Consider the following 56,493-nt stretch of genomic DNA (forward strand, 5'->3'; position numbering starts at 1 on the left):
ACTCTCCCGCTGAATTTGCAGTGAAACTGGAGAGAAACGAAGTAAACGCGTTTAGAATCGCCGTATAGTTGAGCCGAACTAAGGTTTGATCCTAAAGTGTCCAATATTCGGGGGCCTGGCCGATTTCAACATCAGCACGGATCGGCAAGAAGCCGATAGGAACGCAACCGCTCCTCGTAATCGGGGATCGGCGAGACGATCAAAAACTCGTCGTTAAGACACTCGCGTTGCATGTTCTGCAGCTTTTCGCGGACCTGATGCCCTGTCCCGACAAGCCCTTGGAAAGGCGAACCTCCGCGGGCGAGGAATCCTTCGGCCGCCTTCGCCGCTAGGGTCTCCGCCTGCTCTTTCGTCTCTGCACAAATGACACTAACGGCAAGTATCGTCGTTGGCTGGGCTTGGTGCAAGGAAGGGCGGAAGGTTTCACGATAGGTCCGCAGGATCTCTCCCCCATCGCTTTCACTCATAAATTGACCGAAGACGTAACCCGTTCCGAGTTCGGCCGCATAACATGCGCTTTTGACATTAGTGCCAAGCATCCATAGATCTAGCGGAAGATGGGGAATTGGCCGAGCAGTAACGGGATGATCGTCGTAGCGATAACGATCCGCAAGCAAGTCAGAGAGATCCTTCGCTAGCTGCGGATAACGAGCTACCCGTTCCAGAAAATTACCGCTTAACGCCATCGCCGCATGCGCCTCCCCGCCGGGAGCTCTCCCGATCCCAAGATCGATACGCCCCGGATAGAGGGCCGCAAGGAGCCGGAAGTTTTCCGCTACCTTCAGCGGGCTATAATGCGGCAGCAATACGGCGCCTGATCCAAGACGGATCCGGCGGGTAGCCGCTCCGATCGCTGACAGTAGCACCTCTGGCGCCGCACTGGCCAGACCCTCCATATCGTGATGTTCCGCCGTCCAGTACCGCAGATATCCCAGTTCTTCCGCTTGCCGGGCCAACCGGATGGCTTGTTCAAGTGCCGCTTCCGCCTTAGTCCCCGGGAGCTTCGGAACCAAATCCAGCACGCTAAGCTTTAGCCTTAGCTTCAGCTTCATCTCAGAATCATTCATCGTACGCCTCCTTCTCCACCTCAGGTTCCCCTTCCTCTCGAAAGTACAAACGTTTCACGCCGCCCGGCCCAACCCGGGTGTCCCAGAAACTCAAATTCGGTTGAAGCAGTGAACAGATCAATGAGATAACCCCGCCATGGGTGACGATGAGCAAACGGGTGGGTTCAAGCGGCTGTGATGCGGTTAGCGGCAAAGACGGATATAATCGAACCGCTGACGGCGGGAATGTCTCCCGCAATCGGACGTTTGCCAAACTGCCAAAGCTGGAGTTGGAGTTGGAGATAGAGTCGGATCCCGCTAACGCTTCCGTCCTCGTTAAGAATTCCCCGCACACCCCCGACACACGTGCCTCAAAAGCCTGCCATGATTCGCCGTCAGGTGGCGTTGCGGCTTGCGGATCGTCGATCCAAGTACGGTAACGCTCGTTGTCCTTGAGCATCTCATACGTCTGGCCCTCCCACCGGCCGAAATTCATTTCCCGCAGGCGGGGGTCCTGCTGCGCGCCGTCCAGTAAGTCTGGACGGGCCCAGGCTAACGTTTCGCGGCAGCGCCTTAAATCACTGACATACACCGCCGCGAAATCGACCCCCGCCAGTTCCCGGCGCAGCTCGGCCAAGCCCGATGCTTCACCCGGCAGCAGGGGGAGATCACTATGCCCTTGATACCGGCGTTCGGCGTTCCAGGCCGTGAGGCCATGACGAACCAGCCACCATTCCACGTTCATTCACGTTCACCTCCCAGGCCATTCCCCTCCAAAGTTAAGTTCAAGCTCAAGGCCCGCCGCTAATTCACGAATCGAGTCTCCCATTCCGATTAAATCCATGTCCAATTGCCGGTGATCGCAATCCATATCCCCGTTCCTACGATTACCATCGCATTCGCCGCCCAGAACATCAGTTTCGCCGTCTTCGCTACGTCCTCGGGAACCAGCTCTCGGGTCTTGTCGCCCATATAGGCGCGGAACGAGACGACGCTGTGGTAGGAGTTCTCCCCGCCAAGGCGTACGCCTAGAGCCCCGGCCACCGCCGCTTCCGGGTAGCCGCTGTTCGGGCTCGGATGCTTGGCGGCATCGCGGCGTACCATTCGCCAGACGCCGCGGGCATCCAACCGCAAGGCCCATGCTGCGACGTAGAGCAGCAGCGCCGTCAACCGGGCGGGGATGTAATTGGCGATATCGTCCAACCGGGCGGAAGCCCAGCCGAGATCGATGTATTTGTCGTTCTTATAGCCGACCATCGAATCGAGGGTGTTCACCGCCCGGTATGCCATCGCCAGCGGGGCACCGCCCAGCAGGCCATAAACAAGCGGCGACACGACGGCGTCGACGATGTTCTCGGCGACGGTTTCGACGGCGCCGCGCGTGATCTCCGGCGCATCCAGGTGCGCCGTGTCGCGTCCGACGATCATGCCGAGCGCGCGGCGGGCGGCGGGCAGGTCACCGCGCAGCAGGTGCCCGGCCACGTCCATCCCAGCCATGCGCAAGCCTTTGGCGGCGATCGTCGTCCAGATGAGGGCGGCCTCCACCGCGGCCGCCAGCCACGGGCTGACCTGGGCCAGCAGGCGCAGCAGCGCCCAGGTCAAGACAAAGCTGCCGCCGGCGACGACCAGCGGCAGCAGCACCCCCGCCGCCCGATAGCGGCGGGGCGGAACGAGGCGGCGGATGGCCGCCTCGAGCGCGGCGATCGCCTTGCCCATCCCCACCACCGGGTGGGGAAGCCAGCGCGGATCGCCGAGCAGCCGGTCGAGCGCATACGCGACCGGCAACACCCACCACGCCGCCATCATCGGCGTGCTCCCGCGCCTGCGGCCGCTGCGCGCAGCGACGCGCCTACGGCGGCGTACACCAGGCGGCCCACCGTGCCGCCCAGGTCCGTCGCGGTGCCCGCGTAAGCGTGCAGCAGCGGCCAGTCGGCCCGCTGACTCACGCCAAGCGCGACCGCGTCGGTCGTGGTGCCGGTGGCTGCGAGCCCGTTCTCGGCGTCCAGCACGCCGAGATCGCCCAGCGCGGCCGTCTTCGCCTCCGTCGCCGTCATCACGGCGTTGACCATCGCCGCCGGCGTCAGCCGTCCGTCCACAGCCAGCAGCACATTAATCGTTCCCGGTGTCCACGAGGCCGGGAACGTCGTCCGCCGAACGCCGGCCCGCGCGGCGTTCGAAGCTCCCGCCGTCGCGCAGCAGAAGACGGCGAAATCGCCTCCCCGCTCCTCCGCCACCGCCACGTAGCGCATCGGCACCGCCGTCAGCAGCCCGGCCGTTCCTTCAGCCGGATAACCCCACTGCCCCAGCAGATCCGCGATATCCCGCGCTGGATCATCGCAGCGGTAATGCCGGTCTACGTAGATGTTGACCATTCGGTTAAGCTTGCCGAAGCCGCCGCCATACACCGCGCTGCTCAGCCCGTCCATCTCCTGCGGGGCTTCCAGCAACAAATGGCGCTCCCCGTATTCCAGCTTCAAGCCAGGCCAGGCTTCAGATGCATAAACCTTGCCCGGGTTCGCCTCCATAAAAGGTATCTCGATCGTCATTCTTCCCTTCCTCCCAAATCCACGTCTTGCGCAATCGCAAACGATACTCGTTCAACTCATCCCTACCGTCAGGAATTCACAGGAATCCCAATCATCCCGCTCCTCTTGAATTCTCCTCACCGCTTCTCCCCCTACAATGCTTCCCCCATCACCGCTTCCAGCTCCCGCAGCAGTTTGCCGCAGGCCGGTTCGTCCTTCACCGCCAGCCGAATGTCCCGCTCCGTCAGCCCCGGGTACATCGCGCAGCTGCGCACCAGCACGCCGCGCCGTCCGAGCGCGGTCTGTATCGATTCGGCCGTCCACGGCTCCGGTACCCGGACAAGCAGGAAGTTCGCTTCCCCCGGCCAGGTTCTGCAACCCAGTCGCATCAACTCACCCATCAGCCGATCGCGTTGCTGCTTCACCAATCCCATAGTCTCTCGTTCGTACGAAACGTCCGCCCCCAAGCAAAACTCGCCCGCAAGCAGTGCCAACGAATTGACGCTCCAGGTCACCTGCTTGTCCCGCATGCGCCGGGCTGTCTCCGGATGCGCGATCGCAAATCCGAGCCGGAGGCCCGGGATCGCGTAAAACTTCGTCATCGACCGGATCAGGATGAGATGCGGATATTCCCCCAGTTCCGGCAGCAACGTTCGGCGCTCCGGTTCCGGGATAAAGTCGATAAACGCTTCATCTATCACCACGTACGTGCCGTATCGCTCTCCTGCCGCGGCGAACCGCCGCAGCTCGTCCATCCCGTATTGCACCCCGTTCGGGTTGTTGGGTTGCCCGATGAACGTCAAATTCGTTTCACGAATCAGCCCTTCAATCTCCTCCGGCGCCGCCTTAAACGCCCGCTCCTCTGTCCCGAACACCGACATCACCTCGGCGCCAAACTGTTCCGAAAGGGTGCGGTATTCGGAGAAGCAAGGCTCTACTATCCCGACCTTCTCCGGGGCGAGTCCAAGCAGCGCCAACGCCATATTTTCCGCCGCCCCGTTGCCGACGACTAATGCATCCCCCTCCACTTGAAGGCGGGCTGCCAACTGCATCACCAGCTTGCGATGTCCGGGATCCGGATAACGCACAATACCCGGCAGCGCCTCCCGAAGGGCATCCAGCAACCCCGGCGGCGGCCCCAGCGGATTAATGTTCGCGCTAAAATCCGTCCATTCTCCCGCCGCCACGCCGTACCGGGCCGAAGCCGTCACCAGGTCGCCGCCGTGGCCGTAAACTTCCAACTCCATGACTGATCCCTCTTTCCTTATGCTCCTTGCATCCATGCACGTTATTCTTTTCTCTCCAAAAAAGTTCAGGTGTCCCCATTATCTGTTCCCGGTCACCTTCCGTCAATAAGGAAGCTATTCGGTTCTTTTTCACCAAATATCCCTGCTCCCTCTTTGGTTTCGACATCAATTGGTTTACAATAAATTCATATGCGTGTAAGACTACATACCGGGGCCTGAGATTCAGGCGTCCGGCCGCAAATAGGAGGATGGAGAACCATGCTGTTTATTGATAACGAAGGCATTACCGATGCATCCGTCAATTTGGCCATCGAAGAATATGCCCTGAGACATTTGCCGCTGGAGGACGACAGCTATTTGCTGTTCTATATCAACGCCCCTTCCATCATTATCGGCAAGCACCAGAACACCATCGAGGAGATCAATCAGGAATACGTCAAGGAGAACGGCGTGCAAGTCGTGCGACGGCTTTCCGGAGGTGGCGCGGTATACCACGACCTCGGGAATTTGAACTTCAGCTTCATTACCAAGGACGACGGTGAGTCTTTCCACAACTTCCGCAAGTTTACCGAGCCGGTGGTGCAGGCATTGAAATCGCTGGGTGTGAATGCGGAGATGACCGGACGCAACGACCTTCAGGTCGGGGAGCAAAAGATTTCCGGCAATGCCCAATTCGCCACGCGAGGCCGCATGTTCAGCCACGGCACGTTGATGTTTAACCTAAACCTGGACAACGTACAGGCTTCGCTGCATGCCAATCCGGAGAAGTTCAAATCGAAAAGTACCAAATCCGTACGCAGCCGGGTCGCCAACATCATCGACTTTCTGGACCGCAAAATGACAATTGAGGAATTCCGCGCCGAGTTGCTGCGGCATATTTTTGGCATGGAACCGAACGCCGTGCCTCAATATAAATTAACGGAAGCAGACTGGGCGAAGATCCATGAGATTTCCGCTCAGCGCTATAAAAACTGGGATTGGAATTACGGTTTGTCGCCGGAGAGCAACGTGAAGCATGCCAAGAAATTTCCGGTCGGCATCATCGATCTGCGCATGAACATCAAAGACGGACACATTCAAGACATCAAGATTTACGGGGACTTCTTTGGCGTCGGCGACGTGGCGGATATCGAGGACAAGCTGAGAGGCGTGAAATACGAGGATTCGGCTGTGCGAGAAGCTTTAGCTGGCATTGAGGTGAAGCACTACTTCGGCAATCTGGAGCTGGACGACTTTATCGGACTGGTATTCCTTGAAGAATAACGAACCTGCCCTATCTTTGAAAAAGCCCGCCATAAACCGGACCCGACTGGCCGATATGGGCCTGTTGTTCGTCGCGTTCATGTGGGGCTGCACCTTCTTGATCGTTCAGCATGCAGTGCGGGTGCTCCCGCCCCTGGCCTTTAACGCCATCCGCTTTAACGGGGCGGCGCTGCTGCTCGCTTTGATCATCGCCGTGTTTTATCGGCAGGAATGGAAGCAATTATCCTGGAGTATGGCGGGACATGCGGCGCTGCTTGGTTTGTTTCTGTTCCTCGGCTATTCGTTTCAAACGGTCGGCTTGCTGTATACCTCCACCTCGAACGCAGGGTTCATTACAGGATTGTCCGTCGTCATCGTGCCTTTTTTGTCATTTTGGCTGCTGAAGCATCGCATCTCCCGGTTCACCTGGATAAGCGCGTTGCTGGCCGCCGCCGGACTCTATCTGCTAGCGTTCGCCGGCACCCAGGGTCTGGCTTTGAATCGCGGCGATGCCCTCGTGTTCTTATGCGCCATTGCCTTTGGGCTGCATGTCGCCTACACCGGCGTGTTTGCTCCCCGTTATCCGGCGCTTCCTTTAGCATCGCTGCAAATGTTGGTCGTCGGCGTTCTCAGCGCGGCTGGATCGCTGCTGTTTGAACGTTCGGCTTCTTGGACCGAAACGGCCGGTCAACTGATGCAGCCGGAGGTATGGCTTGCGCTACTCGTCTCGATCGGGCCGACCAGTGCGTTCGCGTTTTGGATTCAGACGGTAGCTCAGAAGTTTACCAGCCCTTCCCGGGTCGCCGTCATTTTCGCCATGGAGCCGGTGTTCGCCGCGGCGACCGGCGTGCTTTTCGGAGGCGAACGGCTTGGTTTGGCGGCAGGGATCGGCTGTATGTGCATTTTAGGCGGTATGTTGCTCGCGGAATTGAAATCCGCCGGTTAGAGAGAGATCATTCCAAAAGGAGAGAAACCATGTATAAACTGATTGCCATCGATATCGATGATACCTTAATTAATGACGACAAAGAGGTTACTCCTGCAACGCAGCAGGCGTTGGAGCAAGCGGTGTCCAAGGGGGTAGTCGTCACCCTGGCAACCGGCCGCGCCTACGCTTCGGCCCAAGCGATCGCCCGTCAGACCGGGCTGAACGTGCCGATTATTACGTACCAGGGAGCGCTGGTCAAAAATCTGATGGACGAAAAAGTGCTCTACGAGCGTTACGTCCCGATGGAAGCGGCGCGCCAACTGTTTGAATACTGCATCGAGCGCAACCTGCACCTGCAAACGTACATCGACGACAAGTTGTACGCCCGCGAGGAGAACCAGAAGCTTATCGACTATACCACGCTAAACCGGACGCGGTATTACGTGGAGCCGGATTTCGCCAAGCTGGTGGCCCAGCCAACGCCGAAAATGCTGATCATCGACGAGCCTGATTACCTGGACCAAATCGCGCCGGAGCTGCGCAAATTGCTGGGGGACGGCGTTCATATCACCAAGTCCAAGCCGAATTTCCTGGAAATCATGCATGCGGAAGGCACGAAAGGCCATGCCTTGCGTTTCCTGGCGGCCCATTTCGGCTGCGACTTGTCGCAAACGATTGCCATCGGCGATTCGTGGAACGACCATGAGATGCTGGAGGCTGCTGGCCTGGGCGTAGCGATGGGCAATGCCATCCCCGCATTGAAGGACATCGCCGACTTCGTCACCCTGAGCAACAACGAGGACGGCGTGAAGCACGTGATCGATCAGTTTGTGTTAAATGCAAAAAACTAACTGGATTCCTCCAGTTAGTTTTTTTTAGCTGAAATTTCGTTTATCATTTGCTGCAAAACGCCCAAAACTCGAAATCTATTCGGTTTTTCATATAGATTCAGGGCTTTTGCGCCCGATTGGGGCGAATAAGCATGAAATTTCATATACATTGGGTCCAAGTGACCTGACGTGGGTGAAATGTATTCGAATTTTCGCATACATTCGGCAGAAAGTATCGGTAGCGGGTAAATTGTATTCGATTTTTCGCATACATTAACCTCATGCCTACTGGGAACGGAGCTCGGAAGACATCCCCTCGGCCCCCGCTTCGGAACGGCTCGGATATCCGCTTGAACAACCATTCGGAAATCTCCCTAAACATGTGCTCGAACATCCGTTTGAACATCTGCTCGGACATTCACCCGGACGCCCAATCCGCCATCACTCCCCCGTCTGCAGCAGTACCCTCATCCCCGTCGCAGCAAACGCCACGCCCTCCGGCAATCCATAATCGCGCCGAAGGTCGAGGTCGTGCGACAGGTGCGTAAACACCGTTCGTGTCGGTCGAACTTCGTTCAAGAGCTCGAGCGCTTCCTTTACATCATACACCGACCGGGTCGCGAACTCCGCCAACTCATGATAAAAGCTCGTGCCCAGTACCAACAGATCTAGACCATGCAACGGCTCCTTTTGCTCCTCTGGTAAAGCGATCGAATCGGAGCAATAGGCCCAGGCGAAGCAGCCTTTCTCCAATCGGTACGCATACGAAAATCCGTTCTTGCCGTGGAACACCTTCCACGCGCGGATCTGCCACCCGGCCAGCCGGGTCCCTTCGCTGCCAACGGCATGCAGATCTAAATGACCGCCTAGCCACGGATATTGCCGAAGGATCGTGTCCAGCACCTCCTGCGGCGCGTGCAGCTGTCCCCGTCTCCCCAGCCAACGGCAAGCATCCGCCCATTCGGGCAGTCCACCAATATGGTCGAAATGGGCGTGCGTAACCAGAATTTGCTCGGTAAAACGTTGTCCTCTACGTTCCATGCCGGTCCGCCAATCCGGGCCGCAGTCAATCAGGAAGCTGCCTTCATCACCTTCTACCGCGACTAAAGCGCGATATCTCCGATTCACGCCGCTGGAGCTTCGCGATTCCGCGCAAACCTCGCATTCACAATACACCCTTGGAACCCCCATGGCGTCCCCGGTGCCGATAAACTCGAGCTGGTCCATATTGAAACGTCTCCCTCCTGACGAGCCACTTGTCTATTTTTTACGAAATCTCACGCCATCGAGACCACTCTGTCTTGAGGGTTGACTACGTCTTATGTGCACAATACTTATCGTCCCAGCAAATCCAGCGAGATGGAATTCGAGTCCTTATACATGTCCGGCGAACCAGATATCGGCTCGATCGTCAGCTCCAAATCGTCATTGACATTCAGCGTCTTGTCCTTGACGTAGAGATGTGCCCGATTCGCATGATATTGCAGCAATCCCAGGCTGTCGCGCGCGCCTTCCTTCACGATCCAGACGCGAATGGTATGACCTTTGTCCGGGACCAACCCGCCAACCAGCATGAGCATTTCCCGGGTGGCGGCGTTGTACCACACCCTCCCGTTTTCCGGCTCCAAACGGCCCATGGCGATCGGATAAGAGATCGTATCCGGCTTGGACAGGACCGATAGGGCTTCCGGCTCGTACGTTTGCACATAACGGTCCCAACCTGCTTCGGGTTGGTTCAGATGATCCAAAGCGTATCCCAAGCCCATCAGCACCATCAGGGCTGCGGCCAGTGACACGGTCCACTTCCACTTCCAGCGTACCGATAGCAAGCGTAACGCCCGACGTCGCCACCCGACTCCTCTCACCCGGCGACGCAGGCTGCGCCGAATTCGTTCAGAAGGAAGGGCATCTGCCCACGGGTCAATACGCTGAGTGGAAGAAGTGACAGCCTGCTCCTGGAGGTGCGGTTGCACTCGCACTGGCTGCACCGGCATGACTAGCGCCGGCTTCGGGTCTCCGCTAACGGGTATCTCTGGCATGTCCGTCTGTGATGCGTAAACGCCTGCAATCCCCAGGACGTCCTCCCAATACGTTTTCTGCCCCAGACAGATCGCACAGGTGTCCAAATGCTTCGCCATTTCAGAGCGCTTCGTCTCCGCCATTGTCCCCAGCAGCCAATCGATCCACTCCTGCTCGGTATACATCCGAACACATACGCCGTCGGGCTCCGCCCCGTTGATTTTGCGAGCATTATCGCCGGTTTGCCCGTTCATGCTCGTTCCCTCCTTCCAGCGATTCTCCCCAACCCTGCTTCTCCAACTGCTTGCGCAAATGATTCAGGCCATATCGCACCCAGGACTTCACGGTACCGATTGGCACGCTCCAGGCCTCCGCCATCTCGCGCTGGGTCTGCAGGGCGAAATAGGAACCCACGATCGCCCTCTTCTGCGGTTCCGGCAGGGTGTAAATCGCCGTGCGGAGCGCCTCCCGCTCCAGTCGCGACAAGGCTTCGCTCTCGCCGGAGCCGTCTTCGTCCACCGCATCCCGGAGCAGGGCCTCGTCGCCTGGATACTCCAGCCGCGCTTTACGCCGCAAGCGGTCTAGGCTGCGGCTCCGGGTCATGACCGCCAGCCAGGCCTTGATCGAACCGCGTGACGGATCATAGTCCTGTCCGCGTCGCAGCACCTCCAGAAACACCTCATGGCAAATATCTTCGGCCTCCATCCGCTCCCCAACCAGACGGCCGGCCACCTGCATGACAAAAGGAGAATAACAGGCGTAAAACGCATCAAATGCCGACACCGAACCTTCGCACATTTCGCGTAGACGCCAGGTCATCTCTTCATTTTGCAGGTCCATGTTTGTCCCTCCCGCAAAATTTCTCCTCTTCTTACCTCCCGTTTTACCAAAAATGGTTTCGCTTGAAAACCCCAATTTTTTTTTGCTCGGAATAAATCCAAGGCGTCGTTTCGTGCGTACCCTTGATGAACATCAATATTTCATAGGGGGTATAAAAGATGCATCAAACCTTTCGAAAAGCAGCGTTCCTGCTGCTCATTGTGATCACGGCCGTAGGCGGTGCTCTATCCGGGGTTGGCAGAGCCTCGGCGGCCGGTTCGTTGGAACTTTACTCACCTTACTTAGAGTGGTCCGCAGCGCCGGGCGAATCCGTATCGTATACGATCGATCTCGTCAATCATGGCGGAAGCACGGCATCAGCCAACCTCTCTTTAGATTCGCAAAGCAAGGACTGGAAATACGAATTGACCGCGGGCGGCCGCGAGGTCTCGCGCCTGGCGGTAAAGGCCGGAGAGACCCAAACCTTCAACCTCGACCTCGACGTACCGCTGCAAGTCAACAAAGGCCGGTACGTATTCAATCTCAAAGCGGACGATGTCACATTGCCGCTCGTCGTCAACGTCTCGGAGCAGGGCACCTTCAAAACCGAGTTAACCTTGGACCAGGCTAATATGGAAGGCCATTCCGACTCCACTTTCACGTACAGCGCGGTGCTGCGCAACCGGACGACGCAAAAACAGACCTATGCCTTCAGCGCACAAGCCGAGCAAGGATGGGACGTCCGCTTTAAAGCCGACGGCAACAGCGTAACTTCGGTCGAAGTCGAACCCAATGCCGAGAAGACGATTACGATTGAGGTGAAGCCGCCTGAACAAATCAAAGCCGGCAAGTACGAAATCCCGATTGCAGCTACAAGCGGCGATTCAACCGCCAACGCCAAGATTGAAGCCGTCGTGACGGGAACGTACGATATGAAATTTTCCACGACGGATGATCGGCTTAGCACTGACGTGGGGGCGGGTTCCGAACGCAAGCTGACCTTTGTCGTTCAAAATACCGGTTCCGCCGAGCTGCAAGACCTCTCCTTCTCTTCGTCCGCGCCAACGGATTGGGAAGTGTCGTTCGAACCTTCGTCGATCACATCGATCGCGCCGGGCGAGAGCAAGCAGGTCCAAGCCACGATCAAGTCGAGCAAGAAATCGCTCCCCGGGGATTACGTGGTCAGTCTGACCGCCTCCTCCGCAAACAAAAGCGCGAACGCCGATCTGCGGGTGACCGTGAAATCGTCCGTATTATGGGGATGGGTGGGGGTTCTCATCATACTGGCGGTTTGTGGCGGCATCTATTACCTGTTCCGGAAATACGGGAGAAGATAATCCATGGTTACTGAGACCGGTATGCGTATGACACCCACCCCATCGGCCAACGGCGAACGTCCGGTCGTCGAGCTGGTGCAGTTGACCAAGAAATACGGCGAGGCCACAGCTGTCGATCATCTGAATTTGAGCATCGCCCGCGGGGAGATTTTCGGATTGCTTGGTCCCAATGGCGCAGGGAAAACCACAACGATCCTGATGCTGCTCGGGCTGACCGAACCGACCTCGGGGCATGCACGAATCTGCGGATTCGATCCGACGCGCGAGGCGCTTAAGGTTAAGCGGAAGGTTGGTTATCTGCCTGATGACGTCGGGTTCTATGAGGACCGGACGGCACTGGATAACCTCATGTACACGGCACGGCTCAACGGCGTATCGGAGCAAGAGGCCCTCCAGCGCGCCAAAGCCCTTCTGGAGAAAACCGGACTTGCGGACAACGCCGGTAAAAAGGTCGGGGCGTTCTCCCGCGGGATGCGGCAGCGTCTGGGTCTGGCCGACGTGCTCATCAAAAACCCGGAGGTCATCATTCTCGACGAGCCTACGCTCGGGATCGACCCCGAAGGGGTACGGGAGCTGCTCGCCCTCATCTCCTCGCTGAGCCGCGACGAGAAATTGACGGTACTGCTATCCTCGCACCACCTGCATCAGGTCCAGCAAATTTGCGACCGCGTCGGTTTGTTCGTCGAAGGCCGTCTGATCGCCGCCGGCGACATCCGCTCCTTATCCAAGCAGTTGGACGCGGACGGCAACGTCTACGTCGAGGTTGGCGCCAAAGGCTGGACGGAGGAGTTGGCCCTGCACATCGCCGGTTTGGAAGGCGTCCGCGGCATCCGCTACCCGGTTCAAGGCGACGACGAGCTTGAGCGGGGCGTGACCGCAACCGTGGTATGCGAGCGCGACCTGACCGCCCAAATTGCCGATGCCGTCATTCACGGGGACGCGGAGCTTGTGTACATCCGCCGGAAGGAGTACGGGCTTGACGATATCTATCATCGTTATTTCGAAAGAAGGGGTGAGCAATGATGCAGCCAAACAAAGCGGCCGACGGCCGTTCGCCGAAGGAACTGCTGCGCCTGAACGAATGGCGGGAGCGCGCAAGAAGACAGTGGGCGGAACTGCGTCCCGCCGGCGAAGCTGATCCGCCCCGGGAACGCTCGTTTTCCTCCTTTTGGGTCATGGTGCAGAAGGAAATCGGCGATCATCTGAGCAGTTGGCGGTTCGGGATCCTGATGGGCATTATCGTGCTGGCTTGTATTGGCTCGATTTATTCGGCCGTCACGGCCATTCGATCGGGCGGCAGCGCGGCTGACGGAGGGGCGGGAGATACGTTCCTGTTCCTGAAAATGTATACTCTAACCAGCTCGGCGCTGGCGGTACCCTCCTTCTCTACATTCCTGTCCTGGCTAGGACCGCTGATCGGCATCACGCTCGGCTTCGACGCCGTCAACTCCGAACGGAACAAAGGGACGTTAGGCCGCCTTCTGTCGCAGCCGATTTACCGCGACGATTTTCTGAAAGCCAAGTTCGTCTCGGCTTTGGCGATGATCGCCGTCGTCGTGTTTTCACTGGGCCTGCTCGTGATGGGACTTGGCTTGTTTACGATCGGCTACCCGCCAACGCCGGAGGAGTTTGCCCGCATCTTCATCTTTTTGCTGATAGCGGTGGTATACATCGGCTTCTGGTTATGCCTGTCGATCCTGTTCTCGATCCGCTTCCGGCAGGCAGCGACGTCGGCGCTGTCGTCCATCGCCATTTGGCTGTTCTTTACGATCTTCTACAGCATGATCATCAACATGATCGACAGCGCGACGGCCGTCTCCCAGATGGCGACGCCGGATGCGCAGCTGCGGCAAATGAACCTCGTGCTGACGCTGAACCGCCTGTCTCCGACGGAGCTGTTCTCGGAGACGATCTCGACGATGCTTTCCCCCGGAGTCCGCGCATTGGGGCCGCTGACAATGGACCAGCTCGTGGGTGCAATCGCCAGCCCTTTATCGCTGGGCCAAAGCCTGCTGCTGATCTGGCCGCAGCTGACCGGACTGCTCGCCGCCACGATGATCTGCTTTGGCCTGTCCTACGTCCTGTTCATGCGCCAGGAAGTGCGGTCGAGAGCCTAACCGAAATCGTACGCAAAGAAGCCGCTGAATATTTCAGCGGCTTCTTTATTTATTCTCACCCAAATAGTGGTGCTTTGGGGTCTTATTTTAAACCGCTATTTCCTTCCCATCGACAACTCAGATCAAATAATCACGCTAAGCGGATTACCCTTCAGCGGATTCTCGAGGATCCAGCTCCGCTTTTGGTCGAAGAGATAAGCGCGGTGGACGAGCACGCGAACCTCCTGACCCGCCTTCAACGTTTCTTTCTCCAGGGAGCGGAACGTCGTTAGGGTATGCCCCCCGACCTCCACCTCCACCAGCCATTCGCTGCCGCGGAAATGCAGGTGCTTCACGACGCCTGGGGCAGTCGCGGATAACAATGTAAATTCGTGATCGGTACCTACTTCGATGTATTCCGGACGGATCAAGGCTTTCGTCTCCGGCCCTCCGCTTTCCTCCTCGAAGCCTTTCAGGTCGGCGGCACGTTCCACCAGCGTCGATTGCCCGATAAACGAAGCCACGAACGGGGTTCCCGGCTCCTTGTAGATATCCCAAGGCGTCCCTTTTTGCTCCAGCCGTCCCTGATTAATAATCATGATTTCGTCAGCCACCTCAATCGCTTCATCCTGGTCATGAGTGACGAAAATCGAGGTGATCCCTACCCGCTCGATCAACTCGCGCAGCCACGAACGCAGCTCCTGGCGGATCTTGGCATCGATCGCGGCAAAGGGCTCATCCAGCAGCAACAACTGCGGCTGCGGAGCCAAAGCGCGGGCAAAGGCAACCCGTTGGCGCTGCCCCCCCGACAGTTGATGCGGATAGCGGTTCTCGAATCCCCGCAGCCCGGTCAGCTCGACCAGCTCCATGACCCGCGCTCGCGTGTCCGCCTTTGACACCTTCTTCACTTGCAGGCCGAAGGCAATATTATCGAATACCGTCATATGCTTAAAGAGAGCGTAACTTTGGAAAACAAAGCCGATTCCGCGATCCTGCGGTGCCAGCTCGTTGACCCGCTGCCCATGGAATAGAATCTCGCCGCCATCCGGCTGCTCCAGGCCCGCTAGCATGCGAAGTATCGACGTTTTGCCGCCCCCGCTAGGCCCCAGCAAACCGATCAATTGACCCTTTTCGATGCCAAAACTGACATTTTGGACGGCATGGAAGCTGCCAAAATGCTTATCCAAATTCCGCACTTCTACATGCATGCAAAACCACACATCCCTTCCGGTTTCCAAAGAACTGAATTATTAAATATTCAGATGAATTTACTTGGAATTGTTTATTAAGAATAGATTACCAAACCGCAAGCATTCCGTCAATCTGAAAAAAAGCAGTAGCCAAGCGGTTTGAGCGGTTTTTTTTTGCTATACACTGAACAAAAACCGGCCTTCCCCGAATCTGTTTTCTACAGGGGATGGACCGGTTTTGTCAATTAGTGTTATAAAGTGTTGATGCTATGATGGTGTAATTGGATAAAGCGAGAAGTGAAAACAAAAACGCCCTATGACGTTATGCGGTAAATGCTGTGGCTTAACATTTTGACGTGCGCGACAGCGGCCGGCTTAATCTCTTCAAAGGTCAGCCGATCCTGGATGTAGTAAGAGATAAATCCATGCATACCCAAAAACATGCTGAGCGGAAGAGACGGATTGTTCTCCAGCGGATGCCTCTCCTCCTGCAAAAAACTGCGGATGATGGACTCGAACATATTGAAGCATTTGGCCTGTTCGCTGCGACAGTACGCCAATATTTCCTCATCCCTGAGCATAAACATGATTTCGTATTGGTGCGGATGCTCCAAGCCGAATTTGATGAATTCCAGCATGAGTTGCTCTGCTTTGGTCAGCCCGTCGGTAGGCGGCCGTTTGGTCACCTGCTCGCACAGATGGGTCAGCGACTCGAAATCTTTCACCACGATGGCATAAAACAACTCGGCTTTTTCCTTGAAGTGATAATAAAGCGAGCCGTGACTGTATCCCAAATGCTGACCGATGCTCCTCATGGAAATCCCGCGGTACCCTTTGGTAATGAACAAGTGCCGGGCCGCTTCCATAATTCTTTCTCTCGACAACTCCTGATCAACTGCTCTTCTTGCCATAGGCATTATTCCCCTTCAATAAAATAAACCTTTTCACCTTCCGTCATCACGGCCTGCCCTCCCGTCAAATCGGTCATCCAATCCATAAAGGCTTGCGCCTCCGGATGATGCGGCAGACAGCATAGTGTCACCTTATCCGCAAACCCCGTATCTCCCGTACGGATGCCGCGGTTACGCAATTCATTCTCCACTTTACCTAGCCAAGTGTAATCCAGCTCCACGAATACTTGCTGATGAAGCACACGGGAAATGGCTTCCCCTGCTTCAATCGCTGCGACGGCTCCGTCAGTATATGCCCGGATGAGACCGCCCGCCCCCAGCATGATCCCTCCGAAATACCGGGTTACGACGATGGCGACGTTCTTGAGGCCCTGATTTTTGATCACCTCCAAAATCGGCTTACCGGCTGTTCCGCTCGGCTCCCCGTCGTCCGATTGCTTTTGGATTTCATCCCGTTCCCCGATCATGTACGCGGAACAGTTGTGCGTGGCGTTCCAGTGCTTCTTCTTGATCTCCTCAATAAACTGAAGCGCATCGGCTTCGGTTTCCACCGGTTTCACGTGCCCGATAAACCGTGATTTCTTGATGACGATTTCTTGTTCTCCGGCTTGCCTAACCGTCTTGTACTTTTCCAGCATATGAGACCATCCTTATGAATGTGCCAAGAAGCAGCTCCTCCGGCATCTTCCGGCGAACTGCTTCCTGACATTCTAACTTCAACGCATTTACTACTACCTGGCCTTACTTATTCGGAAAGACGGGCTTCCAGTTCGGCCTTTTCCTTCTCGTAACCCGGCTTGCCAAGCAGTGCGAACATGTTCTTCTTGTACGCTTCGACACCCGGTTGGTCAAATGGATTGACGCCCAGCAGGTAACCACTGATACCGCAGGCTTTTTCAAAGAAATAAACCAGGTAACCAAACGAATATGGCGTCATGTCCGGCACATTCACGACCAGGTTAGGTACATGGCCATCGGTATGTGCCAGCAGCGTGCCTTGGAACGCTTTCTTGTTGACGAAATCAAGCGTTTTGCCGGACAGGAAGTTCAAGCCATCCAGATCGGCCGGATCGGATTCAATCGTGATGTGGCTAGGCACCTCAGTCACTTGAATCACCGTTTCGAAGATATTCCGGTTGCCCTCTTGGATGAATTGCCCCATGGAGTGCAGATCGGTGGAGAAATCAACCGATGCCGGATAAATCCCTTTGTAATCCTTGCCTTCGCTTTCGCCGTACAGCTGTTTCCACCATTCCGATACGTAGTGCAGGGAAGGCTCGTAGTTGACGAGGATTTCCGTCACTTTGCCTTTGCGGTACAACGCGTTACGTACGGCTGCATATTGGTAGCTGGCGTTCTCGGCGAGGTTCGGGTTGCTGAATTCCTTCGACGCATCGGCTGCGCCTTGCATCATTTCTTCAATATTAATACCGGCAGTCGCAATCGGCAACAGGCCAACTGCGGTCAGAACGGAATAACGTCCGCCAACGTCGTCCGGAATGACGAACGTTTCGTAACCTTCTTCGGTGGACAGCTTCTTGAGCGCCCCTTTGGCTTTGTCAGTCGTTGCGTAAATGCGCTTACGCGCTTCTTCCTTGCCGTATTTCTTCTCCAGCGCAGCGCGGAAAATGCGGAAAGCGATCGCCGGTTCCGTTGTCGTCCCCGATTTGGAGATGACGTTCACCGAAAAATCCTTGCCTTCAATCAGTTCAAGCAGGTGATTCACGTAAGTCGAGCTGATGTTGTTACCGGCAAAATAAATTTCCGGCGTCTTGCGCTTGTCCTTCGGCAACAGATTATAGAACGAATGGGATAGCGATTCGATCGCCGCGCGCGCGCCCAGGTAGGATCCGCCGATGCCGATGACAATCAGAACATCGGAATCGCTTTGGATTTTGGCTGCCGCTTTCTGGATGCGGGCAAACTCTTCTTTATCATAGTCGGTCGGCAAGTTGATCCAACCCAAGAAGTCGGAACCTGCCCCGGTACCTTTATGTAGCTGCTCATGAGCCGTGCGAATCGGCTCCGCAAAATAATCGACCTCATGCTGCCCAACGAATTGCAGGGCTTTGCTGTAGTCAAACGTCACTTTTTTGGACATTGCTGAAACTCTCCTCCGTCTAATATTTATCACACTGACCTATCCAAGAGGAAACGTTCAAAAGCTGCTGTCTGGTAAAAAAAGCCGGTCTGAACGCCGCCTCAAACAACTTAAAACTAGGATACTGTAAATTCCCGGCAATGACAAGGGCACAATATACAGGTTTCCACGCGCCGTGCTAAAATAATTAAATGATGTTCAATTCTTTTGGAAGATGGTGACGAACTTGAAAAAAATCGGATTTATCGGCCTCGGGACGATGGGTGCACCTATGGCATCCAACCTGCTGAAAGCAGGTTATCCTGTGACCGTGTTTAACCGGACCGCATCCAAAGCAGCGCCCCTTGCCGAGCAGGGAGCTTCCGTGGCACCTTCGCCGAAGGAAACCGCCGTGTGGGCGGACGTCGTAATCACGATGGTCAGCAACGATGAGTCCATCGCCGAAGTATACGAAGGCGAGAATGGCGTATTGGCCGGAATCCGGCCCGGGACCACCGTCATCGACTGTTCGACGATCTCGCCGGCACTCGTCAAACGCCTAGCCGCACAGATTGCTGAGCTTGGAGGCACGTTCCTCGACGCCCCAGTGACCGGCAGCTCGCCGGCCGCAATCGACGGCACCCTCGTATTTATGGTCGGCGGTTCTGCAGAGACTTTAGCGCAAGTGATGGATTTGTTCGACACGATGGGCAAAAAAGTGCTGCACATGGGCGACAACGGCAGCGGTGCCGTCGCTAAGCTGGCCCATAACACGATTGTCGGCATCAACAACCTGGCGCTGGCCGAAGGGTTTGCCATCGCCGCCAAATCGGGTCTGCCAGCAGACCGCTTCCTAGAACTCGTGCAGCTGGGTTCCGCCGGCAGCAAAGCCGCGGAGCTGAAGGGACGCAAAATCATCGAGCACGATTTCACGAATCAGTTCTCGCTTGCCTTAATGCTGAAGGATCTGAAGCTCGCGTCTGCGCTGACCGACGGCTCGGGCATTCCGGCGCCGATGCTGAGTCTGGCTAAGAGCCTGTTCCAATCTGGCCAAACCCAAGGCTTCGGCGAGGAGGACCTCTCCTCCGTCGTCAAGCTGTATGAAGCTTGGATTGGCAAACAAATCGGCGAATAAGCCTTCAGATTATGAAATAAAGGCAGGTACAGCGACATGGAATCGCTGATACCTGCCTTTTTGATTAGCTATGAGGCTTAAGCTCCTGCCCCATAAGAGCAGCAGTAGTCGGTGACGCTGCGCACCTCCAGCTTGAAGGAAGACTTGGCAGGAACGGTGAACGTTCCGCGCCCGCTGATTTCCCGCCACAGCGTTTCGCCGGGAAGCAGCACTTTTAGGTCTCCGGACAAAATGTCCATCACTTCCAGCGAGTCCGTGCCGAACTCATATTCCCCCGGGAGCATGATTCCCAGTGTCAGTTTGCTTCCGTCCGGAAGCCAAACGGTCCGGCTCGTAACTTTGCCGTCAAAATAGATGTTGGCTTGCTTCTCTACGGTTACATTTTGCAGTTTCTCTGTCACGTTCCCCTCTCCCTTCTTCCCCTCTAAGCGGTTGTTCAAAAAGTCGTCTTTTAATCACCTTCCGGTGCTGAAAATCCGACTTTTTGAACTCCTATTCTTATTTATTTCAATTGGGCTTTCACGTGGTTAACCACGTTTTCTACCGTGAAGCCATACTCTTCGATGACCTTGTCGCCAGGTGCGGAAGCCCCGAATTTATCGATGCCGATGACCGAGCCTTTCTCGCCGACAAAACGATCCCATCCGAACGGATGCGCCATTTCTACAGCAACGCGGGCTTTAACGTCCGGCAGGATAACGGAGTCCTTGTAAGCCTGATCCTGTTTATCAAACAGATCCACGCTCGGCAAGCTGATGACGCGAACCTGGATGCCTTCTTCGGCCAAAGCGGCTTGCGCTTTTACCGCGAGTTGGACTTCCGAACCCGTAGCGATGATTTGCGCAACCGGTTTGCCGTCCTTCGCGTCGGATACGACGTAACCGCCGCGTTTGATCCCTTCGCGAGCCGCTTCCGCCGTTTTCTCCAGGATCGGCAGGTTTTGACGAGTCAGCACCAGGACGACCGGATTCGATTTGTTCTCTACCGCATAAGCCCATGCCGCCGACGTTTCATTGCCGTCCGCCGGACGGATGACCGTCAAGCCTGGGATGATCCGCAGGGAAGCGAGCTGTTCGATAGGTTCGTGAGTAGGGCCGTCTTCGCCGACCGCGATGCTGTCATGCGTCAGCACGTAAGTCACCGGCAACTTCATCAGTGCGGACAAACGCACTGCCGGACGCAAGTAGTCAGTGAACACGAAGAACGTGCCGCCGAACACTTTCAGACCGCCATGCAACATGATGCCGTTCATGGCAGCAGCCATACCGAACTCGCGAACGCCGAAGTACAGGTTGCGGCCATCGCGGGTTTCCGGTGTATACATCGCCAGATCGTTCAAATGTGTCATTGTCGAGCTTTCCAGGTCGGCGGAGCCGCCCAGCAGTTGCGGTACGTTTGGAGCAAGTCCGTTGAGCGCGTTACCAGAAGCTACGCGCGTGGAGACCGCTTTGTCTGTTGCGCTGTACTTAGGCAGCTTCGCATCCCAACCGGATGGCAGATCGCCGGCAATCGCTTGCTCGAATTGAGCGGCCAACTCCGGATATTGTGATTGATATTGCTTAAACGTTTCTTGCCAAGCTTGATAAGTGGCAATTCCACGTTCTTTAACTTTGGCAAAATGCTCGCGTACTTCTTGCGGAACATAGAAATCTTCTTCATATACCCATTTGTAATTCTCTTTGGTCAGCTTCGCTTCTTCAGCGCCCAACGGGGAGCCGTGGGTACCGCCATGGCCGCCTTTGCCTTGCTTGTTCGGGCTTCCGTAACCGATCACTGTCTTCACTTCGATCAGCGTTGGACGTTCAGTGTCGCCTTTCGCTTCTTCGAGCGCCGCTTCGATGGCCGCCAGATCGTTCCCGTCTTCTACGCGCAGCGTTTGCCAGCCGTAAGCTTCGAATCGTTGACGCACGTTCTCCGAGAAGCTAAGATTCAGCTTGCCGTCCAGCGAGATATCGTTAGAGTCATAGAGGAAAATCAATTTGCCAAGCTTCAGGTGACCGGCGAGCGATGCCGCTTCACTGGCCACGCCCTCCATCAGGTCGCCGTCGCCGCAGATGCCGTACGTATAGTGATCGATCACTTTCAGATTGCCTTTATTGTAAGTCGCAGCCAGTTGGGTTTCTGCAAGCGCCATCCCTACTGCCATCGCCAAACCTTGACCAAGCGGGCCGGTTGTCGCATCCACACCAGCGGTATGACCAAACTCCGGATGACCCGGCGTTTTACTGCCCCATTGGCGGAATTGTTTAATTTCTTCCATCGGGAGGTCGTACCCGGACAAGTGCAGTAAGCTGTACAGCAGCATGGAGCCATGGCCGGCGGACAAGACGAAACGGTCGCGGTTGATCCAGGTTGGTTCGTCCGGATTATGGTTCATCGTTTTGGCAAATAGTTGATATCCCATTGGGGCGGAACCCATCGGCATGCCAGGATGGCCGGATTTCGCTTTCTCGATCGCGTCGATCGCCAGCGTACGAATGGTAGTGATCGAGAGTTTGTCGATCGTGTTGTTTTCTGAAAGTGACATTCGTGTTTCCTCCTTCATTATGAAAAGATCGTTGAAAACCATGAAACATTTAACGCTCCGATTACAAAACAATCATTTTGAAAAAATCATTTTGACTTTATCTATTGTAGCACTTCCTACTCCCCTTTTCCATACCATTATTCCCAACCATTCCCCTGTAAATGAGCTTTTTTCGTGTTGCTCCTGCCCCGTTAATAAATCCCTTGCTTTTTAGGAACATATGTTCTATACTATGTGAAAACATTCACCTCTAGATCCGGCATAAATCCTTATCTATTAGGAGGCTAAAGATCATGATTACCCGTATTCCAACTCCGTTTAGCTATTCTTCCGCCGTTACGGCCGGCGACTATGTCTTTCTCGGCCTGCACCGAGGTTTTGGCGACGACTTCACCGCGCAAATCCACGATGTCTTCACCCAACTGAAATCCACCTTATCCGCTTGCGGATGCCCACTGGAACGGTTGGTGAAAGTGAATGTGTATCTCAAGCATATTCAGGATCTGCCTGAGATGGAGAAGGTATTTTTCGAGTACTTTGAGCAAAACCATTGTCCGGCGCGCATGACCTCCACCACTGAATTCATCGATACCGATTGTCTTCTGATGATTGACGGGATCGCCTACCGGGGAGAGGAATAACGTAAAAACCGGCATCATGACGAGCTGACACGCTGCCCATGATGCCGGTTTTGTTATCCAAATCTCATGAATGAGGCCGTTAGTTGAAAACGACCGTCTTGTTCTGGTGGACCAAAATCCGGTCCTCGATATGCCATTTTACAGCCCGGGCTAGCACAACCCGCTCGATGGTCCGACCGATTCGTTTCAGTTCGTTCACGTCGTCACGGTGGCTTACACGCTGCACGTCCTGCTCGATGATCGGTCCACCGTCCAGTTCTTCAGTCACGTAATGCGCGGTGGCGCCGATGATCTTGACCCCGCGGTCATAAGCTTGAGCATACGGCTTACCTCCCACAAACGCCGGCAGGAACGAGTGGTGAATGTTGATTAGGCGATTGCGGTACGGCTCGATCAGCGCCGGGGAGACAATTTGCATGTATCTCGCCAATACGATTAAATCGACGTTGCCTCCGACGATCTCCAACTGCTTTTGCTCGGCTTCGCGTTTCGTCTCTGGCGTCACCGGAATGTGGTGGTACGGAATCCCAAACGATTCGACGTATTCCTTCATATCCGGATGATTGCTAACGACCATGGAGATTTCCGCATCCAGGTCTCCGGCTTGCCATTGCCAAAGCAGCTCGACCAGGCAATGATCCTCCTTGGATACGAAAATCGCCAGCTTCTTCTTGCGGCTCAGCTGATAGATGTTCCACTGCATCCGGAACTGCGAGGCGATCGCTTCAAAATCGCTCCTCAGCGCCGCAATCCGCCCGTCCAATCCATCCAAATCGAATTCGACCCGCATAAAAAACATGCCGCCCTCCGGGTCCATCGTATACTGGTCCGACTGCACGATATTCGCCCCATGCTCGTGCAGGAAGCGGGATACCGCGGCAACGATCCCCGGCCCGTCCGGGCAGGAGATCAACATGCGCGCACGGTTGCTCTCATAAGGTTTGACGGGTTGTCCGCCCGTTTTGATATGCGTATCCATTGTTCTTCCATTCCCCTTGCCACAAATGATGTCTTCGTTATTTACCCGCGCCGGCAAACCAGGCCACCAGGCGTTGGTTCACCTGCTCTTCCGTCAGCTCTGGGAACAGGCTGGCCTCCGTCGCGAGGTCGTACAGCCGCTCCATCGGTTCGCGCGGATCGGCCTTCTTCGCTTTGGCATCGTTCTTGAGCAGATTCCACGTATCCAGCACGAAGGAACGGGCCCCGATGTCCTGCTTGGCAAAAAAGTCGGCCAAACGCTCCACATCGCTCAGGAACGATTCACCAAACCGTTCGCCGACGTTCCCGCGCAGCAGCGCGATCTCGACTTCGTACATCGGGCGTTGAGTTTTCGCATCCTTCCCGACCCAAGGCGTCTCCAGAATGAACGGCCGGCCTTGCAGCGCCTCATGATGGACGACGCGGTGGATCGCATCGAAGCCAATCCAGCCGGAGCCGATCGGCGTATGGCGGTCTTTTGCCGCGCCAACCGGGTTTTTGCTGTCATTGATATGAACGACTTCAATCCGCTTTAATCCGATCGTATCGTCGAATTTCTTCAGGACGCCGTCCAGATCATTTACGATATCATAGCCGGCGTCATGGATGTGACAGGTATCAAGGCAGATGGTTAAGCGCTCATTGTGTTGGACTTTATCGATGATCTGCGCGATTTCCTCGAAGCTGCGACCGATCTCCGTCCCTTTGCCGGCCATGGTTTCCAGCGCGATGCAAACGTCGGTTTCGCTCGTTCCGTTCAACACTTCGTTAAGGCCTTCCGCAATGCGATTCACCCCGTACTCCGCATCCTTGTCCGTAAAAGCGCCGGGATGAAGCACGATGTTACGTACGCCAAGCGCATGGGTACGACGGATTTCCTCCTGCAGGAAATCCACGGCAAGCTGGTACGTGTTCGATTTGTAAGAACCTAGATTGATAATGTAAGGCGCATGGACGACGATTTCGTCGATACTGGCTTGTTTCATCGCCGCTTGGCCTTCTTCAATATTCATCGATTCGATCGGTTTACGCCGCGTATTTTGCGGTGCCCCGGTGTATATCATGAAGGAGCTGGAGCCGTAGGTTACCGCCTCGGCCGTTGCGCTAAGCAGGCCCTTGTCCGAGAACGATACATGGGAACCAATTTTCAGCAAGGTATTTTCCCCCTTTTGGACATTAAATCGCTAAACAAACCTATTTTAGCTTGAATGCTGAAATAAATAAAGAAATAAGGTATAATTTTAGCAGATTATCTCAGTTTTGAAAGATTCAATTTCTACTATCATAATATCCGAATTTTTAGCGAAAAGCGAAATCCGTTCCGAGGTGATGAATCGTGCTGCAATCTACCGTTTACATACTAACCGCCCAAGGCCCGAATCGCTGGTTTATGAACAGCATCGCGTTTTGGGGTTTCGTGCTGCTTGGCATGATGGCGATTGGCGGCTTCTTTATGTTCCGCAAATTTTTGAAGGTACTCCCGAAGGCTGACGGCATGTCGAAGCTGGACTGGCAGAACCATTGGGTCGAGCAGAGCCGCCACCTATGGACGGACGAAGCCAAAGCGTTCCTCGACCGGTTGGTCGAGCCTGTACCGGGACCGTTCCGGGACATCGCCAAGCATTCGATCGCCGCGGAGATCGGCAAAATTGCGCTGCAGGAGGAAGCCTCCGAGGTCACGCAGGAGCACTGCATCCGCGGTTACATCGTAGCCACGCCAAAACGCGACAACAAGTTCCTTGTTAAGTTTCTGGAAAATAATCAGATCGATTATCAACCCTATCGGCATTTAATGAACAAATAAGCGCATATGCACAAATTCACATCCGGCTCCTTGTCTTGCACTAGGCAGCCGGATTTTTACGTAGAGGAGGATTCAGGAAAACATGAAAACGGTGATCTTCGGGGGCTCGGGGTTTATCGGCCGGGCGCTGGCCAAGTTTTGGCTGAGCCAAGGACACGAGGTAATGATTGTCACGCGCGGAGGTACCGGGGGAAAGCGCTGGCTGCAGGAGGCTGCTGCTTCCGACGCTTTGCTGACCTCCACAACGTGGTTGGAGTTGGAGAGAAATCCTGTGCTACTGGAAGGTGTTTCAACCATCGTGAATCTGGCCGGAGCTACACTGAATCAGCGTTGGTCGAAACCGACCAAGCAGCGGATTCTAGAGTCCCGCCTGGAGTCCACCCGAGCGGTTGCCCGCGCCGTTGAGCGAATGAAACTAAAACCCGAGGTTGTTGTACAAGGTTCCGCAGTTGGCATTTATGGCACTTCGCTCTCAGAATCGTTTGACGAGAGCTCGTCCATACCATTACCTCCCCCCGATTTTCTCGCCGAAGTGACAACGACTTGGGAGGAGACGGCAGACCGGGAATTCCGCGGAATTCGCGTAGTCAAGCTGCGCACCGGGGTCGTACTGGGGCAAGGCGGTGGCGCGTATCCGTTGATGCGCCTCCCCTATCAGCTTGGCATCGGAGGAAGTATCGGCAGCGGCAAGCAATGGGTCCCTTGGATTCATATTCAGGATATGGTGAGGCTGATTGATTACTGTGTCACTCATCCGGAAGTTCGCGGCCCGGTGAACGCAGTGAGCCCGCATCCGGTGACGAACCTTGATTTCGGGCGCACCGTATGCCGCGTGCATCGCCGTCCCTTCTGGCTTCCGCTGCCGGCGGCGGTGCTCCGAGCCGCGTTAGGCGAGATGTCGCTCCTGCTGCTCGAGGGGCAGCAGGTCATTCCCCGCGCGTTGCTAGAGGCTGGATTCACCTTCACTTATCCTGATTTAGAATCGGCGGTCGCCGATCTGAAGTCCTAAAATGATCAACGGCCCTGAGACTGGAATTCCAGTCTCAGGGCCGTTGTCATTATCAACATTCAGGCGTTTACATCCGCGACTTCGTGAGCAAATACAAGAAATAAGGCGCACCGATAATAGCTACTACAATCCCGGTTGGGATCTCAGCCGGCTGAAGCACCCAGCGGCCTAGTGTATCGCCTAGGATAACAAGCAAACCACCAGCCAGCGCGGAGGCAGGGAGTAAATACTCATGCTTGGGTCCAACCAGTCGGCGGGCCAAGTGCGGCGCGATCAGCCCCACGAAGGAGATGCCTCCGCCCACGGCGACGCAGGCGCCGGTCAAACCAACCGCGGCAGCCAAGAGCCCCAGACGGGATCGCTCCAATGGAGTGCCGAGACCCGTCGCGGTTTGATCTCCCAGATTGAGCACATTCAGCGCGCGCGACTTCAAGAACACGTAAGGAAGCAGTACGATCAGCCAAGGCAAAAGCGCCAGCACGTACTTCCACGACGTTCCCCAAATACTGCCGACCAGCCAAATTTGCAGCATCTGAAAATTTTCCGGACGCAAGCGCAACTGCAGAACGATCATCGCGGCATTGATGCCGGCAGCAACCGCAATCCCAACCAACACCATTCGGATGGGGAGCAAACCGTAATTTTTTTTGAAGGAGAGTACGTAAATCAAGGTCGCTGCCCCGGCCGCTCCAAGAAGAGCCAGGACCGGCATCATATAGACGGGGGCGCTTGTCGTCGTCGGATAAAACGAAATAAACAGCGTTACCGCAAGGCCAGCTCCGGCATTGATTCCAAGCACCCCGGGATCGGCCAGCGGGTTACGGGAGATGCCTTGGAAGATACAGCCGGCAACCGCCATCCCCATTCCGATCAGCACGGAAATCACGATGCGCGGCAACCGGAATTCGAATAAAATCAGCTCTTGTTTATCTGTCCCAATGCCAACTAGGGTCCTAAACACATCGAGCGGCGACAGACGGATGTATCCGGTATTCATGCTAAAGATGAATACGGCAAGGATCAATAGCGCAAAGACGGTCATGACGATATAAGCTTTACGGGCTTTCTGCCGCAAATGCATAGGGGCTTCGATTCGGTTCATTCCAATCCCCCCTTCTGCTTCATGGCGAGATACAGGAAGAACGGCACCCCGATGACGGCAATCAATGCGCCAATCGGCGTTTCATGCGGTGGATGAACCATCCGCGCCAAAATATCCGCAAATACCATCAACAAACTGCCAAGCAGGGCCGAGGACGGGATCACCCAGCGGTAATCAACGCCAACTAAAAAGCGAGCCACGTGCGGAACCAACAAGCCAACGAACCCAATCGCACCGACAATCGAAACCGCACTGCCGGCTAGAACCAACACGATGAGCATGCCAAGCGCCTTAATCAAGCGTGTTCTTTGGCCCAAGCCGGTCGCCACCTCTTCGCCGAGGCTGAGCAGAGTAATTGATTTCGACAGCAGCAAAGCGCAGAACAACCCGGCGAACACCCAAGGTGAGACCAGTTTGATTTGCAGCCAATTCGCACCGGCAATCGCGCCAGCGTACCAGAATGCAAGATCCTGTCCAATATTGAAGTAAATCGCAATCCCCTCGCTGATTGCGGTCAGCAGCATACTGACGGCAGCCCCTGCCAACGTCAGTCGAACCGGAGACATGCCTCCCTTGGACATGGAGCCGATGCCGAATACGAGTCCGGCACCCAGCCCGGCTCCGATAAACGAATAAAACATCGTTAGCAGGAATGAGGTGCCTGGCATCAACGCAAAGCTAATGGCCAGCGCCAGCCCTGCGCCGGAGTTAAGTCCCAATAAGCCGGAATCAGCCATCGGGTTGCGTGTCATCCCCTGCATAATGGACCCGGCTACCGCAAGCGCCGCGCCGATTAATGCAGCCGCCAAAGCCCGCGGGAGCCGCAGCTCCATAATAATTTGATGCTGAGTTTGCTCCGCCTGAAAGTGGAACAGCGCATCCCAGACGGTAGTGAGGTGAATATCTGCCGCCCCAACGGAAATCGAAAGGCAAATGGCAAACAGCAGCAGCACGGCACCGCCGAATAAAATCAAAGTTGCCGCAAGCGGGCGGGAACGGTAGCGTGGTTTGGTAGATTGGGTTATTGCCGACATGTCGAGAACCATCCTTTAATCAATTTTGCCGAAAAATAAGAGCATGAAATATGTAATTGAGAATCATTCTCGTTCATTATACCCGCTTTTCCGGTGAGAATCTACGGCCATTTCAAATTTGGTCCATGACTTTCCGGTCAAGCGTGGGCGATAATCCCCTAAACCTCCTTGCTCAAGAAACCTCCGCACCGAATTTAAAGCTCGTCTCCGCTAAATAAAACGTGTCGTCCGCCTGCAAAGGATATTCTTTATATGGAGCCACACTCTCCCCGTTTAACCGGGTCCCATTCTTCGATCCTAGATCCTTGAGTAAACAGCCGCGCGAAGTGACCAAAATCTCCACATGGGCACGGGAAACGCCTGCGGTATTCTCCACATATTGAACGATCTCTTCGGAGCGCCCGATTACGAAGCTTCCTGGGGTCAACGGAATCCGCTCTGACACGCCACCGCCCTCCTCGAAACGATCTAAATAATAGTGCGGGCTGCGACCGTTCAACGATCGATCTTGTCCCTGCAGCATGGATCGGCTCAGCAGCACTGTAGGGGGAGATCCCCCCACTTCGGGTTCAGATTCACTCGCTGCTTCCGCGGATTCCGGCATCTCATACGAAAGCTCAGTCCGCGGCACGAACGACTCCACCGAGGACCTGGCTGGAAAAACGCCAGAAGACTCTAAAGCTTCAATATTTCTATTGTAGAATGAAGAGCCCGATGGTCGTTCTGCGGATAATCCCAGAAGTCCCGATACTCCTAGCGCCTCAGGGGCTTCCTCCAACACTGTTCCTTCCGCTTCTTCTTCCACTGCCGCGTAACTGCGCAGCTTTCGCCATAGAACAAATCCGGCAGCCCCTAAAAGTACGGTAACCGCTATGCTTAGCGATAACCCGAATGCTCCGGGTCGATCAAAATAGAGAAGCTTCCAACACAACGCATCCACAAGCAGCACCCCGAGCACAAGGTAAGTCGGTTTGATCTGCATTTCACTCGGCGATGCCTTCTCGTCGAGTCCCGCCCATTCTTCCCGTTTAACGTTTACATCGTTAACGGCACTGCCTGCCCAAGTTCCCGATTCCGCAGGCTCCCGTAACGGTAGATATTCCCTAACTACGGCAGAACGAGGAAATGACGGAGAAGGCTCCGAAAGCCTTGGCAACGGCTCCTTTACTGTCGTTGATGTTCTCCTTGCCTCCGCATTGCTTTCCGGCTTGATATCCGGTTCGTCCGACAACAAACGCAACAGCATTTTTTTAAGTTCTCCCAAAGAAAAAAGCTCATCCCCACATAACCGAATCAACTGCGGGATTCCATCCCCTTCGACATGTTTGACGCAAGTGAGCAGTCGGGTCATCAATGATAACAGCATCTGGGACAGCGGGAGAGCGGCCGGCATCTCCTTCCAAGGAACATAAGTAAAATACAGCGACCCGCTGGATAGCGGCTCCTCCACAAAAATATGCGTCTCATCGAGCAAAAAACCGGATGGGGACAACATATACCTCTTGCTATCTTCCAGCACAGCAACCACTTGGAGCAGCAAACCGTAAAACTCCGGCATGCCGATTTTGTCGCTGCGTAAGCACTGAGACAGCATTCTTTTTCCCGTAATGTCATAGTGCAAACTGATTTGATAATCAACCTCGCGAATGTCGAGCCGCAGCAGGTTCGGCACGGTCACCGATGCCAGCATGGCGCGCTGGACGCGATTCAATTGTTCAGGCTTCAGCCCTTCTTTAGCCTCAAGAATCATGTAGGTTCCGCCGTCCCTAACAAAATCGGCAACTAACTCTGGCATGGCACGCCCCTCCTCGCACGTCACATATAGTAGATCGCCAGTATCGCCCCCGGCAGCACGGCTAACATAAACGGAAACTGCAATTGGCCTTTGGCGGCAATCTGAATGGGGAGCGTACTTCGCAGGGCGGTTGCTCCAAGGACGCTACCGGTGATGCGACGCAGACGAACCCCAGTCTCACGACGCCAAATCAAGATGATTAAGCCGATGCACCCTGCAGCCAAAATCGAATACATCATCGTCGATAGAGCGAAAGCGATTCCCATCCAGGCCCCAATTCCTGCAAACAGCTTGACATCGCCTCCTCCAACCGCACGCAGTAAATACAGTGCAAACATCAGACCAAATCCAGATGCAGCCCCGGCAACAGCGAACCAAGCACCAATCCAGCCCTCCATCAAAAGGTGATAGGACAGTCCGGACCAGATTCCCGTTATCGTGATGATATTAGGAATTTTCATCGTTCTCAAATCCGTGACGAAAGCCGCAAGTAACATCAATAAACAACTCCCTAACTCAACCATCAGCCCTTGCACTTCCTTCCTATTCCGAATGCGGACTTGCCACCTCGAACCCGGCTGTCGTGCGCAAGCCCTCTCCCGTTTCAATCACGAAACTCCACGTCCCCGGCGTAGTGTTTCCCCCAACCAACCAGGTCCAAGCAATCCTGCCTTGATCATCCGCAGTCGCTTCCCCTAAATATTTCGCCTGGCTAACCCCGCTTTTATAATAGATGGTCAGCTTGGCGCTAGTCCCGGGAGCAACCTGGGCAACGATCGTCGCCCGATGTCCGGCATACGCCGGGTCTGGCTTGGAGACCACAACCGCCGCTTCCCCGGTTTGGCTGTCTCCGCTTCCAGCCCCCGAATCCAGTTCACCGGTATCGCCGATCCAAAGACGCTCTTCCGCCCTCGTTTGCAGTACCATCCGCCGCCCGGAAAACGGGACCTTCAGCGGAAGCTCGTAACTCACCTCTAGTCCAAAATAAGGCTGCTTGCCCGTCTTCAAGTCTGGAACCGTGACACGATTGACATGCAAGCGTTCTTCCTCCAGCAAGGTCCCTTGCAGGAACGGGCGTAACATCGGTTTAACCAACGGGTCCAAAACAGCTTCCACCGCATTCGTCTTTAACTCTTGCAGCGGTTCGTCGCCTTTACGCGCAGCATCGGTTATCCATGTCGATAGAGGGGCCGGCAGTTTTGCCGCATATTGTCCCGCCCATTCCTCAAGCGACAGGGACGGCATTCGCCAAGAGAACGGGCTGTTTCCCGAAACCGTTCCCTTATTGCGGGAACCCCCCGCTCCATTCAAAGGAGCGGTTCTCTGACCCGTCTCCCCGACCGGTGTCTGCGTTTCTTGCTGCCCGCTGCTCTGCGCCTCGACCGCAATCGCCACCGGATAGATATGTGCGGAGATTTGTTTGACAGCATTCGCTGCCGCCGCATGCAATTGTCCGGATAGCAGCGTCATATGGACAAGGAATATGAACCAGAATACGACCAACACGAAGACGGGAGCGATCAAAGCAGCCTCCAACGTGATACTTCCTAATGACCCCTTTTCCCGGAAGCGTTGTGCCTTCGATCCTTCAATATGAGAAGTCCGCTTGTTTGGCAGCATAGTACCGGCTTCCTTCCACGTTTCCTTTCAATACGCCGACCTTACCCAACGTTTTACATACCCCGGGCAAAAACCATAAAGGCATTGCCACCGTCACTTTCCCTTTGACATAGGTGGCTCGCTCCGCCGGATCGATCCCGGTATTCAATGATATAACGGCAAGCATTCGCGACAACCGCTGTTCGCTGCGGCCATGCAGCAGCAGAAACAACCGGAGATGATCCCGATAAGTCAGATCAACCTTAAGGTAGTCGCTTAACTGGATTTTCCCGTCCCGGGTTAATGCGATCATATCCTGCAAGGCATGCTGCGCTCCGTACAGCAGGGCTGCGGCAAACACCAGTAAAGGATTCCCTTTGGCCGCGTTCTTGCTGAAGCCCTCCATTGTCCGAATGGCCAGACGCATTGCAAAAATCTCTCCAAACGCGGCAGCGACATTCCCTCCCGGATTATGCATACCGTACAAAATATACTCGACCTCTTGGCTCTCCGGCGCGAATTGCTCGCGGATCACTTCAAGCTTGTCCGCTTGGCCTTTGCCCTCTAGCAAACCGTTCAAGGCGCTGACATCCAGGAAGTGAAAATAACTCGCAACGTACTCCATTTGAAATACGGAGTCCGACATCCCTCCCATCAGTCCTGCCAAACCGCCGTACAATCCGTCCATCCTTCCCATGGAGGCTTGTCCCGCCTCACTTGGATCATCGTTCAAGGCGGCCGAGGCAGACCCGTCTCCAGAGGTGGAACGGTTTAACGATCGATTGGCTTCCATCTTCACCTCTAGTTGATCGAATTTGGCCTGGTGCTCTTTCAATCCGTTTTTGAGCTGTTCGATTCCACGGATCCAGCCGGCTGCCTCCTTCAGCTTGGCGCTTGCTGCCTTCTCTGTCGCCTTCCGCTCCTTATCGGAGGACCGGTGACTGTCCAGCCGACGAGCGCTCGCATCCAGCACATTGGCTGAACCCGGAGTGACGAATTGCCGGAGATAGGCATCGCATGCCTCAGCCGTGCTATTCACGCCCGAAGCGAAAGATGTAGACGAAGCCGTCGCCGATAATACAGATTCGCTTTGCGCTAGGAGCGAGGTTCCGGTGTTCCGGAGTCCGGCGAACGCCGCCGACTGCCGATCGATATCCGCGGTCAGGCCGGCAAACGTCTCCTCGGATAGCAGCAGGGATCCGGCTTGGCTCCGGATATTGGCGATGACGTCGCCGTCGCCGACCGGACCGGAACTGCCACCGCGGGTGCTCGTCCCGGCTGACACTTCGTTATAACCCGTTTGCTCCGGGCGCTTTTCCGCCTCTTCAATCGTTTGCCGCATCTGATCATTGATCCGCCGCGCTTCCTCCAGCAGGGCCCTAGCCTCTGGCAGGCGTGAGGCATGGTTCTGCTCTGCAAGCCGTTGATCGCGGTCCAGTTTAGCAAACATCCCGCTGGTTGTTGAACGGTAGCGGCTGATTTCCGCCGTATACATCCGATCCTCGGGTTCCTTACCCGCATCCGCCTCGACTTGGCTCACATAAGCGGGATAATTCGCCGCAGCGTCGGGCAGCGTGGAGATATCGCCGTTCCAGGCTTCCCCGTGGGTCCCGCCGCTTCCCACTGACAGTACTTCCGCATAAGGCCCTACTGCATTGGCCGCTTGCCGCTGCTTCTCCAGAAGTTCATCCAGCTTGGCTTCCCTCTGGTCGTAAAGCTTCTGTAATTTTCCCAGCAAATCCACCGTATTCGAAGCTTCCTTCATCACTCCGGCCATCGGTTTAAAGCGATTCAACAGATCTATAGTTACGTCGATCGGTGCCCGGTATTTCATTTGTTCGCGGATTTGTTGCTCGAACACGGGATAGGTTCCGATGGGACGCAAAAATTCGACAGAAGAAGAATCTAATTGGGCTCCCAGCAAAGGTAACCCCTCGCTACGTCCGACCAGTTCGAGCTGGTCCTGAAGCACCTTTGCCATAATGTAGTTCCCGTCGGTTTGCCCATATGCAAATAGGCCGTACCGTTCGGCCAGTTCCCGGTCGTAAGCGGACAGGACGGACCTCGAAGCCGCATGCGTCAAAGCTTCTGCTTTGGCCTGCAGGGCGAACATTCTGGCAAAATCGATAAACAGGGCGACAAATGCGAATACCGCAGCAAATATCACGATAAAAAATACCGTAACCGCTCCTTGCTCCGAGCGTTTCCGTTGGAACACCGCCATCCTCCTTTCCCATCATCGCGATGATTTACCAAACAGCTTCAGCGCCTCCTGCGCCTCCTGCTTATCCATCCCCCCTTGCCCCCTACCGCTTCGGAATTTCTCGCCGTAATAGCTCGCAAGCTCCACCGTCCGAATCCATTCCACCGGTTCGACGACATAGGCCTCCGCACGCCCGCTCTGGTTGACATCGCCAATCCAGCCCTCCAATGGAGCCAGCGGAACCAGCCGTTCTAAAGCTACGCTTACTTTACGCATGAGCAGCCGGTTGTCGTAGCGCATCTCCCCGCTAAGGCCCTTAGGCACTTCAGCTCCTGTCCGACTTAGCTTCCGAACCGGGAGCGACTGCCCTGCCTCTCGATCTTCCGCCGGCAAATTCAGCTTGGCGGTCCCGCCTTCGCCGTTCCAGTCAAATACAGCCTGCAGCATACCGTCATCCCCTAGGCGCCAATAGAGGGGATCGTACTCCCCTTCGTCAAAGGCGCCAGTCAAACTGTCCTGATGGCTATTCTCCCAGTTGTAAGCCGTTCGCTCCGCTGCAACGGTGGCAGCCTGACCCAATAGCACATGTTGATACAGGTAGAGGCAGAAGAACAGGAGAATGAGCACCGTGTAAAAAACCATCGGAAGCACCAATGAGGCTTCGATCGTAAAGCCCCCGCGTTGATCACGCCATAGGCCCATAATTACTCTCCGTCCATGAAGTCTTCGGTCTTTGACTTGGCTTTCCCAAGCAAGCTCTCGACGATGTCTCTCAACTGATCTCGGAAAATCACTGCAATTATGACGATCACCGCGATAATTAAGATCATTTCTAGCATTCCCAGCCCTTCTTCATTGCGCCATGCCCCTTTGATTTCCTTGCGAAATGCAGTCAACATGTTGATTCCTCCTCTGCTCGAATTTACAAATTCATAATCATAAACGCCGGTGCGCCCACCAGAATCAGTACCGCCATAAACAGCAGCACCATGGGGAAAACCAGCTTGGACGATGCCTGCTCGCCCAGCGTTTTGCCGACGGCTTTGCGTTTCTCCCAGAGCGAATGGGACAAATCTCGCAACGCCAGTGCAAAATCTTCTCCGCCGCGGCGGTAGTTTAAGAGAACCGCCGTAGCAAACGCGGAGACCTCCTGAATACCGCAACGTTTGCTGAAACCTTCCAACGCTTGCTGAAACGAATCGCCCCCTTCCCATTCCTTTTGCATTTGTAGCAGCTCCCTGTATAAAGGATGGTTGGCTTGCTCCCGCTTGCGCTCCAGACATAGCTTAATCGCTTGCTGAACCGTTGAGCCTGCGCCAACCAGCAGCACGATCTTGTTCAGCAACTCGGGCAGTTCAAGCAGAACGAGCTGCTCTCGTCGTTGTACCTTGCGATGGAGGTCGTTAATCAGCGCCATCGGCATCAACACGGCTAACAGACCCCCGATCAGCAAACCGCTGGCACCGCCGCTCAGCAAGGTCATCAAGCACCCGAAGATGAGAAATAGATGACCGTACGTGAGCGCTTCTGCCAACAACAACAAGGTCATTTCACCGCTGCGCCGATTCCCGCAGATTTTCTGCACGGCACGCTGAACCTTAAAGAAAAAGCGTGGAAGTCGCTGGGACACTTTGATCCGCTCCAAGAGCAGTAGCATCGGCGGCGATAGGCGCACGAGCCTTAACCCTTCCATGGTTAATCCCTCATAACTGCGGTAAAGTAACCGGGACTTCCAATAGGCATATAGCCAGCTTCCGCCTATGGCGGCCAGCAGCAATCCCGCGACCAGCAGGTACATTGGCAAAGGCCCCTCCTCTATAGCCGAATATCGATGATCTTTAACATCAGCCAAGCACAAACTGCATACAACAACAAAGCCAGTCCCGAGATCAACAATCCGACTCCCTGATGCAGCGGAAGCATATAGTCCGGGGAGGTCATCTGCATAAACAATAAGAACAAAATGGGGGCCGCCAGCATTGCCTTGGCTTCGAACCGTTTTTGGGCAATCATCACGCCAATTTCCTGACTGATTTCCAGCTTCTCGCCGATGAGGTTCGAGGTGCGTCGGACAACTTCAACCAAATCTCCGCCTGAACGCTTGCAGGTCGTAAATACATCCGCAAAGTTGTCGATATCCTCCAGTGCGGCCCGACGGCTGAAATCGAGTAGCGCTTCCTCGACCGGCTGTCCGTAATCCATACGTGCGCAGATGATCGCAAGCTCTCGCATGACATCGTTGTCCCCATCGGGATATAGAAGCTTTAAATCGTCGATCGCTTCGCGAAAGCCGTTCTCTACCGAACGACCAGAGGCCAAAGACGAAGATAACGAATATAATGCCTGCTTAAAATGCAGGCTCAGGTTCTCCCTTCTCCGGTGCAGTAAGTAGCTGCTCCAATATTTCGGCGCATACACGCCGCAAAGCGATAAGAGAAACGCCAGCGGGACCACCCGGAAGAAGACATAACCCAAGGCATAGAACACAGCTCCCCCAACCAACATGCAAATGCCCCTTTGCTGTGCAGACAATGGATATACTCGATAATCCGCTAGTTTCGCCGGATTATCGGCAGCAATGAATCCAACCCTCCATTTCTGCAGATTTGCCCGCCTTTTTAGCAACGAAAACCCTCCCATCCTAACTCTGCATTAATTGAAAGGCATACCCGCCATGCGCAGCTTGTCCGTATGTATTAACCCCGTATCGCTGCTTTGCAGCTTGCCAACGATTCGACCGTTTTGTTCCCCTTCTTCCCGAAAAGTAAATAAGGGCTGAAGTACCACCTCCCCTTCCTGCAGACCAACGACCTCGGAAATTTCCGTTACTCGGCGCGAACGATCGCGCAGACGCGACAAATGCACGAAAACGTCGATGGACGAGGCGATTTGCTGCCGAACGACCGGAAGCGGTAATTCGGCTCCGCTCAGCACCATCGTTTCCAGCCGACTGATCATATCCGCAGTGCTGTTGGCATGCCCGGTAGAAAGACTGCCGTCATGGCCGGTATTCATCGCCTGCAGCATGTCCAGTGCCTCAGCTCCACGCACCTCACCGACGACAATTCGGTTGGGCCGCATCCGCAGCGAGGATCGAATCAAATCGCGGACGGTAATTTCACCCTTCCCTTCCGTATTCGCATTCCGGGTTTCGAGCGATACTAGATTCGGTACCGTGACGATCTGCAACTCGGCCGAATCCTCAATCGTGATCACCCTCTCATCGGACGGAATAAACTGGGACAAAGCGTTCAAAAATGTCGTCTTTCCTGAGCCCGTTCCACCGCTGATAAAGATGTTATATTTGCTTCGAACAAGCCGTTGCAGCAGCTCCGCCGCTTCCTCGCTAAGCGAACCGATCGAGACTAATTGCTCCATCGTTAGCGGTCGTTCCGGAAATTTGCGAATCGTCATCGTCGGTCCCTTTAAGGCGACAGGCGGCAGAACAATATTGACCCGCGATCCGTCCCGAAGCCGAGCATCAACGATCGGCGACGATTCATTCACCATCCGATTAACGCCAGATACGATCGTTTGGATGATGTCCTCCAAGCGTTCCCGGGATTCGAAGCGGACAGGAATCCGCCTAACCTGCCCCTCCCGTTCAACGAATATCTCCTCATGGCTGTTAATCATAATTTCCGTGACGCCGCGATCCTCAACGAGCGGTTGAAGGACGTCGAGTCCTCGAAACGAATCGTACAGCCTGCGCACCCATTTCCGCTTCTCAGCCGCGGTCGCTCCGCTCAAACGCCGGTCATCAAGCACGCGCCGCTCGATAAAGTCGAGCAGTTGGTCGTCGTTCAAGACGGAGGTGACGTCCAGTCCCTGGCGGATTTCACTGCGCAGCGCCGCAAAGTCCGCTTCCTCCATCACTTATCCCTCCAGCGCCAGCGTGATTGGCCCCTCGCCATGGAGTTCGCTGCATAGCCGAATCATATCGCGTTGATAAAGAGGGGAGTACAGCAAATCCCCTTGGCGGTTGCCTTGACTCCAGGCGGGAATGTGGGATAACGTTGCCTGAATTTTCAAATCCGGCCTTGGCAAATCCACAGACCGCTTCCCCGTATAACGATTTAGTACAAACCGGGCTTTCCCCAGCAGCGACCGGTAAAAATCTGGACGGGTGCGTTCAAGATGAGCCAGCCAGCCCCCGGTTTTGCGCATCACTCCCCAGTCGTCCGTGACGATCCATACAACACGATCAGCCCGCTCCAGGACCGCTTCCGTACGGCCGTCCGGAAAGGAATCCATATCCACGATCACCGAGTCGTACAAACCGCTGCCTGCGATGTACTCGAGTAACTCCGACGTATCCTTGCGTTCCATTTCCAGCAGCTCGTTGAGATTGTCCGGGGGAGCAAGCGTGTCCCCTTGCAGGACGGGATGCCTGTAGGCGTAAGCAGATATCGGAAACCGCGGCGGCTCCCGCCGGTCATCCGCCGCCTTCAGATCGTACAACAGCCGGGCCAACCCCGCCTGCCCCTCTCGTAAGCTCTGTCCGGCATGGGTCAGTTCACTGCCGATCGTCTCCAGGTTGAGGTAAAACACCTTTCCCCCTTCCGTCGCCAGCTGCCGAGCCAAATGAAGCGCAACCGTCGTCTTGCCGCAGCCGCCAACGGTAGAGTAAACCCCGATGACGATTGGCCGTCCGCGGGAAGGCATCGATGTCCCAAAGCCTCCTCGAACAAGCTCGACAACCGAAGAAAGCAACTGATGCAGCGGTTGATACTTCTCAATACAAAGGCCGTTGGCTCCCGTGAGATTGCCGTCTTCCCCCAGCTGAATGCAGCAGAGTCCAGGCCGCTTCAGCGGATCAACCGCCTCAAGAAATGTCGCATCCCCCAATATCGCGTCGATGTCCCCGCCGGACTCCAACACATATTGGGCAAATGCCTCCTTTCGGCTAAATGCCGTCACCACCAAACGCCGATCAAACTCGCTTGCATGCACATACCGCAGAAACGGGTCGATATACTCCTCTTCTTGCACGGCCAGCACCAATTTAATCGGAACCATGATCCACCCTCCTTCTTCAATGGAACGAAAACAAAAAAGCACCGCCCAAAACCCGAATGAAAATCGGATCATGGACGGTGCTACCGTTCCCGTATTCCTTAAATTTACAGTAAGAATATCACAAATATGGATCGCAGACAAGATTTTTTTATAGATTCAACGCCTCTACCCGTCCTCCAAAAACCGCTCCTTCAGCTCACGGGTCGGAACCAGGCAGGCCTCGTCCTTCCCAAACCAGCGGTAACGATGCTTCGCGACGAATTGATACGCCGCATCCCGAAGGCCTCGCGGGACGATGATCAGCACATATAGCAGCGGCCAGGGATACCGTAAACCTCTGGCTATACGCAGTGCCGCCGCCGAGCGGGTATAGGGAGTCCCGTGTTCAATCAAAACGACGCTGTCCAGCGCTTCCTCACGTGCCCCCGCTGCTTTCAGCAACCGGCTGCCGGCAGGCGATTGCAAGGAAGCAAAGCGGAATCGCCCTACCGGGTCACGCTTGATGATAAACTTGACGGCTCCTTGGCATAAATGACAAACCCCATCGAATAAGATGACGTGCCCTTTCCATTCATTTGGCCCCTCAGACACGCTCTAGCCCCCTCTCCTTGCGGCTTCGACGCTGCTCCTAAATGATATATAAGAAAAAAGCACGGGAAATATCCCGTGCTTGCCGTCGCCAGATGGCAAAAGCGATTACTTGGACGAAAGCTTGTCGAGCCACTGTCCTTCTACCATTTGACGGTTAATTTCACCCGAAAATTTCTCCATGCATTGGCAAATGAAGTCTTTACGGCAGACCGGGCAAGGTGTCTTTTGCAGCCTGCTGACGTTGGTTAACCGCCATTCGGGATTACGGTGGTAAAACACGCGGCACGCCGTACCGTCGGCCATATTCACGATAAACTCATACAACCCGTCCTTATCGTTGCTGCCGGCCTTGGTTACATTTACAACATTCGGTCTGTAGGACATGTTATCACCCATATTATCAAATTTCTTTCCAGAGCGAAGCTCTTTTAGTACTTAGTCATATTAAATAATTTTTATCAGCATGTCAACTTGAAAACCCGCCCAAACGGCCTGATCCGGCGCATATTGTGCAAGATGTCTATTAGAATGTGCAAATCTTCCCCGCCCCATACACCCAGACTACGAAAAACAACCTTGCATAACCAAAAAAGAACCTCCCGGAGTTTCCGAGAAGTTCTTTATCGGCTTCAATGATGCGGTCGAGAGGACTCGAACCTCCACGGGCGTACGCCCACTACCCCCTCAAGATAGCGTGTCTGCCATTCCACCACGACCGCGATTCTAAAAGACGAACATGAATTATTATATCTTCGTAGTCATGAAAAGTAAAGTGGAATTATTTGTCCCTCCGCCCGGCCTTCAGCCTCCGGTAACGGGTAAACTCGATGTACTCCCGCACGAAAGCCCGCTCTGATTCAGTCAATGAGCTCGCAAACAAATTCCAATCTTTTTCGATGGAGACATATTCCGTTCTTTGGTCTTGCACCAATTCGGCCTGTTTCTCTCTTCCGGTCATGAGCCAGTCCAGGCTGACATCAAAAAACGCGGCGATTTCAATCAATTTATTCGTACTCGGCGTGGACTTGCCGCGCTTCCAGTCCCCGAGATTTCCTGTACTGATCCCAAGTTCTAGGCAAAAGGCTTTTTTAGTCATACCGGCGTTTTTGATCAGCAATTCGATACGTTCGTAAATCGACAACTTCTCTCCAACCTTCCTAACAAACATTAATGACGCAATTAAGTTATTTTTTTCATTGTAGAACGACGCATATACGTATATAATAGAGTAAGATACCGCGATACTATTCCATGAGGCTAACATACGCCTATATCTTAACACAGGGCCGACAAGTACTTAATAGGTCGGAAGACTGCCCTTATTTCATGACAGGAGCGCACCCGCCGTGAAAGAGAACCTGCGTTGGAAAGAACCCTATCATTCGTTAAATCAAAGCGTTGCGATCCTAGACCCTAACGGAACGATCGTCTCCGTCAATCGGACCTGGGCCAATCGAGCCTCTCAACTTGGCGTTGCTCCCGAATGGGGGCGGCCCGGTTTGAATCTATTTCAGTTTTTTCAGCATGGCCCCCATCATCTTACTTATTTTAACGTCCGCCAGCTGCTGGAGCAATTTTCGCGTATTTTAAATGGGGATACCAAGATATTTGCCTTTGAATTCAAGGCCCCAACCACCGAAGAGGAACTATGGTATCTTGCCGAAATGACCCCTTATGCCGAAGAGGCATCCGCCCCTCCCCATGGAATCGTGATCACCTGCACCGACATCACCCGAATGAAACGTCAGGAAATTCAAATGCAGCATGATTTGGCTCATATTCGAACGCTCCGGGGGCTGTTGCCGATTTGCGCCGTATGCAAGAAAATTAAAGACGAAAGCGAAATGTGGAGCACCATCGAAGCCTACCTTATTAAGCATACCCACGCCGAATTTACCCATGATATTTGTCCGGATTGCATTCGAGCACTATACCCCAAATATTCTTCGATCCTGGATCTGCCGCCCCAGTCGGAATAACCTGCTCACACTTAACGTATCGTTCTTTCTACTTTGGCTTTGGTCGGGGCGGGATTCATCCGCCCCTTTCTCACTCGGCTGATCTGCTGCCCTAACGTAGCACCGACCAAGCCTCCGGCGATCAGGCCGACACCCCCAAGCTGGAGTAACGCCGCCAAGGTAGCGAGCACTGCCCCGCATCCCGCGGCGGCCATAAACGGCAGCGTGCGTTTCCCCCCGGCAAGCAGGGCGATGAAGAGTGCCGGCAGCGCGAAAGTTAACACCTCAGCCAGCTCTGCGGTAACAAAACCGCCCAGCCCAGTGCCCGCTGCTGTACCTGCCACCCATGATCCATAAATGGCCATAGCGAAAGTAATATAATAGGAAGGCGATATGATGTCCCCTTGCGCTGCCCGGCTCGAAGTCACTGCAAACCCTTCGTCCGTAAGACCCATCGCCGCCAGCCACTTCCCGGATTCCCGCCAATTCGCCAAATAAGGCCCCATCGTCGCACCATACAGAACATGACGCATGCTTAACAGGAGGAGTGTCGTGATGATTGTAACGGGGGCTGCGGCCGAGGCGAACATGCCTAGCAACATAAACTGAGCTCCTCCCGAGAAAATCCACACCGAGCTGAACACGGCGATTCCTCCCTGTAACCCTCCCGCTGCAGCGAGCACGCCGTAAGTCATGGACAACGGAAAATAAGCTAACATGATCGGGAACGCATCCCGCAAAGCCAGTTGGATTTCTTCTCTTTGATACGACCGATTCATTCGGTTCATGAACGCCATTCCCTTCCCTCTAATGGGTACTTTTCCATCTACCCTAACCAGGTAAGAAAGCCGGCATAAAACAAGACGCCGGCAGCCACGGTTAATAGAAGCCGTCGTGACCACCAGGCAATAATCATCGTAGGAATTGCTGCAAACAGCATCGAATTATCTACTAGCGGAATCCACTTCCCGTCTTTGAGCAGCAGAAGCGGTCCAATCAGCGCGCCTAGCACGGCAGGAGACACATAGGACAACCATTCCTTCGTCGATTCAGACCATCGGACACGGCTCCCTAATACTAAAGAAACTGCCCGCAATAAATAAGTTCCTGCTCCAATCAGAATAATAATCCAAAGCTGGGTTGCCACGTCTTGATCTCTCCTTGACCTGAAATGCATTTCATAATCTATACTCTAGAAAAACAGACAACACCCCCAACGATGGGCTAGGAGGAAACTACCATGAAATTGATTGCCGTGGATTTGGACGGAACATTGCTCACCTCGGACAGCCGCCCGAGTCCCCAAGGCTTGGACGCCATTTCGCATGCGGTAAGCCAGGGCCATACTGTAACGCTCTGCACCGGGAGAGCTAGCTTTGACGCCCGACATTTAACCGGAGAGCTGTCGATCCCGATCATTGCTTCGAATGGAGCGGAAGTTTTCGACTCGAAAGGAAAGCTGCTGCGGGAAACGCCAATTGACCCAAGCGCTGCCGCGGAGGCCATTCGTTATCTATTGAAACAAAATGTGTATTTCGAAATCTTTTGCCCGGAAGCCATTTATTCGCCTTCCGACGGCGAGCAGAAACTGCTGGCTGAAATGGATATTCTCGTTAGCGCGAATCCGGAGGTCGATCGGGATCAGCTCTGGGAGAGCGCCAAAATCCAGTTCGTCCAATTTGGTTTCCGGGGAATCGACCAACCGCTACAATTGCTTGAGCAGGGCCGTCCAATATATAAACTCTTGGTTTATACCTTCAACGCAGACAGGCTGAACGAAATTACGGAGCATTTCAACGAGCAACCGCAGGTGCATACCACTTCCTCTGCTAACCACATCGTTGAGGTTATCGCGAAGGAAACCGATAAAGGAAGCGCCTTGCAATTCCTCGCAGGCCAGTTGGGAGTGGACATGTCCGATACGGTTGTCATCGGAGACAGCTACAATGACATCTCGATGTTTGAAACCGCAGGAACCAAAATTGCGATGGGCAATGCGGTGGAAGAGATCAAGCGTCTGTCCACGATGACCACCCGATCCAATAACGATCATGGGGTCGCCTACGCCATTCGATCCTTGCTCGAAATCTAGCCCCTTGCTCACGGCTGCAGGTATGAAGAAAGAACCTTGCTAACCGCAAGGTTCTTTCTTACTGGGATGCGGTCGAGAGGACTCGAACCTCCACGGGCGTACGCCCACTACCCCCTCAAGATAGCGTGTCTGCCATTCCACCACGACCGCATATTCAATTTGAAAATCCTAAAATCGAATGGTGACCCGTAGGGGATTCGAACCCCTGTTACCTCCGTGAAAGGGAGGTGTCTTAACCCCTTGACCAACGGGCCACAATCTAACCGTCGCTTTGAGGCAGCGACAAAAATGAGTATATCAAAAAGCGATGTACCTTGCAACCCTTAAATTATTGACATAAGCTTACAAATCCTGCCATTCTCTTTCATCTACTATTGGCTTTAATCGCCAGAAATCCCTCCGGATCACCGGAGGGATTTCTACATTCACAATTATACTCAACGGAGAGAGAGGGATTCGAACCCTCGCACCGCTTACGCAGTCTAACCCCTTAGCAGAGGGTCCCCTTATAGCCACTTGGGTATCTCTCCAAGAATGAAATGGCTCCCCGAACAGGACTCGAACCTGTGACAACTCGATTAACAGTCGAGTGCTCTACCAACTGAGCTATCGGGGAACAGTCTTAAATAACGAGAACATGAATTAATTTATCACGCTTCCGCGGCAAAGTCAAGATTCATAGCGCTTTCGAGCCCCTTCCTTCTTTCCCCAATCCTTTTAGTGTCAGGGAAATCGCAAATGGAACTCACAAGGACAAGCCAAGCAAAAAAAGGGTTGCATTCTGTTGGAAATTCAATAAAATAAACATAACGTTAAATAAATTTTAACGTATGATTATTTTTAAAGGATGGGTGCTCATGAGTCAAGAGGTGCGGGTCAAAAGTCAACCATTTCCCGGGTTTAGAGAACTGGCGGTTTACAAATCGTTTATGTATCTTCTACTGGCCCGTGTGATTTCCCGATTTGGGGATTCCGTCGATTCCATTGCTTACAGTTGGATGGTATACATGCTCACCGGCTCCAAACTGTTGATGGGTACTTTGTTTGCGCTCAATTTCATACCGAACATAGCCTTCAGTTTTTTTGCAGGAACGCTGGTGGACCGCTGGTCCAAACGAAAGGTCGTCGCCATTACTTATCTGGGACGCGGCCTGATCGTTTGCTTCACGGCTTTGCTCTATTGGCAAGGCTGGCTTGTCCCCTGGCATCTTTATGTGTTGACGCTACTCACCTCAACGCTGGAATGCTTCGCATCTCCTGCCGAACTGGCCCTAGTTCCCCAATTGCTGCCTAAGGAAAAACTGCTAAGCGGCAATTCCTTTAGCACCTCCGCCTCTCGGGCGGCTGAATTAGCAGGAATGGCGGCCGTTGGCGGCATCATTGCGAGCTTTGGAATCTCCACGGCCATCCTGATCGACGGGCTTACTTTCACCATCGCCGCTGCTTTCATCCTGCTGATCCGAGCGCCCCGACAGACTTCGCCTGAACCTCATCATAACGCCGCGGAAAGCAAAAGCTCCTTCTTTCAGGAACTAAAAGCAGGGTTGCTGTATCTCAAATCCAATAAGCTGCTCATTACCATCGTCATGGCTGCGGCCTTCGTTAACTTCTGCTTATCGCCGTTTAACGTGCTGAATGTCGTCTACGTGGATGAAATCTTAGGTTCGGGCCCTGTCGGCTTAAGCTTAATGGGGATTAGCTTGGTCTGCGGAACCATTGTCAGCGGATTATGGATAGGCAAAAGAGGTGCTGCCTATAAAAAAAGCCGGCTCATCTTAACCGGATATCTGCTGCTTGGCCTCAACTATGCGCTGATGTACTTACCTGCGGTCCTACCGATTCAACCGCTGGCCATGGCCACGTTGTTCAGCTTTGGGATAGGTCTGTCCGTCTCGTTATGCAGCACGCCTTCTACCACCTATTTTATGGAAACGGTGCCGAAGGAGCTCCTTGGCCGCGTGGGGGCGCTTTACGGAATGGTGTGTACTTGTGCGATACCCGCGGGGAGTGCCCTCGCCGGTATCCTGGGGGAATGGGTGCAAGTCCACCTGCTGTATGTGAGTTTTGGTATTCTCTTGCTGGTTCCCGTTTTTATGTTGATGAAACAGCGAAATTTCATGGAGATCTGATCCGATCATGCTTTGCGCAATTTATAGGCCCGAGCTATACTTAAAATAAGTGACGGTCAACCGTCTTATGTTCGGGTAGGGGGCTTACAGGTGAACGAGGCGAAGGAATTGAAAACGCTGGAGGACATTCGGATCTATTCCGACCCATATCGTCTTCAAATCCTGGATACATTCAAGCAATTGAATCGTCCAGCGACGATGAAGGAAGTGGCGGATACGATGGGCGAAGTTCCGGCTAAAGTCTATTATCATGCCAAAAAGCTAGAGAGTATCGGTCTCTTGCAGCTCGTGGACACCAAGGTTATTAATGGCATCACCGCGAAATATTATGAACCTTTTGAGGGCGCCATTCATATTAAGAAGAGCTACTTCGACGATTCGCTCAAGCAGGTCGCTTTAACAGAAACCGAGAAGCTGCTGAGCAATTTATACGACGAAAGTAAGAAACGTTTTTTGAAATCCTCTCGCTCCGATACGTCTTCCGGGCAGTTAAGCAACGATCACGTGTATTTGACTCCGCAGGAAGTTGAGGAATTTCAAGCGTGGATCACGGCGTTTCTAAAAAAACACCAGTCCAAAACAACCGAGGATAGTAAGCAATACGAAATTTTTACAACCATAGCAAAAAGCAGTGAAACCGAAGACTGAAAATAAAAAGAACCATCGTCTCCGTAAGGGGAAGCGTGGTTCTTATATTTTTGCCGATGAAGTTGTTCCTGCTTCGTTTTCGTCTTTCGGGTTCGCAGATCTTGAAACGCAAACGGGCTGCGGCTGAGTTCCGGGCTGCGTTTTCCTTCGCGGATGAGCTTTTGCCGCTGCTTCTTGGCTTGGGATTGAGCCATCTTCAATCACTCCTTATGTCGTTTGATCTAAGTATAACACATCCTTAGCCGCCGGATAACGTATATAGGCGCAGTCGGCCGGCGCATTTCCCGCAGCGGTACCGGTTCGGATCGACGCGGCGTTTCCGCAGATACTCCATCCCGCAATCCGCGCACACCAGCTTGTAGCGGTGCGGTAAGACCTTCCGTTGCTTGCTCCCGGGTAAAGAATGGCAGTACCGGCTGCCGCCGACTTTTTGAAGCAGGGCCTTAAAGTCCGCGTCGCGATGCTGATACCCTCGTCCCGCCAAATGCAGGTGGTAGTGGCATAATTCATGCTTGATGATGCGCTCGACTTCCTCCTCTCCGTAGGTGACGAGCTGAGCGGGATTAATTTCGATATGATGGCTTTTCATAAAATAGCGGCCCCCTGTCGTTCGGAGCCGGCTGTTAAACCGGGCTTGGTGCCGGAAAGGCACGCCGAAGGATCGCAGCGAGATTTGCTCGATCCAGGCTTGCAGCTGCTCATCCGTCATCGTCCTCTCCCCTTCCTGTTGTCGTGAGTGCTAGAAATCTGCTAGATTCATTACTTGAATTTTAACTTCTCCTTACGCTACACTGTCAAGTAGGATGGATAGAAAAGGAGAATCGCAAGCATGTCCCTAATGAGATACGTTATTTTGCAGCAAGGCCCGGATCTAGTTTTCGTAGAAATGCCCCGCGACTATGCCTACCAGCTCAGCGCTTTGAATCTGCGGCTGAACAAGGAAATCGATAAATTGACGGCCTCTGAGATTCCGTCGCTGCCGCGTGCAATTGCCGAATGCGACCAGCTCGATCTCCTGCAGGAATCGTTGCAGACCACGAGCGGTCTGGATTATATCAACGGACTGGAGTCCGCCTTTTCCGCAATCCGCGAGGAAAACTACCCCCTGATCTCGCTGCTCACCGAAATCCGCGCCCTCCAGGCTCAGCTCGAGCAATGGTACGAGGAAGAAGGCGCGTAGATTCGTTTCGTACCGCTTAATAGATCCAACCCAAGCCGACTGGACTAGCTGCTCATTGCGATGAGGGCCGTTCAGCCGGCTATTTATGTTGTGAGATTCCGGCATCCCCATCCCCGTTGGTGCCGCGTTGCTCCTCGTAGATCTAACGTCGTCCCGATGAGGCAACGTTGCTCCTCGCGAGCCTACGTCGTTCCTTGTAGCCTACATCGTTCCTCGCGAGCCTACGTCGCTCTAACGGAACGTAGAGACCTTATTCGCTCATTTCCCGACGATTTCCCGCTGTAACGGAACGAAATGACCTTATTCAACCAATTGGGCAGCTATTTCTCTGCTTTTGCCGTAAATAGGGTCTCCTCGTTCCGTTAGAATCGGAGCATGCCCCGTTTCGGGCAAATAGCGTCTCTGAGTTCCGTTAGAGTCACGTGAGCAGCGGAGGGCCCGGCTGAATTCAAGATTCGACGCCGAATCCGCTCCTCCGATTCCCCTTCGTGATCAAAAGCTGGAATTTTAGTTTCCGTTTCAATGAAGACTAAAATGCAGGCTTTTCAGCACCGAGAAGGTTGCGTAAACCCGAAGAAGGAGGAGCGCAGTGTAGGTGGAGCCTACATGAGCACCGTACTTCGAGGGTGAGCGCAAGATTCGACGCCGAATCACCACCTCCGATCCCGCTTCGTGATCAAAAGCCGGAAATTTTAGTTTCCGTTTCAATGAAGACTAAAATGCAGGCTTTTCAGCACCGAGAAGGTTGAATGAAGCTAGGGACTGAGCAGCGCAGCGTAGGTATAACCTACGTGAGCAGCGGAGGGCCCGGCTGAATTCAAGATTCGACGCCGAATCCGCTCCTCCGATTCCCCTTCGTGATCAAAAGCCGGAAATTTAGTTTCCGTTTTATGGGGGACTTGCACGGATTGGGGAAATGCCCCATACCCTAACCATACCAATGGGTTACCGGAGGAGGGGATACGCTTGCCGAACTGGCTCAGCAATCAGATCATGCGTGCCTTTAACAAGAGAGATCGTCGTCAGATTCGTCTGCTCAACGATTGTTGGTTTTTTTACTACAGTCGCCGAAACAGCCACACTGACAACACCAACCCGATGCAATAACGGCTGATCCAAAACACAAGGGGCGGCTCCACCGCGGCATGAACGCCAACTTTGGAACAGCCCCGTATTCTCGTTATATGCTAGATTTGAATTTCGCTTTAGTCACTGCCAATCACCAGCGCATGAAACTCCTCGTCCCAAACGACGAGATAATCGAACGCATCGATTAGAAACCGGGACTCCACGTAGAACTTCCCGCCGATCCGCAGCACACCTGACTGCCGGGCTGAAAACGCCACTTGCCACGTCCCTTTTTTAAGAGAGAGCTCCTCCCGATCTTCAGACCACGTCACCTGTGCGCCCCACGCTTCAAACAGCTCCCGCACCGGTAAATAGATGTGCTCCTGTCGAGTGATAGGTTGCGCAGCTCCTGAAAATCGGACAAGCTGGCCGTCAAACCATACCTGAAGCTGGTCCCGGGCGGGCTCTAGATCGACGGTATCCAGCAAATCAACGCCGCTGCGCAGTACGGGCAGCGCATCTGCACTCACCTGAATCTTCCGAACCACACCGCCGGTGGCATCACTCATGTAAAGTTCTCCAGAGCGATAGGTAAGCCCGTAAGGTTGTGCGGGCCCTGCTGACATCAGCGATTCCGCGGGTTGCTCTGACAAGCTGCCGGTTACTGGGATCAGCGTTTCCGCGTTGCCAACATCCAGCGTAACCACACGTCCGGTTGGCGTAATGGCGCGTACTCGATGGTTCAGACGATCGGCTACATAGAGGATCCCGTCGCCATAGGCCAAACCCGTCGGACGGTTAAACCGCGCTTGATCCCGTTCACCGTTGCGATAGCCGCCGCTCAAGTAACCGGTGTCGCGATCGGGCTGCCCCGGAACCCCGACATAGGTCGCCACAACGCCCGCCCGGATATGGCGGATGACCTGGTTACCGCTGTCGGCGACATATAGCCCGTTATCTCCCCAGGCCAGTCCAAGCGGCTCGTTAAACCGGGCCGACGAACGGGCTCCGTCCGTATAGCCGCCCTTCTCCCCTGGTTGCCCAGCCCACGTACTCACCGTACCATCCGGAGCAATTCGGCGTATCACGTGATTAAGCGTATCCGCCACGTATAGATTTCCTTCCCCATCCAGCGCGAGTCCTGTCGGATTGTGAAATTGTGCCTCCTTCGCTGCTCCGTCACGATACCCCGCTTCACCGGTTCCGGTAAAAGTATATACTGTGCCGTTTTTGACTTTGCGGATGACCTGATTGTCTGGATCGCTGACATAAACGGTACCTCGGTTGTCACTGATGAGAAAGGCCGGACGTTTAAACAAGGCTTGGCCAATCGAACCATCCCTGTACCCTCCATTCTCCGTCTCCGTCGCCAAACCGGTGTAGGCTGTCCAAGCGGTTCCGTCCCATGCCAAAATCCGTTTGGCACCCGCGTCGGCGGCCAGCAGCGTTCCATCGGAAGCAAAGGCAAGGCCCGTCGGCTCAATCATCTTATCCGTAACGCTAGAAGCCAGCGCCCACCCTACCGGGATGGGGCTTAATACACTACCAGACAACCCAATCAAGAGCCCCGCGCTCAACAACGCAGTTCGAACACTGAATCGCACGGCCTTCATTAACATGTCTAACCTCCTCCCGATCTAACTTGCAAACAATCCATATCTTTAATTCTCAACCGTAATCTTGATTACCGCATGATCCAAGACATCCAGATACTCAAATGGGATCTGAAGAAGATACTCTCCCGGATCCAACGTATTCAAGAAAGCTTGTCTCAACGTGAACCGCAGCTGCGAACCCTCATTCTCCGCGCTGAAGTCCTGTAGCGGCATCAAGATTTGTGGTTGCGCGCCCATCGGATCGGACAGCACCGTATCATAATCGTCGTCCGGTCCAAACGCATCTCCGAGGCCGTTTACGAGCCAGACGAGATCCCCGGGCTGCGATTTGCTGTAGGTCACTTGTTCGCGGTCCGCATGCGGTTTCACCTCGGATGAGAGCTCGATAAGCTGCTGCAAATCACCGGTATTCGGGTTACGGAGTAATCCATCCTGAATATAGAAGGTGATCTCCGATTTAAGCTCGAGGAATCCATCCAGCTTAATGATCAGACGGTTTCCTTCGATACTCAAGCCGGATGCATCAATTGGACGAGGATGATCCGGATCGTAGGCTACCGCATTAGTTAATGTAATCGCCGATTCTACCGGATCAGGCGCCCCAGCCCCCGTATTAAATTCGATTGGCATCGTAAACGGGATGGAGAGGGTGGACAAATCCCAAACCAAGGAGTAAGGCTCATTCCCTATCCGTTCCATATCCACCTCTGGCGGTTGAGGCAAGCGGGCATGCAGCTCAATCATCGGCATATGAAACCCAGAGGCAAAAAACAGCTTCAGCCCCAAAGATTCGATCCCGTCCTCAATGCCCTGCATATAAGAAGCCCGGATAACCAATACCGTCTGATCGGAATTGGATCCCGCCGCCACCACGTAATCTGCGCCTTCCACCAGGTCCGTTTCTGTGTCGGCCCGCATCACCCTCGTAATCCGATCTCCGTACAGCTTCAACACGATGCTAACATCGATGCGCCGTTCCGGATCCTGTTCAAATTGCGGCACGGAAATGACCGTGGGGTTAGTTGGAGCTGGGTCATGCCCACCGCTCGAATTACCGGAGGGAGTCAATGATCCCGGTGAGCCAACACCTTCATCTTCAAACCGAATGACCGCAGTAGCTGCAGTTCTCCCGCCCTGCCGGTCGCTGAGCTCCTCTTCCGTTTTCCGTTCGATGGTTCGCTGCAACAATTCCAGCACCTCGGGCAAGGTCCCCCCGGCTGATTTCAGATCTTCATAATGCTGCTCCAAAACAAACAGCGGAAGATCTCCCCAATCAAGCGCTTCGACCGCTCCGGTGCCATCAGCCGTCCGCCGAAGCTGCTCCCCAGGGCGAACCGTGACCTCGGCAGTCGCCTCTGCCAAGATTGCTCTTCTTACCGCAACACGGCCTTCTAGGACGCCAACGTAGGTCTGTGCCTGTGCATATCCGACGATAAACTCTGTACCCATTACGCCCATCACGGTGGTTGGCGTTTTGATTTCAAAACGTGAATCTTCGGTCAGCTTCTTCTTCACTTTGATCAATACGCTGCCCTTTTGGAGAGATAAGCTCGTCTTTCCCTCCATCGCCTTGGCGCTTTTCACCAATTCATGAATCATCAGCTTCGTATCCGGTCCAATGTATACCAGCTTGTCGCTGTCCAACTCCAGCTCAACGCGTCCTTCCTCGCCGGTGAGCAGTACGTCGCCTTCGGTTACAGCCATATTTTTCACGGCCTTGAACTTCTTCTCGCCGCCCTTGTTCACCACGGCACTGCCGGAGACGTCCAGAATTTTCCCCATTTTCTTCGTGTCCTTTGCCATCGCCGCCCCCGGCGATAGCAGCGTCACTGCCAGCACCAGAGACAGCACGATCCTGATGAATTTCAAAGTAAACCCTCCACTTCGTAAGCCACAATTTCCTGCTCTTTACCTTTGAGTTGATAGAAGCCGGATCTTGAGACGGCCACTCTTCCTTCAATCTGCACATAAACGGCCTCGCTGAGCAAAATCCGTCCCGGCTTAGCCCGACTTTCCAACCGTGCCGCCGTGTTCACCGTATCTCCGATTGCAGTATAATCCATCCGTTTCCGCGAACCGATGTTCCCAAATACCGCCGGCCCTGTATGGATGCCTATGCCAAACGAAATCTCACGGTTCAGCCTCGCTTTCCACTTGCTTTCCAGCTCCGCTGCACCTTTCTGGATTGCTAATGCCGCCTGTACGGCTTTGAAGGCATGATCCTCCTGTTCCAGCGGCGCATTAAATATGGCCATTGCAGCATCCCCGATAAACTTGTCCAACGTTCCTTCGTACCTAAATATGCAGCGCGCTGCCAAATCCAGATACTCGTTGACGACCGAAACGATCTCCTCCGGTTCTGATGACTCGGATAAGGACGTAAATCCACGGATGTCAACGAACATCACCGTCAACGTGCGACGGACACCCCCAAGCTTTAAGCCATCCCTTCCGGCCGATAAAATCTGGTTGACCACTTGCGGGGCCACATATCGTCCAAAAATCTCGGTCACTCTCCGCCGCTCCGTCCATTCGTAAAAATAGCGCAACAGCAGCGCCGCTAAATAGAATGCACCCAGGAATATCAGCGGATAACCGATGGAAATCAGCAGACCTTTGTCATAAAGCCATCTCCCGCCAGCAAGCAACAGGGCAGTCAATACGGCAAGCATCAGCAGTGAATAAGCGGGATGTACCAGACGAAAGAAAACATAGGCAGCGGCACCCATGACAAGCAGCAGCAATGCATTCCAATGCCATTCCACCGTTTTCTTATCGTTGTTCTCTAACAGGGCTTGTACGATATTGGCGTGAATCTCCACGCCGTACATAGGGGTATGATGATCCAGAGGAGTGACGTAGTTGTCTTGGAGGGAAGCTGTATACGGCCCGATCATCACGATCTTGTCAGCAAAATAATCGGCGGGAATATCACCTCGCAACACGGAGGCATAGGAAAACATCTCATATTGTCCAGGAATGCCGGTAAACGGGACGACAAACCGCCCGAATTCGTCTACTGGCGGCGATTCGAGGGGTCTCATTCCTCCGGACGGATTTCGATCCTGCACATGCGTGGCATACAACCGGTAAATCTCCCACGCCATATGGTTAACCGCTCGGCCTTTATACTCGAAACGAAGCAGGGAACGACGTACGATCTGATCCTGATCGGCCATCACATTAATATGTCCTACGGCAGCGGCTGCCTCACGCAAAGCGTCAAACGGGTCAGCTAGCGTCAAAGCCTGGACCACCCCCCGCTTCTGAAAAGGCGGAAAGGTGCCATAGGTAGGCAGAACAACATTTCCAGCCTTCGAAACCGCCTCAACCCACGCCGCATCTTCGCCAGGTGACGAAGACGGCACCTGAAAGGTCAAGTCAAACGCGACAACGGCCGGATGTCCGGACGATATTCGATCCAACAGCTCGGCATGAACGCTACGCGGCCAAGGCCATTGTCCAAGTGAGCGTATACTTTCATCATCAATACCGATCAGAACAATTCTCGAGTCGGCGAATCCCTGCCTCTGGTAAACCCGGTCCTCTACCCATGAATCCAAACTGCTTGGGTATCCCCGATAAACTAGAAACAAGGCGATGCCGATCAGCACGCCCCAAACGGTAAACAATCTGCGCCTCACACATTCACTTCCCGATTGATTGTCATGGTTCCAATTTAAGAATAACACAACTTTTGTCCTAGTCTTCGATTTTTTTGGATAAATCTCCTCCGATCTTCAAGCCTGCCCGGAAATGGAAAGCCAGCGAATCCGGTTCGCTGGCTCGGTAATGCGATTAGGAATGCAATTCTTCGCAAGAATGCAGCACGACGACATCCCGCTTCATCGATAAGTCCAGTTCATACGGGGAGCGTACTCGGGTACCGTCCGCCTCCCGAAGGATGCGTACGACCGGGCGATGTGCGAAGCCATTGGCATTGGACGCAACCTCCGCGATCTGACCATTGCTCAGCTTGATGAGCGTAGAGACCGGGAACAAGGAAATATGCTTGACGAATTGCTTGACGAGCTCTGCATCGAAATACCGCCCCCCGGCCCCGAACAAAAACTCGATCGCCTCGTTTTCCGTATAGGCCTGCCGATGATATCGCGGCGAGGTCAAAGCATCAAAGACGTCGGCCATCGCCACCATCTGCGCCATTTCGGGGATTTCTCCACCCGACATCCGGACAGGGTATCCGCTGCCGTCGTAACGCTCGTGGTGCAGCAAGGCGCATTTAGCCGATTCGGTCGAAACCCCGTCAAGCGCCATCATGATACGATAGCCTTCGATTGCATGGTTCTCCAGCGTCTTCCGCTCTTCCTGAGACAGTCTCCGTTTTGCGCGGATTAATGATCGCGGCATGCGAGTCATGCCAATATCGAACAAGAGCCCCCCCACCGTCAGGTCCAGCAGCCTGGCGTTATCGAACTGGCGGGAAACCCCCAGCATGGCGGTCAGCTTCGCCACATTCAATGAATGATCAAAGAGCCGCCGATCGCATTGAAGCATCAACGCCAGTTGGTCGATCAGCTTGGCATGCGAGGAAATATCGCAGATCATGCCGCGAAACAACCGCTTGAATCGTTCCTCGATCAAGGGCGTCGAAAGCCGGCCCTCTATATTTTCCGGTAACGTTAACGCCACTAATTCCTCCATCGCTTGTTTTCGAACCCGCGGATCCGGGACGTCCGTGCCGTCCATTGCATCCGCAGCTAATGCAGCGGCCCCACCTGACAACGAGATGAAATGATTCTCCTCAAATTCAGTCCTTGCCTGCCCCGGAACCTCCCGCACAAAAACCGAGGTAATGCCAAGCTCCTTAATCCGCTTAATGTAAGCCTCCGTAAACATCGTGCCTTCCTCCAGTATCGATAAGCCCGTACGGCTCAGTACGGCTCTTCCCAGAACGTCGCCCGGCTTCAACAACTCCACACGTATCGATTTCATACTCCAACCCCCTATATTTCTACCTTCTCCGATCCGATATTTCGAGATGGAAGGAAAACTGTCGAATCATCGCGAATGTAATGCTTAGGGACTACTTTATCAGGATAAAATCCAAAATTTTGTAGCCCAAGCTACAAAATATGAAAAAAGTCACTGTTTTTCGTGTTTCGATCCCGAAACCCTGCTGCAAGAAATGGGTCTTTCGGTCCGACGCCATTTTTGACCAAAGGAGGCAAGCTGATGAACGATTTCGAACTCATCCGACGTTTTCCGTATTTCGAGCATTTGGATCCCGTGGATCTAGCCAAAATGGCGCCGCTGTTCATCACTCGGGAATACGATAAAGGGACTACGATTTTTTGGGAAGAGGAGGAAGGGGACGAGCTGTACCTGATCCAATCCGGCCTCATCCATATTTATCGAAACGACGAGAATCGGGAAATTATCTTATCGGTGTTGAGTGAAGGGGATTTCTTTGGGGAGATGGCATTGCTGGAGAGCGTGCAGTTGCGATCCGCTTCGGCGCGGACGATTGAGAAATCGCTCCTTTATGTGTTGAAACGGCGGGATTTCATCGGCTTGCTGCAGCAAAACCCGCTGATTTCCTTGAAAATCCTGGAGACGACGCTCGGACGTCTGCGGAAGGCGAATGAGCTGATTATGGACCTGACGTTGCTGGATGCCCGTACCCGGATTGTGCGAACGCTGCTGCGCTTGATGGAGCAGCACGGCACACCGAAATCGGACGGCATTCTCATTGCCTTTAAGCTAACGCACCAGCAGCTTGCCGACATGTCCGGCACCGTACGCGAAACGGTGACCAAGGTGATGCTGGATCTGCAGTACAGCGAACTGATCCGGGTTGACAAGAAAATGATCCTCGTCCTCGCGCCGGACAAGCTCCGGCAATCCGCCGGACTCTAGAGCTTGGGAACGTATCGCAAAAAAGAGCCGAAGCCGCGAAACATTTCGCGGCTTCGGCTCTCTTTTTTTACTACCTTACATTACTGTGCCTTCACTTCGGCAGGGCCTCGCATCGTCAAACCAACCCGCCCCTTCTTGATATCCACGTTCAGCACCCAAACGGTCACATTGTCGCCGACGGAAACGACGTCCATCGGATGCTTTACGTACCCGTTGCT

General features: G+C 54.2%; 56 protein-coding genes and 5 tRNA genes (1 of these 61 only partly in view). 17 read left to right on the plus strand and 44 right to left on the minus strand.

What is annotated here, in order from left to right; all coding sequences use genetic code 11:
* Nucleotides 1–131: 131 nt before the first annotated feature.
* From KJS42_RS15715 to KJS42_RS15735, 5 genes are all read right to left on the minus strand, one after another.
* Nucleotides 132–1,067 (minus strand): LLM class flavin-dependent oxidoreductase, encoded by a 936-nt coding sequence (locus KJS42_RS15715; protein ID WP_244868517.1) that lies wholly within the window; start codon nucleotides 1,065–1,067, stop codon nucleotides 132–134.
* Nucleotides 1,060–1,791: a histidine phosphatase family protein gene (locus tag KJS42_RS15720; RefSeq protein ID WP_193415477.1), complete on the minus strand. Its 732-nt coding sequence runs from the start codon at nucleotides 1,789–1,791 to the stop codon at nucleotides 1,060–1,062. The genes KJS42_RS15715 and KJS42_RS15720 overlap by 8 nt, the downstream gene beginning before the upstream one ends.
* A gap of 89 nt (nucleotides 1,792–1,880) precedes the next feature.
* Entirely contained in the window at nucleotides 1,881–2,849 is a 969-nt protein-coding gene (gene cbiB, locus KJS42_RS15725; protein WP_213623529.1) for an adenosylcobinamide-phosphate synthase CbiB, read from the minus strand.
* A complete protein-coding gene (locus KJS42_RS15730) occupies nucleotides 2,849–3,592 on the minus strand; it encodes an adenosylcobinamide amidohydrolase (RefSeq protein WP_155606529.1) in 744 nt (247 codons plus the stop codon). The genes cbiB and KJS42_RS15730 overlap by 1 nt, the downstream gene beginning before the upstream one ends.
* A 131-nt stretch (nucleotides 3,593–3,723) precedes the next feature.
* Nucleotides 3,724–4,818: a pyridoxal phosphate-dependent aminotransferase gene (locus tag KJS42_RS15735; protein ID WP_155606528.1), complete on the minus strand. Its 1,095-nt coding sequence runs from the start codon at nucleotides 4,816–4,818 to the stop codon at nucleotides 3,724–3,726.
* 258 nt (nucleotides 4,819–5,076) lie between these two features.
* On the opposite strand from KJS42_RS15735, the gene lplA reads away from it, so the two are divergent.
* From lplA to KJS42_RS15750, 3 genes are read left to right on the plus strand one after another with little or no spacing between them, the layout of a single operon-like run.
* Nucleotides 5,077–6,081, plus strand: coding sequence for a lipoate--protein ligase (gene lplA / locus KJS42_RS15740; RefSeq protein WP_155606527.1), 1,005 nt, complete (start codon nucleotides 5,077–5,079; stop codon nucleotides 6,079–6,081).
* Between the two features lie 31 nt (nucleotides 6,082–6,112).
* A complete protein-coding gene (locus KJS42_RS15745; RefSeq protein ID WP_213623530.1) occupies nucleotides 6,113–7,006 on the plus strand; it encodes a DMT family transporter in 894 nt (297 codons plus the stop codon).
* 29 nt (nucleotides 7,007–7,035) lie between these two features.
* Nucleotides 7,036–7,839 (plus strand): Cof-type HAD-IIB family hydrolase, encoded by an 804-nt coding sequence (locus KJS42_RS15750; RefSeq protein WP_213623405.1) that lies wholly within the window; start codon nucleotides 7,036–7,038, stop codon nucleotides 7,837–7,839.
* A gap of 420 nt (nucleotides 7,840–8,259) precedes the next feature.
* On the opposite strand, the gene KJS42_RS15755 is transcribed toward KJS42_RS15750, so the two are convergent.
* The 3 genes from KJS42_RS15755 to KJS42_RS15765 all read right to left on the minus strand — a co-directional run bounded on the left by KJS42_RS15755 (nucleotide 8,260) and on the right by KJS42_RS15765 (nucleotide 10,677).
* A complete protein-coding gene (locus tag KJS42_RS15755) occupies nucleotides 8,260–9,045 on the minus strand; it encodes an MBL fold metallo-hydrolase (protein WP_213623406.1) in 786 nt (261 codons plus the stop codon).
* 107 nt (nucleotides 9,046–9,152) lie between these two features.
* Nucleotides 9,153–10,091 (minus strand): anti-sigma factor, encoded by a 939-nt coding sequence (locus KJS42_RS15760; RefSeq protein WP_213623407.1) that lies wholly within the window; start codon nucleotides 10,089–10,091, stop codon nucleotides 9,153–9,155.
* A complete protein-coding gene (locus KJS42_RS15765; RefSeq protein ID WP_155606522.1) occupies nucleotides 10,069–10,677 on the minus strand; it encodes an RNA polymerase sigma factor in 609 nt (202 codons plus the stop codon). Before KJS42_RS15765 ends, KJS42_RS15760 begins: the two co-directional genes overlap by 23 nt.
* A 158-nt stretch (nucleotides 10,678–10,835) precedes the next feature.
* Here KJS42_RS15765 and KJS42_RS15770 point away from each other — a divergent pair, with 158 nt between their 5' ends.
* Genes KJS42_RS15770 through KJS42_RS15780 form a run of 3 tightly spaced genes read left to right on the plus strand, consistent with a single transcriptional unit; the run spans nucleotide 10,836 to nucleotide 14,110 of the window.
* The gene (locus tag KJS42_RS15770; RefSeq protein ID WP_193415484.1) at nucleotides 10,836–11,993 is read left to right on the plus strand and encodes a COG1470 family protein; all 1,158 of its coding nucleotides are present in this window, start codon (nucleotides 10,836–10,838) and stop codon (nucleotides 11,991–11,993) included.
* Between the two features lie 3 nt (nucleotides 11,994–11,996).
* Entirely contained in the window at nucleotides 11,997–13,016 is a 1,020-nt protein-coding gene (locus tag KJS42_RS15775) for an ABC transporter ATP-binding protein (RefSeq protein WP_213623408.1), read from the plus strand.
* Nucleotides 13,013–14,110: an ABC transporter permease gene (locus tag KJS42_RS15780; protein WP_155606519.1), complete on the plus strand. Its 1,098-nt coding sequence runs from the start codon at nucleotides 13,013–13,015 to the stop codon at nucleotides 14,108–14,110. The genes KJS42_RS15775 and KJS42_RS15780 overlap by 4 nt, the downstream gene beginning before the upstream one ends.
* 122 nt (nucleotides 14,111–14,232) lie before the next feature.
* On the opposite strand, the gene KJS42_RS15785 is transcribed toward KJS42_RS15780, so the two are convergent.
* The 4 genes from KJS42_RS15785 to KJS42_RS15800 all read right to left on the minus strand — a co-directional run bounded on the left by KJS42_RS15785 (nucleotide 14,233) and on the right by KJS42_RS15800 (nucleotide 18,291).
* Nucleotides 14,233–15,297: a sulfate/molybdate ABC transporter ATP-binding protein gene (locus KJS42_RS15785; protein ID WP_213623409.1), complete on the minus strand. Its 1,065-nt coding sequence runs from the start codon at nucleotides 15,295–15,297 to the stop codon at nucleotides 14,233–14,235.
* 296 nt (nucleotides 15,298–15,593) lie between these two features.
* A complete protein-coding gene (locus KJS42_RS15790; protein ID WP_059046549.1) occupies nucleotides 15,594–16,190 on the minus strand; it encodes a TetR/AcrR family transcriptional regulator in 597 nt (198 codons plus the stop codon).
* 5 nt (nucleotides 16,191–16,195) lie between these two features.
* The gene (locus tag KJS42_RS15795; protein WP_155606512.1) at nucleotides 16,196–16,828 is read right to left on the minus strand and encodes a YigZ family protein; all 633 of its coding nucleotides are present in this window, start codon (nucleotides 16,826–16,828) and stop codon (nucleotides 16,196–16,198) included.
* Between the two features lie 107 nt (nucleotides 16,829–16,935).
* A complete protein-coding gene (locus tag KJS42_RS15800) occupies nucleotides 16,936–18,291 on the minus strand; it encodes a glucose-6-phosphate isomerase (protein WP_155606511.1) in 1,356 nt (451 codons plus the stop codon).
* A 226-nt stretch (nucleotides 18,292–18,517) separates the two neighbouring features.
* Here KJS42_RS15800 and KJS42_RS15805 point away from each other — a divergent pair, with 226 nt between their 5' ends.
* Entirely contained in the window at nucleotides 18,518–19,405 is an 888-nt protein-coding gene (locus KJS42_RS15805; protein WP_155606510.1) for an NAD(P)-dependent oxidoreductase, read from the plus strand.
* 77 nt (nucleotides 19,406–19,482) lie between these two features.
* Here the strand turns inward: KJS42_RS15805 and ppnP are convergent, their stop codons facing one another.
* Together ppnP and tkt are read right to left on the minus strand one after the other, a co-directional pair.
* Entirely contained in the window at nucleotides 19,483–19,806 is a 324-nt protein-coding gene (gene ppnP, locus KJS42_RS15810) for a pyrimidine/purine nucleoside phosphorylase (RefSeq protein WP_213623410.1), read from the minus strand.
* A gap of 101 nt (nucleotides 19,807–19,907) precedes the next feature.
* Nucleotides 19,908–21,932, minus strand: coding sequence for a transketolase (tkt, locus tag KJS42_RS15815; protein ID WP_193415489.1), 2,025 nt, complete (start codon nucleotides 21,930–21,932; stop codon nucleotides 19,908–19,910).
* 293 nt (nucleotides 21,933–22,225) lie between these two features.
* Here tkt and KJS42_RS15820 point away from each other — a divergent pair, with 293 nt between their 5' ends.
* Complete coding sequence (locus tag KJS42_RS15820; RefSeq protein ID WP_213623411.1) at nucleotides 22,226–22,573, plus strand: RidA family protein; 348 nt, start codon at nucleotides 22,226–22,228, stop codon at nucleotides 22,571–22,573.
* A 79-nt stretch (nucleotides 22,574–22,652) separates the two neighbouring features.
* Here the strand turns inward: KJS42_RS15820 and purU are convergent, their stop codons facing one another.
* Nucleotides 22,653–23,552, minus strand: a complete 900-nt coding sequence (gene purU / locus KJS42_RS15825) for a formyltetrahydrofolate deformylase (protein WP_193415491.1) — start codon at nucleotides 23,550–23,552, stop codon at nucleotides 22,653–22,655.
* Between the two features lie 37 nt (nucleotides 23,553–23,589).
* Nucleotides 23,590–24,705: a deoxyribonuclease IV gene (locus KJS42_RS15830; RefSeq protein ID WP_213623412.1), complete on the minus strand. Its 1,116-nt coding sequence runs from the start codon at nucleotides 24,703–24,705 to the stop codon at nucleotides 23,590–23,592.
* A gap of 236 nt (nucleotides 24,706–24,941) precedes the next feature.
* On the opposite strand from KJS42_RS15830, the gene KJS42_RS15835 reads away from it, so the two are divergent.
* Nucleotides 24,942–25,355 carry a DUF2621 domain-containing protein gene (locus KJS42_RS15835; protein WP_193415827.1) on the plus strand — a complete coding sequence of 138 codons (414 nt, stop codon included), beginning with the start codon at nucleotides 24,942–24,944 and terminating at the stop codon, nucleotides 25,353–25,355.
* A gap of 82 nt (nucleotides 25,356–25,437) precedes the next feature.
* Nucleotides 25,438–26,364, plus strand: a complete 927-nt coding sequence (locus KJS42_RS15840; protein ID WP_213623413.1) for a TIGR01777 family oxidoreductase — start codon at nucleotides 25,438–25,440, stop codon at nucleotides 26,362–26,364.
* A 67-nt stretch (nucleotides 26,365–26,431) separates the two neighbouring features.
* Here the strand turns inward: KJS42_RS15840 and KJS42_RS15845 are convergent, their stop codons facing one another.
* From KJS42_RS15845 to KJS42_RS15920, 16 genes are all read right to left on the minus strand, one after another.
* The gene (locus KJS42_RS15845; RefSeq protein ID WP_213623414.1) at nucleotides 26,432–27,466 is read right to left on the minus strand and encodes a FecCD family ABC transporter permease; all 1,035 of its coding nucleotides are present in this window, start codon (nucleotides 27,464–27,466) and stop codon (nucleotides 26,432–26,434) included.
* The gene (locus KJS42_RS15850; protein ID WP_240908708.1) at nucleotides 27,463–28,500 is read right to left on the minus strand and encodes a FecCD family ABC transporter permease; all 1,038 of its coding nucleotides are present in this window, start codon (nucleotides 28,498–28,500) and stop codon (nucleotides 27,463–27,465) included. Before KJS42_RS15850 ends, KJS42_RS15845 begins: the two co-directional genes overlap by 4 nt.
* A 172-nt stretch (nucleotides 28,501–28,672) precedes the next feature.
* The gene (locus tag KJS42_RS15855) at nucleotides 28,673–30,295 is read right to left on the minus strand and encodes a DUF6382 domain-containing protein (protein WP_213623415.1); all 1,623 of its coding nucleotides are present in this window, start codon (nucleotides 30,293–30,295) and stop codon (nucleotides 28,673–28,675) included.
* Nucleotides 30,296–30,315: 20 nt separating this feature from the next.
* Complete coding sequence (locus tag KJS42_RS15860) at nucleotides 30,316–30,792, minus strand: A24 family peptidase (protein ID WP_244868518.1); 477 nt, start codon at nucleotides 30,790–30,792, stop codon at nucleotides 30,316–30,318.
* A 46-nt stretch (nucleotides 30,793–30,838) separates the two neighbouring features.
* The gene (locus KJS42_RS15865; RefSeq protein ID WP_306433138.1) at nucleotides 30,839–31,831 is read right to left on the minus strand and encodes a pilus assembly protein; all 993 of its coding nucleotides are present in this window, start codon (nucleotides 31,829–31,831) and stop codon (nucleotides 30,839–30,841) included.
* Between the two features lie 52 nt (nucleotides 31,832–31,883).
* On the minus strand, nucleotides 31,884–34,118 hold the full coding sequence (locus tag KJS42_RS15870; RefSeq protein WP_213623418.1) for a TadE/TadG family type IV pilus assembly protein: 2,235 nt from the start codon (nucleotides 34,116–34,118) through the stop codon (nucleotides 31,884–31,886).
* 12 nt (nucleotides 34,119–34,130) lie between these two features.
* Nucleotides 34,131–34,799, minus strand: coding sequence for a TadE/TadG family type IV pilus assembly protein (locus KJS42_RS15875; RefSeq protein WP_155606498.1), 669 nt, complete (start codon nucleotides 34,797–34,799; stop codon nucleotides 34,131–34,133).
* A gap of 2 nt (nucleotides 34,800–34,801) precedes the next feature.
* The gene (locus tag KJS42_RS15880; protein WP_155606497.1) at nucleotides 34,802–34,996 is read right to left on the minus strand and encodes a Flp1 family type IVb pilin; all 195 of its coding nucleotides are present in this window, start codon (nucleotides 34,994–34,996) and stop codon (nucleotides 34,802–34,804) included.
* A gap of 23 nt (nucleotides 34,997–35,019) precedes the next feature.
* Nucleotides 35,020–35,895, minus strand: a complete 876-nt coding sequence (locus tag KJS42_RS15885) for a type II secretion system F family protein (RefSeq protein WP_213623419.1) — start codon at nucleotides 35,893–35,895, stop codon at nucleotides 35,020–35,022.
* A gap of 17 nt (nucleotides 35,896–35,912) precedes the next feature.
* Complete coding sequence (locus KJS42_RS15890; RefSeq protein ID WP_244868519.1) at nucleotides 35,913–36,722, minus strand: type II secretion system F family protein; 810 nt, start codon at nucleotides 36,720–36,722, stop codon at nucleotides 35,913–35,915.
* 27 nt (nucleotides 36,723–36,749) lie between these two features.
* Nucleotides 36,750–37,970 carry a TadA family conjugal transfer-associated ATPase gene (locus tag KJS42_RS15895; protein WP_213623421.1) on the minus strand — a complete coding sequence of 407 codons (1,221 nt, stop codon included), beginning with the start codon at nucleotides 37,968–37,970 and terminating at the stop codon, nucleotides 36,750–36,752.
* A gap of 3 nt (nucleotides 37,971–37,973) precedes the next feature.
* Nucleotides 37,974–39,116: a nucleotide-binding protein gene (locus KJS42_RS15900; protein WP_193415503.1), complete on the minus strand. Its 1,143-nt coding sequence runs from the start codon at nucleotides 39,114–39,116 to the stop codon at nucleotides 37,974–37,976.
* Between the two features lie 165 nt (nucleotides 39,117–39,281).
* Nucleotides 39,282–39,707, minus strand: coding sequence for a thiol-disulfide oxidoreductase DCC family protein (locus tag KJS42_RS15905; RefSeq protein ID WP_193415504.1), 426 nt, complete (start codon nucleotides 39,705–39,707; stop codon nucleotides 39,282–39,284).
* 105 nt (nucleotides 39,708–39,812) lie between these two features.
* On the minus strand, nucleotides 39,813–40,091 hold the full coding sequence (locus tag KJS42_RS15910; RefSeq protein WP_155606492.1) for a hypothetical protein: 279 nt from the start codon (nucleotides 40,089–40,091) through the stop codon (nucleotides 39,813–39,815).
* Nucleotides 40,092–40,343: 252 nt separating this feature from the next.
* Nucleotides 40,344–40,426: transfer RNA gene (locus KJS42_RS15915), tRNA-Leu, on the minus strand.
* 59 nt (nucleotides 40,427–40,485) lie between these two features.
* Nucleotides 40,486–40,875, minus strand: coding sequence for a helix-turn-helix domain-containing protein (locus KJS42_RS15920; protein ID WP_155606491.1), 390 nt, complete (start codon nucleotides 40,873–40,875; stop codon nucleotides 40,486–40,488).
* Between the two features lie 178 nt (nucleotides 40,876–41,053).
* Between KJS42_RS15920 and KJS42_RS15925 the strand changes: the two genes are divergently transcribed.
* Nucleotides 41,054–41,686: a PAS domain-containing protein gene (locus KJS42_RS15925; RefSeq protein ID WP_213623422.1), complete on the plus strand. Its 633-nt coding sequence runs from the start codon at nucleotides 41,054–41,056 to the stop codon at nucleotides 41,684–41,686.
* Nucleotides 41,687–41,697: 11 nt separating this feature from the next.
* Here KJS42_RS15925 and KJS42_RS15930 read toward each other — a convergent pair whose 3' ends face one another.
* The gene (locus KJS42_RS15930; protein ID WP_244868520.1) at nucleotides 41,698–42,453 is read right to left on the minus strand and encodes an AzlC family ABC transporter permease; all 756 of its coding nucleotides are present in this window, start codon (nucleotides 42,451–42,453) and stop codon (nucleotides 41,698–41,700) included.
* Between the two features lie 38 nt (nucleotides 42,454–42,491).
* A complete protein-coding gene (locus KJS42_RS15935; RefSeq protein WP_244868521.1) occupies nucleotides 42,492–42,812 on the minus strand; it encodes an AzlD domain-containing protein in 321 nt (106 codons plus the stop codon).
* A 93-nt stretch (nucleotides 42,813–42,905) separates the two neighbouring features.
* Between KJS42_RS15935 and KJS42_RS15940 the strand changes: the two genes are divergently transcribed.
* Nucleotides 42,906–43,757, plus strand: a complete 852-nt coding sequence (locus KJS42_RS15940) for an HAD family hydrolase (RefSeq protein ID WP_213623424.1) — start codon at nucleotides 42,906–42,908, stop codon at nucleotides 43,755–43,757.
* Between the two features lie 67 nt (nucleotides 43,758–43,824).
* On the opposite strand, the gene KJS42_RS15945 is transcribed toward KJS42_RS15940, so the two are convergent.
* The 4 genes from KJS42_RS15945 to KJS42_RS15960 form a co-directional block, all read right to left on the minus strand.
* A tRNA-Leu gene (locus KJS42_RS15945) sits at nucleotides 43,825–43,907 on the minus strand.
* A 29-nt stretch (nucleotides 43,908–43,936) separates the two neighbouring features.
* Nucleotides 43,937–44,011 (minus strand) — tRNA-Glu (locus KJS42_RS15950).
* 187 nt (nucleotides 44,012–44,198) lie between these two features.
* Nucleotides 44,199–44,287: transfer RNA gene (locus tag KJS42_RS15955), tRNA-Ser, on the minus strand.
* Nucleotides 44,288–44,297: 10 nt separating this feature from the next.
* Nucleotides 44,298–44,373: transfer RNA gene (locus tag KJS42_RS15960), tRNA-Asn, on the minus strand.
* A 241-nt stretch (nucleotides 44,374–44,614) separates the two neighbouring features.
* Here KJS42_RS15960 and KJS42_RS15965 point away from each other — a divergent pair.
* Nucleotides 44,615–45,886: an MFS transporter gene (locus tag KJS42_RS15965; RefSeq protein ID WP_155606487.1), complete on the plus strand. Its 1,272-nt coding sequence runs from the start codon at nucleotides 44,615–44,617 to the stop codon at nucleotides 45,884–45,886.
* Nucleotides 45,887–45,976: 90 nt separating this feature from the next.
* Complete coding sequence (locus KJS42_RS15970) at nucleotides 45,977–46,534, plus strand: winged helix-turn-helix domain-containing protein (protein WP_193415509.1); 558 nt, start codon at nucleotides 45,977–45,979, stop codon at nucleotides 46,532–46,534.
* 238 nt (nucleotides 46,535–46,772) lie between these two features.
* Here KJS42_RS15970 and KJS42_RS15975 read toward each other — a convergent pair whose 3' ends face one another.
* Nucleotides 46,773–47,243 (minus strand): SprT family protein, encoded by a 471-nt coding sequence (locus tag KJS42_RS15975; protein WP_155606486.1) that lies wholly within the window; start codon nucleotides 47,241–47,243, stop codon nucleotides 46,773–46,775.
* Between the two features lie 120 nt (nucleotides 47,244–47,363).
* Here KJS42_RS15975 and KJS42_RS15980 point away from each other — a divergent pair, with 120 nt between their 5' ends.
* Nucleotides 47,364–47,714, plus strand: coding sequence for a hydrolase/acyltransferase (locus KJS42_RS15980; RefSeq protein ID WP_193415510.1), 351 nt, complete (start codon nucleotides 47,364–47,366; stop codon nucleotides 47,712–47,714).
* Between the two features lie 966 nt (nucleotides 47,715–48,680).
* On the plus strand, nucleotides 48,681–48,821 hold the full coding sequence (gene cmpA, locus KJS42_RS15985; RefSeq protein WP_155606484.1) for a cortex morphogenetic protein CmpA: 141 nt from the start codon (nucleotides 48,681–48,683) through the stop codon (nucleotides 48,819–48,821).
* A 98-nt stretch (nucleotides 48,822–48,919) separates the two neighbouring features.
* On the opposite strand, the gene KJS42_RS15990 is transcribed toward cmpA, so the two are convergent.
* From KJS42_RS15990 to KJS42_RS16005, 4 genes are all read right to left on the minus strand, one after another.
* Nucleotides 48,920–50,401 (minus strand): stalk domain-containing protein, encoded by a 1,482-nt coding sequence (locus tag KJS42_RS15990; protein WP_213623425.1) that lies wholly within the window; start codon nucleotides 50,399–50,401, stop codon nucleotides 48,920–48,922.
* Nucleotides 50,402–50,443: 42 nt separating this feature from the next.
* Nucleotides 50,444–52,267, minus strand: coding sequence for a FecR domain-containing protein (locus KJS42_RS15995; RefSeq protein ID WP_213623426.1), 1,824 nt, complete (start codon nucleotides 52,265–52,267; stop codon nucleotides 50,444–50,446).
* Nucleotides 52,264–54,042: a CHASE2 domain-containing protein gene (locus KJS42_RS16000; protein ID WP_213623427.1), complete on the minus strand. Its 1,779-nt coding sequence runs from the start codon at nucleotides 54,040–54,042 to the stop codon at nucleotides 52,264–52,266. Before KJS42_RS16000 ends, KJS42_RS15995 begins: the two co-directional genes overlap by 4 nt.
* A gap of 154 nt (nucleotides 54,043–54,196) precedes the next feature.
* The gene (locus KJS42_RS16005) at nucleotides 54,197–55,351 is read right to left on the minus strand and encodes an HD-GYP domain-containing protein (protein WP_213623428.1); all 1,155 of its coding nucleotides are present in this window, start codon (nucleotides 55,349–55,351) and stop codon (nucleotides 54,197–54,199) included.
* A 240-nt stretch (nucleotides 55,352–55,591) separates the two neighbouring features.
* Here KJS42_RS16005 and KJS42_RS16010 point away from each other — a divergent pair, with 240 nt between their 5' ends.
* Entirely contained in the window at nucleotides 55,592–56,275 is a 684-nt protein-coding gene (locus KJS42_RS16010; RefSeq protein ID WP_155606483.1) for a Crp/Fnr family transcriptional regulator, read from the plus strand.
* An 80-nt stretch (nucleotides 56,276–56,355) separates the two neighbouring features.
* On the opposite strand, the gene KJS42_RS16015 is transcribed toward KJS42_RS16010, so the two are convergent.
* Nucleotides 56,356–56,493: the 3' portion of a Tex family protein gene (locus KJS42_RS16015; RefSeq protein ID WP_239483492.1), read on the minus strand. 2,097 nt of this gene lie beyond the right edge of the window; the window shows 138 of its 2,235 coding nt (coding positions 2,098–2,235); its start codon lies beyond the right edge, outside the window — the gene reads right to left on this strand; the stop codon is at nucleotides 56,356–56,358.

This window comes from Paenibacillus sp. J53TS2, from assembly GCF_018403305.1.
Taxonomy (GTDB): Bacteria; Bacillota; Bacilli; order Paenibacillales; family Paenibacillaceae; genus Fontibacillus; species Fontibacillus rhizolycopersici.

What these genes read in the sequence shown, in the direction of transcription:
- KJS42_RS15715 (WP_244868517.1), bottom strand. Translation starts at nt 1,067, where the DNA reads ATGAATGATTCTGAGATGAAGCTGAAGCTAAGGCTAAAGCTTAGCGTG.
- KJS42_RS15720 (WP_193415477.1), bottom strand. Translation starts at nt 1,791, where the DNA reads ATGAACGTGGAATGGTGGCTGGTTCGTCATGGCCTCACGGCCTGGAAC.
- cbiB (WP_213623529.1), bottom strand. Translation starts at nt 2,849, where the DNA reads ATGGCGGCGTGGTGGGTGTTGCCGGTCGCGTATGCGCTCGACCGGCTG.
- KJS42_RS15730 (WP_155606529.1), bottom strand. Translation starts at nt 3,592, where the DNA reads ATGACGATCGAGATACCTTTTATGGAGGCGAACCCGGGCAAGGTTTAT.
- KJS42_RS15735 (WP_155606528.1), bottom strand. Translation starts at nt 4,818, where the DNA reads ATGGAGTTGGAAGTTTACGGCCACGGCGGCGACCTGGTGACGGCTTCG.
- lplA (WP_155606527.1), top strand. Translation starts at nt 5,077, where the DNA reads ATGCTGTTTATTGATAACGAAGGCATTACCGATGCATCCGTCAATTTG.
- KJS42_RS15750 (WP_213623405.1), top strand. Translation starts at nt 7,036, where the DNA reads ATGTATAAACTGATTGCCATCGATATCGATGATACCTTAATTAATGAC.
- KJS42_RS15755 (WP_213623406.1), bottom strand. Translation starts at nt 9,045, where the DNA reads ATGGACCAGCTCGAGTTTATCGGCACCGGGGACGCCATGGGGGTTCCA.
- KJS42_RS15760 (WP_213623407.1), bottom strand. Translation starts at nt 10,091, where the DNA reads ATGAACGGGCAAACCGGCGATAATGCTCGCAAAATCAACGGGGCGGAG.
- KJS42_RS15765 (WP_155606522.1), bottom strand. Translation starts at nt 10,677, where the DNA reads ATGGACCTGCAAAATGAAGAGATGACCTGGCGTCTACGCGAAATGTGC.
- KJS42_RS15770 (WP_193415484.1), top strand. Translation starts at nt 10,836, where the DNA reads ATGCATCAAACCTTTCGAAAAGCAGCGTTCCTGCTGCTCATTGTGATC.
- KJS42_RS15775 (WP_213623408.1), top strand. Translation starts at nt 11,997, where the DNA reads ATGGTTACTGAGACCGGTATGCGTATGACACCCACCCCATCGGCCAAC.
- KJS42_RS15780 (WP_155606519.1), top strand. Translation starts at nt 13,013, where the DNA reads ATGATGCAGCCAAACAAAGCGGCCGACGGCCGTTCGCCGAAGGAACTG.
- KJS42_RS15785 (WP_213623409.1), bottom strand. Translation starts at nt 15,297, where the DNA reads ATGCATGTAGAAGTGCGGAATTTGGATAAGCATTTTGGCAGCTTCCAT.
- KJS42_RS15790 (WP_059046549.1), bottom strand. Translation starts at nt 16,190, where the DNA reads ATGGCAAGAAGAGCAGTTGATCAGGAGTTGTCGAGAGAAAGAATTATG.
- KJS42_RS15795 (WP_155606512.1), bottom strand. Translation starts at nt 16,828, where the DNA reads ATGCTGGAAAAGTACAAGACGGTTAGGCAAGCCGGAGAACAAGAAATC.
- KJS42_RS15800 (WP_155606511.1), bottom strand. Translation starts at nt 18,291, where the DNA reads ATGTCCAAAAAAGTGACGTTTGACTACAGCAAAGCCCTGCAATTCGTT.
- tkt (WP_193415489.1), bottom strand. Translation starts at nt 21,932, where the DNA reads ATGTCACTTTCAGAAAACAACACGATCGACAAACTCTCGATCACTACC.
- KJS42_RS15820 (WP_213623411.1), top strand. Translation starts at nt 22,226, where the DNA reads ATGATTACCCGTATTCCAACTCCGTTTAGCTATTCTTCCGCCGTTACG.
- purU (WP_193415491.1), bottom strand. Translation starts at nt 23,552, where the DNA reads ATGGATACGCATATCAAAACGGGCGGACAACCCGTCAAACCTTATGAG.
- KJS42_RS15835 (WP_193415827.1), top strand. Translation starts at nt 24,942, where the DNA reads ATGAACAGCATCGCGTTTTGGGGTTTCGTGCTGCTTGGCATGATGGCG.
- KJS42_RS15840 (WP_213623413.1), top strand. Translation starts at nt 25,438, where the DNA reads ATGAAAACGGTGATCTTCGGGGGCTCGGGGTTTATCGGCCGGGCGCTG.
- KJS42_RS15845 (WP_213623414.1), bottom strand. Translation starts at nt 27,466, where the DNA reads ATGAACCGAATCGAAGCCCCTATGCATTTGCGGCAGAAAGCCCGTAAA.
- KJS42_RS15850 (WP_240908708.1), bottom strand. Translation starts at nt 28,500, where the DNA reads ATGTCGGCAATAACCCAATCTACCAAACCACGCTACCGTTCCCGCCCG.
- KJS42_RS15855 (WP_213623415.1), bottom strand. Translation starts at nt 30,295, where the DNA reads ATGCCAGAGTTAGTTGCCGATTTTGTTAGGGACGGCGGAACCTACATG.
- KJS42_RS15860 (WP_244868518.1), bottom strand. Translation starts at nt 30,792, where the DNA reads ATGTTACTTGCGGCTTTCGTCACGGATTTGAGAACGATGAAAATTCCT.
- KJS42_RS15870 (WP_213623418.1), bottom strand. Translation starts at nt 34,118, where the DNA reads ATGGCGGTGTTCCAACGGAAACGCTCGGAGCAAGGAGCGGTTACGGTA.
- KJS42_RS15875 (WP_155606498.1), bottom strand. Translation starts at nt 34,799, where the DNA reads ATGGGCCTATGGCGTGATCAACGCGGGGGCTTTACGATCGAAGCCTCA.
- KJS42_RS15880 (WP_155606497.1), bottom strand. Translation starts at nt 34,996, where the DNA reads ATGTTGACTGCATTTCGCAAGGAAATCAAAGGGGCATGGCGCAATGAA.
- KJS42_RS15885 (WP_213623419.1), bottom strand. Translation starts at nt 35,895, where the DNA reads ATGTACCTGCTGGTCGCGGGATTGCTGCTGGCCGCCATAGGCGGAAGC.
- KJS42_RS15895 (WP_213623421.1), bottom strand. Translation starts at nt 37,970, where the DNA reads ATGGAGGAAGCGGACTTTGCGGCGCTGCGCAGTGAAATCCGCCAGGGA.
- KJS42_RS15900 (WP_193415503.1), bottom strand. Translation starts at nt 39,116, where the DNA reads ATGGTTCCGATTAAATTGGTGCTGGCCGTGCAAGAAGAGGAGTATATC.
- KJS42_RS15910 (WP_155606492.1), bottom strand. Translation starts at nt 40,091, where the DNA reads ATGTCCTACAGACCGAATGTTGTAAATGTAACCAAGGCCGGCAGCAAC.
- KJS42_RS15920 (WP_155606491.1), bottom strand. Translation starts at nt 40,875, where the DNA reads ATGTTTGTTAGGAAGGTTGGAGAGAAGTTGTCGATTTACGAACGTATC.
- KJS42_RS15930 (WP_244868520.1), bottom strand. Translation starts at nt 42,453, where the DNA reads ATGAACCGAATGAATCGGTCGTATCAAAGAGAAGAAATCCAACTGGCT.
- KJS42_RS15940 (WP_213623424.1), top strand. Translation starts at nt 42,906, where the DNA reads ATGAAATTGATTGCCGTGGATTTGGACGGAACATTGCTCACCTCGGAC.
- KJS42_RS15965 (WP_155606487.1), top strand. Translation starts at nt 44,615, where the DNA reads ATGAGTCAAGAGGTGCGGGTCAAAAGTCAACCATTTCCCGGGTTTAGA.
- KJS42_RS15975 (WP_155606486.1), bottom strand. Translation starts at nt 47,243, where the DNA reads ATGACGGATGAGCAGCTGCAAGCCTGGATCGAGCAAATCTCGCTGCGA.
- KJS42_RS15980 (WP_193415510.1), top strand. Translation starts at nt 47,364, where the DNA reads ATGTCCCTAATGAGATACGTTATTTTGCAGCAAGGCCCGGATCTAGTT.
- KJS42_RS15990 (WP_213623425.1), bottom strand. Translation starts at nt 50,401, where the DNA reads ATGTTAATGAAGGCCGTGCGATTCAGTGTTCGAACTGCGTTGTTGAGC.
- KJS42_RS16005 (WP_213623428.1), bottom strand. Translation starts at nt 55,351, where the DNA reads ATGAAATCGATACGTGTGGAGTTGTTGAAGCCGGGCGACGTTCTGGGA.
- KJS42_RS16010 (WP_155606483.1), top strand. Translation starts at nt 55,592, where the DNA reads ATGAACGATTTCGAACTCATCCGACGTTTTCCGTATTTCGAGCATTTG.